General features: G+C 72.1%; 49 protein-coding genes (1 of these 49 running past the window's edge). 33 read left to right on the forward strand and 16 right to left on the reverse strand.

Going from position 1 to position 57,052, the window contains the following annotated elements:
* Window positions 1–20 precede the first annotated feature (20 nt).
* The 18 genes from H4W81_RS49240 to H4W81_RS11445 all read left to right on the forward strand — a co-directional run bounded on the left by H4W81_RS49240 (window position 21) and on the right by H4W81_RS11445 (window position 24,023).
* A complete protein-coding gene (locus H4W81_RS49240; protein ID WP_318781672.1) occupies window positions 21–1,685 on the forward strand; it encodes a virginiamycin B lyase family protein in 1,665 nt (554 codons plus the stop codon).
* Window positions 1,682–2,359 (forward strand): CatB-related O-acetyltransferase, encoded by a 678-nt coding sequence (locus H4W81_RS11370; RefSeq protein ID WP_225958557.1) that lies wholly within the window; start codon window positions 1,682–1,684, stop codon window positions 2,357–2,359. Before H4W81_RS49240 ends, H4W81_RS11370 begins: the two co-directional genes overlap by 4 nt.
* 220 nt (window positions 2,360–2,579) lie before the next feature.
* Entirely contained in the window at window positions 2,580–3,950 is a 1,371-nt protein-coding gene (locus H4W81_RS11375; protein WP_192774774.1) for a sensor histidine kinase, read from the forward strand.
* 107 nt (window positions 3,951–4,057) lie between these two features.
* Window positions 4,058–6,829: a glycoside hydrolase family 2 TIM barrel-domain containing protein gene (locus H4W81_RS11380; RefSeq protein ID WP_318781673.1), complete on the forward strand. Its 2,772-nt coding sequence runs from the start codon at window positions 4,058–4,060 to the stop codon at window positions 6,827–6,829.
* Between the two features lie 67 nt (window positions 6,830–6,896).
* The gene (locus tag H4W81_RS11385; protein WP_192774776.1) at window positions 6,897–7,334 is read left to right on the forward strand and encodes a hypothetical protein; all 438 of its coding nucleotides are present in this window, start codon (window positions 6,897–6,899) and stop codon (window positions 7,332–7,334) included.
* Complete coding sequence (locus H4W81_RS11390; protein WP_192774777.1) at window positions 7,331–7,645, forward strand: transcriptional regulator; 315 nt, start codon at window positions 7,331–7,333, stop codon at window positions 7,643–7,645. The genes H4W81_RS11385 and H4W81_RS11390 overlap by 4 nt, the downstream gene beginning before the upstream one ends.
* A gap of 211 nt (window positions 7,646–7,856) precedes the next feature.
* Complete coding sequence (gene tuf, locus H4W81_RS11395) at window positions 7,857–9,023, forward strand: elongation factor Tu (RefSeq protein ID WP_192774778.1); 1,167 nt, start codon at window positions 7,857–7,859, stop codon at window positions 9,021–9,023.
* 244 nt (window positions 9,024–9,267) lie between these two features.
* Window positions 9,268–9,981, forward strand: coding sequence for an SDR family oxidoreductase (locus H4W81_RS11400; protein ID WP_192774779.1), 714 nt, complete (start codon window positions 9,268–9,270; stop codon window positions 9,979–9,981).
* Window positions 9,982–10,099: 118 nt separating this feature from the next.
* Window positions 10,100–11,929: a glycoside hydrolase family 15 protein gene (locus tag H4W81_RS11405; RefSeq protein ID WP_318781674.1), complete on the forward strand. Its 1,830-nt coding sequence runs from the start codon at window positions 10,100–10,102 to the stop codon at window positions 11,927–11,929.
* Between the two features lie 98 nt (window positions 11,930–12,027).
* Window positions 12,028–13,863 carry a S9 family peptidase gene (locus tag H4W81_RS46965; protein WP_225958558.1) on the forward strand — a complete coding sequence of 612 codons (1,836 nt, stop codon included), beginning with the start codon at window positions 12,028–12,030 and terminating at the stop codon, window positions 13,861–13,863.
* Window positions 13,827–15,137: a serine hydrolase domain-containing protein gene (locus H4W81_RS46970; protein WP_318781675.1), complete on the forward strand. Its 1,311-nt coding sequence runs from the start codon at window positions 13,827–13,829 to the stop codon at window positions 15,135–15,137. Before H4W81_RS46965 ends, H4W81_RS46970 begins: the two co-directional genes overlap by 37 nt.
* A gap of 10 nt (window positions 15,138–15,147) precedes the next feature.
* Entirely contained in the window at window positions 15,148–16,470 is a 1,323-nt protein-coding gene (locus H4W81_RS11415) for a serine hydrolase domain-containing protein (protein WP_192774780.1), read from the forward strand.
* Window positions 16,463–17,311 carry a serine hydrolase gene (locus tag H4W81_RS11420; protein ID WP_192774781.1) on the forward strand — a complete coding sequence of 283 codons (849 nt, stop codon included), beginning with the start codon at window positions 16,463–16,465 and terminating at the stop codon, window positions 17,309–17,311. Before H4W81_RS11415 ends, H4W81_RS11420 begins: the two co-directional genes overlap by 8 nt.
* A gap of 29 nt (window positions 17,312–17,340) precedes the next feature.
* Window positions 17,341–18,924, forward strand: coding sequence for a PucR family transcriptional regulator (locus tag H4W81_RS11425; protein ID WP_192774782.1), 1,584 nt, complete (start codon window positions 17,341–17,343; stop codon window positions 18,922–18,924).
* 86 nt (window positions 18,925–19,010) lie between these two features.
* On the forward strand, window positions 19,011–20,594 hold the full coding sequence (locus H4W81_RS11430; RefSeq protein ID WP_192774783.1) for an ABC transporter substrate-binding protein: 1,584 nt from the start codon (window positions 19,011–19,013) through the stop codon (window positions 20,592–20,594).
* A gap of 8 nt (window positions 20,595–20,602) precedes the next feature.
* A complete protein-coding gene (locus H4W81_RS11435; protein WP_318782497.1) occupies window positions 20,603–21,529 on the forward strand; it encodes an ABC transporter permease in 927 nt (308 codons plus the stop codon).
* Window positions 21,529–23,337 (forward strand): dipeptide/oligopeptide/nickel ABC transporter permease/ATP-binding protein, encoded by a 1,809-nt coding sequence (locus H4W81_RS11440; protein WP_192774784.1) that lies wholly within the window; start codon window positions 21,529–21,531, stop codon window positions 23,335–23,337. The genes H4W81_RS11435 and H4W81_RS11440 overlap by 1 nt, the downstream gene beginning before the upstream one ends.
* A complete protein-coding gene (locus tag H4W81_RS11445) occupies window positions 23,334–24,023 on the forward strand; it encodes an ABC transporter ATP-binding protein (protein WP_192774785.1) in 690 nt (229 codons plus the stop codon). Before H4W81_RS11440 ends, H4W81_RS11445 begins: the two co-directional genes overlap by 4 nt.
* Window positions 24,024–24,044: 21 nt before the next feature.
* On the opposite strand, the gene H4W81_RS11450 is transcribed toward H4W81_RS11445, so the two are convergent.
* From H4W81_RS11450 to menC, 4 genes are all read right to left on the reverse strand, one after another.
* A complete protein-coding gene (locus tag H4W81_RS11450; protein WP_192774786.1) occupies window positions 24,045–24,572 on the reverse strand; it encodes a universal stress protein in 528 nt (175 codons plus the stop codon).
* 42 nt (window positions 24,573–24,614) lie between these two features.
* Window positions 24,615–25,349, reverse strand: a complete 735-nt coding sequence (locus H4W81_RS11455; RefSeq protein ID WP_192774787.1) for a GNAT family N-acetyltransferase — start codon at window positions 25,347–25,349, stop codon at window positions 24,615–24,617.
* Window positions 25,346–26,374 (reverse strand): dipeptidase, encoded by a 1,029-nt coding sequence (locus tag H4W81_RS11460; RefSeq protein WP_192774788.1) that lies wholly within the window; start codon window positions 26,372–26,374, stop codon window positions 25,346–25,348. The genes H4W81_RS11455 and H4W81_RS11460 overlap by 4 nt, the downstream gene beginning before the upstream one ends.
* A gap of 86 nt (window positions 26,375–26,460) precedes the next feature.
* The gene (gene menC, locus H4W81_RS11465; protein WP_192774789.1) at window positions 26,461–27,564 is read right to left on the reverse strand and encodes an o-succinylbenzoate synthase; all 1,104 of its coding nucleotides are present in this window, start codon (window positions 27,562–27,564) and stop codon (window positions 26,461–26,463) included.
* A 718-nt stretch (window positions 27,565–28,282) separates the two neighbouring features.
* Between menC and H4W81_RS11470 the strand changes: the two genes are divergently transcribed.
* The 3 genes from H4W81_RS11470 to H4W81_RS11480 all read left to right on the forward strand — a co-directional run bounded on the left by H4W81_RS11470 (window position 28,283) and on the right by H4W81_RS11480 (window position 31,384).
* Window positions 28,283–29,365 (forward strand): Gfo/Idh/MocA family protein, encoded by a 1,083-nt coding sequence (locus H4W81_RS11470; RefSeq protein ID WP_192774790.1) that lies wholly within the window; start codon window positions 28,283–28,285, stop codon window positions 29,363–29,365.
* Window positions 29,362–30,240, forward strand: a complete 879-nt coding sequence (locus tag H4W81_RS11475) for a sugar phosphate isomerase/epimerase family protein (protein WP_192774791.1) — start codon at window positions 29,362–29,364, stop codon at window positions 30,238–30,240. Before H4W81_RS11470 ends, H4W81_RS11475 begins: the two co-directional genes overlap by 4 nt.
* Before the next feature lie 268 nt (window positions 30,241–30,508).
* The gene (locus H4W81_RS11480; RefSeq protein ID WP_192774792.1) at window positions 30,509–31,384 is read left to right on the forward strand and encodes a Cgl0159 family (beta/alpha)8-fold protein; all 876 of its coding nucleotides are present in this window, start codon (window positions 30,509–30,511) and stop codon (window positions 31,382–31,384) included.
* Window positions 31,385–31,460: 76 nt separating this feature from the next.
* On the opposite strand, the gene H4W81_RS11485 is transcribed toward H4W81_RS11480, so the two are convergent.
* From H4W81_RS11485 to H4W81_RS11510, 6 genes are read right to left on the reverse strand one after another with little or no spacing between them, the layout of a single operon-like run.
* The gene (locus H4W81_RS11485) at window positions 31,461–32,420 is read right to left on the reverse strand and encodes a M24 family metallopeptidase (RefSeq protein WP_192774793.1); all 960 of its coding nucleotides are present in this window, start codon (window positions 32,418–32,420) and stop codon (window positions 31,461–31,463) included.
* Window positions 32,420–33,328 carry an ABC transporter ATP-binding protein gene (locus H4W81_RS11490; protein ID WP_192774794.1) on the reverse strand — a complete coding sequence of 303 codons (909 nt, stop codon included), beginning with the start codon at window positions 33,326–33,328 and terminating at the stop codon, window positions 32,420–32,422. Before H4W81_RS11490 ends, H4W81_RS11485 begins: the two co-directional genes overlap by 1 nt.
* Window positions 33,325–34,140 (reverse strand): ABC transporter ATP-binding protein, encoded by an 816-nt coding sequence (locus H4W81_RS11495; RefSeq protein ID WP_192774795.1) that lies wholly within the window; start codon window positions 34,138–34,140, stop codon window positions 33,325–33,327. Before H4W81_RS11495 ends, H4W81_RS11490 begins: the two co-directional genes overlap by 4 nt.
* Entirely contained in the window at window positions 34,140–34,985 is an 846-nt protein-coding gene (locus H4W81_RS11500) for an ABC transporter permease (RefSeq protein ID WP_183644118.1), read from the reverse strand. The genes H4W81_RS11495 and H4W81_RS11500 overlap by 1 nt, the downstream gene beginning before the upstream one ends.
* The gene (locus H4W81_RS11505; RefSeq protein WP_225958560.1) at window positions 34,982–36,127 is read right to left on the reverse strand and encodes an ABC transporter permease; all 1,146 of its coding nucleotides are present in this window, start codon (window positions 36,125–36,127) and stop codon (window positions 34,982–34,984) included. Before H4W81_RS11505 ends, H4W81_RS11500 begins: the two co-directional genes overlap by 4 nt.
* A gap of 9 nt (window positions 36,128–36,136) precedes the next feature.
* On the reverse strand, window positions 36,137–37,714 hold the full coding sequence (locus tag H4W81_RS11510; protein WP_192774796.1) for an ABC transporter substrate-binding protein: 1,578 nt from the start codon (window positions 37,712–37,714) through the stop codon (window positions 36,137–36,139).
* A 110-nt stretch (window positions 37,715–37,824) separates the two neighbouring features.
* Between H4W81_RS11510 and H4W81_RS11515 the strand changes: the two genes are divergently transcribed.
* From H4W81_RS11515 to H4W81_RS11540, 5 genes are all read left to right on the forward strand, one after another.
* A complete protein-coding gene (locus H4W81_RS11515; RefSeq protein ID WP_192774797.1) occupies window positions 37,825–38,475 on the forward strand; it encodes an Lrp/AsnC family transcriptional regulator in 651 nt (216 codons plus the stop codon).
* A 190-nt stretch (window positions 38,476–38,665) separates the two neighbouring features.
* Window positions 38,666–41,062, forward strand: coding sequence for a PQQ-dependent sugar dehydrogenase (locus H4W81_RS11520; RefSeq protein WP_192774798.1), 2,397 nt, complete (start codon window positions 38,666–38,668; stop codon window positions 41,060–41,062).
* 74 nt (window positions 41,063–41,136) lie between these two features.
* Window positions 41,137–42,300 carry a carbohydrate-binding protein gene (locus H4W81_RS11525; protein WP_225958561.1) on the forward strand — a complete coding sequence of 388 codons (1,164 nt, stop codon included), beginning with the start codon at window positions 41,137–41,139 and terminating at the stop codon, window positions 42,298–42,300.
* Between the two features lie 91 nt (window positions 42,301–42,391).
* Window positions 42,392–42,610, forward strand: coding sequence for a DUF397 domain-containing protein (locus H4W81_RS11535; RefSeq protein ID WP_192774799.1), 219 nt, complete (start codon window positions 42,392–42,394; stop codon window positions 42,608–42,610).
* Window positions 42,611–42,622: 12 nt separating this feature from the next.
* Window positions 42,623–43,828: an MFS transporter gene (locus H4W81_RS11540; RefSeq protein WP_192774800.1), complete on the forward strand. Its 1,206-nt coding sequence runs from the start codon at window positions 42,623–42,625 to the stop codon at window positions 43,826–43,828.
* 145 nt (window positions 43,829–43,973) lie between these two features.
* Here H4W81_RS11540 and H4W81_RS11545 read toward each other — a convergent pair whose 3' ends face one another.
* The gene (locus H4W81_RS11545) at window positions 43,974–45,206 is read right to left on the reverse strand and encodes an SGNH/GDSL hydrolase family protein (RefSeq protein ID WP_192774801.1); all 1,233 of its coding nucleotides are present in this window, start codon (window positions 45,204–45,206) and stop codon (window positions 43,974–43,976) included.
* A 130-nt stretch (window positions 45,207–45,336) separates the two neighbouring features.
* On the opposite strand from H4W81_RS11545, the gene H4W81_RS11550 reads away from it, so the two are divergent.
* The 4 genes from H4W81_RS11550 (at window position 45,337) to H4W81_RS11565 (ending at window position 49,131) form a co-directional block, all read left to right on the forward strand.
* Window positions 45,337–46,401, forward strand: a complete 1,065-nt coding sequence (locus tag H4W81_RS11550; RefSeq protein WP_192774802.1) for an FAD-dependent oxidoreductase — start codon at window positions 45,337–45,339, stop codon at window positions 46,399–46,401.
* Window positions 46,402–46,579: 178 nt separating this feature from the next.
* Window positions 46,580–47,290, forward strand: a complete 711-nt coding sequence (locus tag H4W81_RS11555) for a cupin domain-containing protein (protein ID WP_318781676.1) — start codon at window positions 46,580–46,582, stop codon at window positions 47,288–47,290.
* A 64-nt stretch (window positions 47,291–47,354) separates the two neighbouring features.
* Window positions 47,355–48,071, forward strand: a complete 717-nt coding sequence (locus tag H4W81_RS11560) for a TetR/AcrR family transcriptional regulator (RefSeq protein ID WP_192774804.1) — start codon at window positions 47,355–47,357, stop codon at window positions 48,069–48,071.
* Window positions 48,061–49,131, forward strand: coding sequence for a VOC family protein (locus H4W81_RS11565; RefSeq protein ID WP_192774805.1), 1,071 nt, complete (start codon window positions 48,061–48,063; stop codon window positions 49,129–49,131). Before H4W81_RS11560 ends, H4W81_RS11565 begins: the two co-directional genes overlap by 11 nt.
* Window positions 49,132–49,205: 74 nt before the next feature.
* On the opposite strand, the gene H4W81_RS11570 is transcribed toward H4W81_RS11565, so the two are convergent.
* Together H4W81_RS11570 and H4W81_RS11575 are read right to left on the reverse strand one after the other, a co-directional pair.
* Window positions 49,206–49,628 carry a DUF4396 domain-containing protein gene (locus tag H4W81_RS11570; protein WP_225958562.1) on the reverse strand — a complete coding sequence of 141 codons (423 nt, stop codon included), beginning with the start codon at window positions 49,626–49,628 and terminating at the stop codon, window positions 49,206–49,208.
* Window positions 49,629–49,931: 303 nt separating this feature from the next.
* On the reverse strand, window positions 49,932–50,606 hold the full coding sequence (locus H4W81_RS11575; protein ID WP_192774806.1) for a GNAT family N-acetyltransferase: 675 nt from the start codon (window positions 50,604–50,606) through the stop codon (window positions 49,932–49,934).
* Window positions 50,607–50,740: 134 nt separating this feature from the next.
* On the opposite strand from H4W81_RS11575, the gene H4W81_RS11580 reads away from it, so the two are divergent.
* The 3 genes from H4W81_RS11580 to H4W81_RS11590 all read left to right on the forward strand — a co-directional run bounded on the left by H4W81_RS11580 (window position 50,741) and on the right by H4W81_RS11590 (window position 54,673).
* On the forward strand, window positions 50,741–52,318 hold the full coding sequence (locus tag H4W81_RS11580; RefSeq protein WP_420538718.1) for a serine/threonine-protein kinase: 1,578 nt from the start codon (window positions 50,741–50,743) through the stop codon (window positions 52,316–52,318).
* A gap of 100 nt (window positions 52,319–52,418) precedes the next feature.
* The gene (locus tag H4W81_RS11585) at window positions 52,419–53,411 is read left to right on the forward strand and encodes a coiled-coil domain-containing protein (RefSeq protein ID WP_192774808.1); all 993 of its coding nucleotides are present in this window, start codon (window positions 52,419–52,421) and stop codon (window positions 53,409–53,411) included.
* Between the two features lie 107 nt (window positions 53,412–53,518).
* Window positions 53,519–54,673, forward strand: a complete 1,155-nt coding sequence (locus H4W81_RS11590) for an aminotransferase class V-fold PLP-dependent enzyme (RefSeq protein WP_192774809.1) — start codon at window positions 53,519–53,521, stop codon at window positions 54,671–54,673.
* Window positions 54,674–54,684: 11 nt separating this feature from the next.
* Here the strand turns inward: H4W81_RS11590 and H4W81_RS48480 are convergent, their stop codons facing one another.
* From H4W81_RS48480 to H4W81_RS11600, 3 genes are all read right to left on the reverse strand, one after another.
* Window positions 54,685–54,816, reverse strand: coding sequence for a hypothetical protein (locus H4W81_RS48480; RefSeq protein WP_264083148.1), 132 nt, complete (start codon window positions 54,814–54,816; stop codon window positions 54,685–54,687).
* Window positions 54,817–54,951: 135 nt separating this feature from the next.
* Window positions 54,952–56,433 (reverse strand): sugar ABC transporter ATP-binding protein, encoded by a 1,482-nt coding sequence (locus tag H4W81_RS49245; protein WP_192774810.1) that lies wholly within the window; start codon window positions 56,431–56,433, stop codon window positions 54,952–54,954.
* Between the two features lie 55 nt (window positions 56,434–56,488).
* Window positions 56,489–57,052, reverse strand: the 3' portion of a protein-coding gene (locus tag H4W81_RS11600; RefSeq protein ID WP_318781677.1) for a DeoR/GlpR family DNA-binding transcription regulator. Its footprint extends 237 nt past the window's final position; the window shows 564 of its 801 coding nt (coding positions 238–801); its start codon lies off the right edge, out of view — the gene reads right to left on this strand; the stop codon is at window positions 56,489–56,491.

Here is a 57,052-nt window from a genome sequence, read left to right on the forward strand (position 1 = left end):
GCCACGGAAGGAGACCACTGGTGAACGTCACGACCATTCCCGCCACGCTCGCGCAGGCCGCGGCGGTCCGCGCGCAGCTCACCGCGCAGATGGCGACATCGCTCCCTGACGACGCCGTCGTGTCAGGGGACTGGATCAGCGCGCCGGAGGCGCGGGACGGCGCCGTCGTCTACGTCCACGGCGGTGGATTCGCCCACACCAACCCCGAGGCCGAGCGGCTGGTGGCCTACCGGCTGTCGAAGGCGACCGGACGGCCGGTGCTGCGGGTGGACTACCGGCTCGCCCCCGCCCACCCCTATCCCGCGGCGATGGAGGACGTGCTGGCCGCCTATCGGAGCGTGCTGGACCGGGGCGTCCCCGAGGCGGAGGTCGTCCTGGTCGGCGAGTCGGCGGGTGGCACGCTGGTGCTGTCCGCGCTGCTGGAGCTCGCCAGGACCGGCGGGTCGCCGCCAGGGGCCGCGGTCGCGATCTCGCCGGTCACCGACCTCGCCCTGGAGAGTCCTTCGCTGTCCGCCAACGACGGCAAGGACCTGATGAACCGGGCCGTGCTCGAGGCGGTCCGCACCCAGTACCTGGCAGGAGCCGAGGCCCGCGAGGCGCCGCAGTCCCCCCTGTACGGCGAGCCGCGCGGGCTGCCGCCGCTGCTGATCGCGGCCGGCTCCGACGAGGTGCTGCTCGACGACGCCCGCGGGTTCGCCGAGACCGCCGACGCCGCGGGCGTGAGCGTGCGCCTGGAGATCTACGAGGGCATGCCGCACGCCTTCCACCTGTCGGAGGTGGGCGAGGTGCTGTTCGGCCGCGTGGGGCAGTGGCTCGCCGACCCGGTCCGCGAGTTCACCGTCTCGGGGCGCGAGGCGGGGCCGTACGCGCTGGCCGAGGGAGCGGACGGCGCGCTGTGGTTCACCCTCGTCCACCAGGGCGCGATCGGCCGCAGGTCGCCGGAGGGCGAGCTGAGCGCCTACCCGGTCGGCGCGGGCCCGACCGTGATCGTCCCCGGCCCCGACGACGCCCTGTGGTTCACCGAGTACCAGCGGCACCGCATCGGGCGGATCGGCCTCGACGGGCGGGTCGACTCCTTCGAACTGCCGACCGCGCAGGCCGGGCCGTTCGGCATCGCCGCGGGCCCCGACGGCGCGCTGTGGTTCACGCAGACCAACGCCGGCCGCGTCGGCCGGATCACGGTCGAGGGGAAGGTCACCGACTATCCCTCGCCGGGCGCCTTCCCCTCCGCCATCACAGCGGGGCCGGACGGGGCGATGTGGTTCACGCTGAACCAGGCCAACGCGATCGGCCGCATCACCATGGACGGCGACACCACGGCCTACCCCCTGCCGACCGAGGCGGCCGCGCCGGTGGGCATCACCGCGGGCCCCGACGGCGCCCTGTGGTTCGTCGAGATCGGCGCGGGCCAGATCGGGCGCGTCACCGTGGACGGCACGATCACCGAGTACCCGCTGCCCGATCGGGGAGCGCGTCCGCACGCCATCGTCACGGGGCCCGACGGGGCGCTGTGGTTCACCGAGTGGGGCGGCAACCGCGTCGGCCGCATCACGGTCGACGGCCGGATCACCTCCTACGACCTGCCCACACCCGGATCGGAGCCCCACGGCATCGCCTGCCACGGCGGCGCCCTCTGGTGCGCCCTTGAGATCGGCGCGCTCGCCAGGATCGAGGTTCCGGCATGACCGTCCCCGACCGGATCATCCCCGACCCGACCGTGGTGCACCCGCTGGCCGAGCATCCGCGCGTGGTGCTGCTCAAACCGCTGATCACCGATCCGCGCGTCCAGGTGGGCGAGTTCACTTACTACGACGACCCAGACGACGCGACCGCCTTCCAAACCCGGAACGTCCTGTACGGCTACGGCCCCGAGAAGCTGATCATCGGTAGGTACTGCGCGATCGCCTCGGGCACCCGCTTCCTCATGGCGGGCGCCGACCATCCCACCATGGGCGTGTCCACGTTCCCGTTCACCATGTTCGGCGGCGCCTGGACCGAGGCCACGCTCGACCTGGTCACCGGCATGGCCAGCCGTGGTGACACGGTGGTGGGCAACGACGTGTGGTTCGGCTACGGGGCGACCGTCATGCCCGGCGCACGCATCGGCGACGGTGCGATCGTCGCCGCCGGAGCCCTGGTCACCGGCGACGTCCCGCCGTACACCATCGTGGGCGGCAACCCGGCCAAGCCCATCCGCGCGCGCTTCGCTCCGGCCGACGTCGCGCGGCTGCGGCGCGCCGCCTGGTGGGACTGGCCGGTGGAACTGGTCACCGAGCACGTGCGCACCATCATGGCCGGCACCCCCGCCGAGATCGCGGCCATCGCGGAACGCGAAGGGCTGGCGCGCCCGGCCGAATGAGCGCGCGGCGAGCCGCCCGCCGCCGACGAGGACCGTTGGTGGGAGTGAAGGCGCAGGCCACGGGCTAGATTACGGAGGAGGGTGACGTAGCGGACGCGGGGTGTGAACAGGGCGGACCACGGCACGTCGCCACAGCGACTTCACCGTGATCCTTACAGCTCGGGGGAACTGATGGGATTCGTCGTCACAACGGGCGCGCCGCGCCGGACGCTCTAGCGCGATGTGGCCGCCACGGAACCTGCCCATCAGGGTCAGGATGTCGGTCACCGCGATGCTGGTGACCGGCCTGCTGGTCGGTGCGCTGTACGTGGCCCTGCTCGTGCTGGTCAGGCAGGACGCGGTGACAGAGGCCCGGCTGCACGCCGCCCAGAGCGCGCAGCAGGTCGTCCTCGACGCCGAGGCCGGCAGGCTGGTCCCCCCGCTCATCACCGCCGGAGCGGACGAGATGGTGCAGATCCTCGATCGGAACGGAAAGGTCATCGGCGCCAACGCCGCCCTCCTGAAGGAGGGACCCATCCCGGCGGAGCTGCCCGACCCGATGGAGCTGCGCCGCGACAGCACGGTGTGCGGCTACCCGCGACCTGACAGCCCCTGCCTGCTGGTCACCGCCTACCGGTTCTTCCTCGCGGGGAACCCGCACACGGTGATCGCCGCGGAGCCGGAACCCGGCCTGCTGCCGCGGCCGATGTGGGCGGTGCTGTTCGGGATCGTCGGAGTCCTGACCGTCGTGCTGCGTGGTGTCTCCATGTGGTGGGCGGTGGGCCGCACGCTGGCGCCGGTGGAGGCGATCAGGGCCGAGATGGACCGGATCACCACCGCCGCCGACCTGCACCGCCGGGTGCCCCTTCCGGCCAGGCAGGACGAGATCCAGCGGCTGGCCATGAGCGTCAACGCGACGCTGGACCGGCTGGAGCGCGCCGTCGAGCAGCAGCGCAGGTTCGTCTCCGACGTCTCCCACGAGCTGCGCAGCCCCATCACGGGCCTGCGGACCGGGCTGGAGGCGGCCGCGCTGCTGCCCGACGAGATCGATCAGGCCGAGGTCGTGGAGTCGGCGCTGACGGCCACCGAACGGCTGGAGAACATCGTCGCCGACCTGCTGGTCCTGGCGCGGCGCGACGCCGGCATCCCCGCCGAGACCGAGCGGGTCGACCTGGCGGCGCTCGTCAGGCAGGAGGTGGCCCGCCGCCCGCGACGGGTGCCGATCACCGTCAAGGCCGAACCGCACGTGATGGTGGAGGCCAGCAAGGTCGGGATCGGCAGGGTGCTCACCAACCTGCTCGACAACGGCGCGCGCCATGCCCGCACCGCCGTCCAGGTGAGGGTGTTCACGGACGGCGTGGACGCCGTCGTAGAGGTCGAGGACGACGGCGAGGGCATCCCGGCGGAGAGCAGGGAGCGGGTCTTCGAGCGGTTCGTACGGCTCGACGAGGGGCGCCGGCGCGATCCCGGCGGAAGCGGGCTCGGACTGGCCATCTCCAGGGAGATCGTGCGCGACCACGGCGGTTCGCTGACCATCGCCGACGGTCACGGCGGCGCGTGCTTCGTGCTCAGACTGCCCCGCCTCGAGGACACGCCCGAACCCACGGGATGAACCCGCGACGCGCTCGCCAGGCGCATCATAGTGGTTTTCGAGCCGTTGATCCCTTACGCGGTCTCTCCCATGGACATGTTGGGTTTATTGGGAAAACATCGGTTTCTGTGTACTTTGCTGACTTCGCTCCGGGTGCCGGGCGCCTCGAACCCCGCGCCGCGCTCCACTCCGACGCCCCCTCCCTCGACCTTGGCGGCGAATGGCGGTTCCGCCTCTCACCGGTCGCCGACGTGCCGGACGACTTCGCCGCCCCGTCCTTCGACGACGCGAGCTGGGACGTGCTGCCGGTGCCGGCGCACTGGCCGCTCCACGGCCACGGCGCGCCTGCCTACACCAACGTCGTCTACCCCTTCCCGGTGGACCCGCCGTACGTTCCTGACGAGAACCCGACAGGCGACTACCGTCGCGTCTTCGACCTGCCCGAGGGCTGGAGCGGGGGGCGGCTGCGCTTCGAAGGGGTGGACTCCACGTTCAAGGTCTGGCTGAACGGCCACGAGCTGGGCTTCTCCACGGGCAGCAGGCTCCCTGCCGAGTTCGACGCGGGGCCGTACCTGGTGCGGGGCAGGAACGTGCTCGCCGTACGGGTGCACCAGTGGTCGGCGGCCAGCTATCTCGAAGACCAGGACATGTGGTGGCTGCCGGGCATCTTCCGCGAGGTCACGCTCACCCGCTCCAGCGCCGACGTGTTCGTGCGGGCCGCCGCCGACGGCACGCTGAGCTTCGAGGGCGAGGGCCTGCTGTCCGTCCCCGAGCTGGGCGTCGCCGACCTGGCGCCGGGCGTCGAGGTGCGGGTGGCCGCCGAGCCGTGGTCGGCCGATTCGCCACGCCTGTACGACGCCACCTTCACCACCGCGGAGGAGACCGTACGGCTGCGCGTGGGCTTCCGCACGATCACCATCGAGGACGGCGTGCTCAAGGCCAACGGTGTGCCGCTGGTCTTCAAGGGCGTCAACAGGCACGAGTTCCACCCCGACCACGGGCGCGCCGTGCCGTACGAGACGATGGTCGAGGACGTGCTGCTGATGAAGCGGCACAACGTGAACGCCGTGCGCACCAGTCACTACCCGCCGCACCCCGCCTTCCTCGACCTGTGCGACGAGTACGGCCTGTGGGTGGTCGACGAGTGCGACCTGGAGACGCACGGGTTCGGCCACACGGGCTGGCGCGGCAACCCCACCGACGACCCGCGCTGGTCGCAGGCGCTGCTGGACCGGATGCGGCGCATGGTCGAACGCGACAAGAACCACCCGAGCGTGGTCATGTGGTCGCTCGGCAACGAGGCGGGCGTCGGCGCCAACCTGAAGGTCATGGCCGACTGGACGCGCCGGCGGGACCCGTCGCGGCCGATCCACTACGAGGGCGATGTGTCGTGCGCGAACGTGGACGTCTACAGCAGGATGTACGCCTCTCACGCCGAGGTGGCGGCGATCGGGCGGGGGGAGGAGGAGCCGCTCGACGACCCCGAGCTCGACGCGCCGCGCAGGGCGATGCCGTTCGTGCAGTGCGAGTACGCGCACGCGATGGGCAACGGGCCGGGCGGCCTGGCCGAGTACCAGGAGCTGTTCGACACCCACCCGCGCCTGGCCGGCGGGTTCGTCTGGGAGTGGATCGACCACGGGCTGACCCATCAGGAGTACGGCTACGCCTACGGCGGCGACTTCGGTGAGCCGCTGCACGACTCGAACTTCGTGGTGGACGGGCTGGTCTTCCCCGACAGGACGCCCTCGCCCGGTCTGCTGGACCTGAAGAAGGTCTTCGAGCCCGTCAGGTTCGCCTTCTCCGAAGGGACGGTGACGGTGACCAGGGCGGTGCCGTACCCGCTGGCGTTCCCCTGGGCGCTGACGGCGGACGGCACGCTGGTGGCGGAGGGCGTCCTGGAAGTGCCGGAGGGCGAGAGCGCCGAGGTGAAGCTGCCCGCGCTGCCCGAGGTGGCCGAGCCGGGCGGGCTGTGGCTGACCGTCCAGGCGGTCCTCGGCGCCGACCTGCCATGGGCGGCGGCGGGGCACGAGGTGGCCTGGGGCCAGACGAGAGTCGCCACGGCGGGCCGGACTGCAACCCGCGTGTCAGGGGCGGACGGCGGCGGCACGCTCCCGGCAGCGGGCGCCGCCTTCGACTCCAGGACCGGCAGGCTGACCGGCCTGTTCGGGCTCGACGTCGAGGGCCCGAGGCTCGAGCTGTGGCGGGCGCCCGTCGACAACGAGCGCTTCGGCGGCCTCGAATGGAACTGGCGCCAGCTCGGCCTGCACCGCCTCACGCACCGGGTCGACGCCGTCATCCGCGAGGACGGCGTGCTGACCGTCAGGTCGCGGGTCGCGCCCGCCGCCACCGACCTCGGCATGAACGTCACCTACCGGTGGAGCGCCGAAGGGGAGGGGCTCCGCCTCGACGTGCACGTGGTGCCCGAGGGCGAGTGGACGCTGCCGCTGCCCAGGCTCGGCCTCGCCATGACACTGCCGGCGAGCGTCGAGGAGGTCGTCTGGTTCGGGCGCGGGCCCGGCGAGGCCTACCCCGACACCGGGCTGGCGGCCAGGGTGGGCGGATTCGGCGCCACGGTCGAGGAACTGCAGACGCCGTACGTGTATCCACAGGAGAACGGGCAGCGCGCGGACGTCAGGTGGGCGCGGCTCACCGGAGCCGACGGTCGCGGCCTGCGGATCGAGGGCGATCCCGCCTTCGGACTGACCGTGCGCAGGTGGAGCACCGAGGACCTGGCCGCGGCGAGCCACCTGACCGACCTGCGGCCGGGGGAGAGGGTGCACGTCCACCTCGACCACGCCCAGCACGGCGTCGGCACCGCGGCCTGCGGTCCGGGCGTGCTGCCGCTCTACGAGCTGCACGCGCGGGAGGCGCGCTTCGCCTTCCGCTTCAGCGCGGTGTAGCCGTTCACTTTCCATGACGGAAAATCGAGTGTTGACAACATGGAAAGTCTGACGGAGTCTTTCCAGTATGGAAACACACGAGAGCCGTCCCTCGGCCGCCGAGGCCGCCGCCGCGCTGGCGGCGGCCCAGCAGGCCCGCGCCGCGGGGTACGCCCCCATCCCCGCCTGGTTCTTCCCCGTCGTCGGCGTGCTCATCGGCGTCACGCTTGGTCTCCAGGCCCTCCACGACCTCGCCATCCTGCCGGTGCTCGCGGTGGTGGTGGCGGGCTACGTGCTGACCGAACGCGTCTACCACAAGCGGGTCGCCAGGTCCGGGATCCAGCCGCGGCAGCTCACGCTGCGCCAGCAACTGGTCCTGGTGACGCCGATGGCCGCGCTCTGGGTCGCGGGAGAGATCCTCGACTCCAGGGGCGACTGGATCTGGCTGGTCGTGGCCGTGCTGGCCGCCTGCTGGACGATCGGCTACGGCCTCGTCCACAACCGGCGGGCGCGGGCCTCGGCATGAAGGTGAGCGACAGGGCCGAGGACGGTTTCGACGCCACGATCCACGCGCCGAACCGGCTGCGGATCTGCGCGCTACTCGAACCGGCCGAGCAGGTCGAGTTCGGCCAGGTGCGCGAGCGCCTCGGAGTCAGTGACTCGGTCCTGAGCAAGCACGTCAGCGTGCTGATGGAGGTCGGATACGTCGAGCAGACCAAGGCCGTGCGCGACACCAGGCAGCGGGTCTGGCTCTCCCTCACCAAGGCGGGCAGGGCGGCATACCACGCGCATGTGGCCGCCCTGCGCGCCATCGTCGGCGAGCTGGACACGGAATAATCCGTTGCGGCTCATTGCTTGCATGCGTCACTATGACGCTCATGATCCGCCACGCTCACCTGACGACGCCCGCCACCGCGGGCGCGCTCGAGCGTGCCTTCGACGGCCTGGAGCGCTGACCTCTTCCCGTACGTCCTGATGTGACCCGGCGGGGAGAGGTTGACCGACCCGCACACGGGTCACACGATCTCAGGCTTTCAGGGAAGGAATCATGGCCAAGCAGGCCTACGTGCGGAACAAGCCGCACCTCAACATCGGCACGATGGGTCACGTCGACCACGGCAAGACCACGCTGACCGCCGCGATCACCAAGGTGCTCGCCGAGCGGGGCGGCGCCACGTACACGCCGTTCGAGCGGATCGACCGCACGCCCGAGGAGGCGCAGCGGGGCATCACGATCAACATCTCGCACGTCGAGTACGAGACGGCCACGCGGCACTACGCGCACGTCGACATGCCGGGCCACGCCGACTACGTGAAGAACATGATCACGGGGGCGGCGCAGCTCGACGGGGCGATCCTGGTGGTCTCCGCGCAGGACGGCATCATGCCGCAGACCCGCGAGCACGTGCTGCTCGCCAAGCGGGTCGGGGTGGAGCACCTGGTCGTCGCGCTGAACAAGGCCGACGGCGCCGACCCCGAGCTGGCCGACCTGGTCGAGCTGGAGCTCGGCGAGCTGCTCGCCGAGCACGGCTACCACGACGTGCCCATGGTCAGGGTGTCCGGGCTGCGGGCGCTGGAGGGCGACCCCGCGTGGACGGCGTCCATCGAGGCGCTGCTCCAGGCGGTGGACGACCACATCTCGGTCCCTGTCCGGTACGTCGACGCGCCGTTCCTCATGCCGGTGGAGAACGTGCTCACCGTCACCGGGCGCGGCACCGTCGTCACCGGGGCGATCGAGCGCGGCTCTGTCAAGATCGGCGACACGGTCGAGGTCGTCGGCCTCGGCGAAGGCTTCACCGCGGTGGTGACCGGGGTCGAGACCTTCGGCCGGACCATGGACCGGGGCGAGGCCGGCGACAACGCCGCGGTGCTGCTGCGCGGCGTACGGCGGGAGCAGGTACGCCGGGGCCAGGTGCTGGCCGCGCCCGGCTCGCAGAGCGCCCACCGGCGTCTCTCCGCGAGGATCTACCTCCTCACGGCGGCCGAGGGCGGGCGGCGCAAGCCCATCGCCGGCGGCTACCGGCCGCAGTTCTACCTCCGCACCACCGACGTGCCCGGCCAGATCCTCATGGACGAGCCGGCCGGGCCGGGCGACACGGTCGAGGTGGTCGTGGAGCTGGGCAGGGCGGTGGCCCTGGAGCCGGGTCTCGGCTTCGCGATCCGCGAGGGCGGGCTGACGGTCGGCGCGGGCACGGTGCTGGCCGTCCTGGACTAGCCGCGTGACGGCGGGCCGGATCTGTCACGGATCCGGCCGCCGCTGCTGTCACGGTGGGGCCGCGATCGTTTCCCGGGACGCACCGGAAGACCGCGAGAACGGCGACCCCGCCATCCGCCCGCCGGCGGCCCTGTTGTTCACTGGAAGAGCAGGGAGAGGGCCGTCAGAGACATCAGCCTGCCCACCGCCGAGCCGTTCAGGCCGACCCCCCGGAGATTCGAGTCGTACTTCCGAGGGGAATGTTATGAAGATCAAAAATTCGGTCGCCCTGGTCACCGGCGGCAATCGGGGCCTGGGACTGGCCTTCGCCAGAGAGCTCCAGGCCCGTGACGCGAAGAAGGTGTACGCCGGCGCACGCAGTCCGGACGGCCTCGACCTCCCGGACCTCGTGCCGGTGCGGCTGGACGTCACCGATCCGGCCTCGATCGACGCCGTAGTGGAGCAGTGCGGTGACGTGACGCTCCTGATCAACAACGCCGGTATCGCCAACGTGAACGAGGGCGCGCTCGACCCTGACTTCGTCGATCTCTCCCGCGAGATGTTCGAGACGAACTTCTACGGACTGATCCGCATGAGCCAGGCGTTCGCCCCCGTGATCTCGCGCAACGGGGGAGGTGCGATCGTCAACGTGCTGTCGGACGCCGCCTGGTTCGCCCGGCCCATGGTGGCCGCCTATTCGGCGACGAAGTCCGCCGCCTGGAGTTTCACCAACGCGCTGCGCATCGAGGTGCGCGACAAGGGAGTCCAGGTGCTCGGCCTGCATGTCGGATTCATGGACACCGACATGACCCGTGGTCTAGACATCGAGAAGATCGACCCTCGCCAGGTCGCCGCGATCGCGCTCGAGGAGCTGGAGAGCGGCACGGAAGAGGTGCTCGCCGATGAGCAGTCGCGCCTGGTCAAGGGAACCCTTTCCACGGGACGGGGCTACTACCTGAACCCGCCGGACCTCGCCTGATCTCCGCGACGGAACCCGCCAAACCCGGCCGAGTCTTGGCGAAGGCCAGACCCCGGTCAGCGGTTCGCCTCCCTAGGCTTTTGGTCATCGGGCCGGTCGTCACGGCGAGGAGGCCGAGGTGAGCACTGGAATCTCCGCGGACGTCTCGAACGCCCAGTACCTGCCGATCTCCGACCACGGCCTGATCGGAGATCTGCGCACGACGGCGCTCGTGGGCGCGAACGGCACGATCGACTGGTACTGCTGTCCGAGATTCGACTCTCCCAGTGTCTTCGCCGCCCTCCTGGACAGCGACAAGGGCGGGTCGTTCGAGCTGGCCGCCGATGTGCCCACGACGACGAAGCAGTTCTACTTTCCCGACACGAACGTCCTGATCACCCGCTTCTACGCCGACGACGGCGTAGGCGAGATCCAGGACTTCATGCCCATCGCCGACGAGTCGTCGGAGCCCGGCCGCCATCGGCTGATCCGGCGGGTGGCCTGCGTCCGCGGATCGCTTCCGTTCCGCGTGCGGGTCGCGCCGCGCTTCGACTACGGAATCCAGCCGCACACGCTCCGCCTGACGCACGGCCAGGCGGTCTTCGAGTCGCCCTCCCTTTCGCTCGCGCTGACCGCCACCGTGCCGATGGAGTCCGACGGCGCGGACGTGTGGGCGGAGTTCAAGCTCCAGGAGGGCGAACAGGCCGTTTTCGCGCTCGACCGGGTCGGCGAGGGGGTCGCGCCCCGATCGTGCCCGAGCACCGAGGCCGAAGAGGAGTTCACCGCCACCGTGGCGTTCTGGCGGCGCTGGCTGTCCGCGTCGCGCTACCGCGGCAGGTGGCGTGAGACCGTCCACCGTTCCGCGCTGGTCCTGAAGCTGCTCACCTACGCGCCGACCGGCGGGATCGTGGCCGCGCCGACCACCAGCCTGCCGGAGGTGGTCGGCGGCGAGCGCAACTGGGACTACCGCTACGTGTGGGTCCGTGACGCCGCCTTCTGCGTGTACGCCCTGCTCAGGCTGGGTTTCACCGAGGAGGCCGAGGCGTTCATGCGCTTCCTGACGGCGAACGTGTGCGCCTGCCCGCCCGGCCCGTCGGGACCGTTGCAGATCATGTACGGCATCGACGGACGCAGCGAGCTCCCCGAACGGCAACTGGAGCACCTCGAGGGCTACCAGGGCTCCTGGCCGGTCCGGGTCGGCAACGCCGCCGTCGGCCAGCTGCAGCTCGACATCTACGGCGCGCTGATCGACGCCGTCTACCTCTACGACAAGTGGGGTAAGCCGATCTCCAGCGGCGACTGGGACTACGTCGGCACCCTCGTCGACTGGGTCTGCGCCAACTGGGACCAGCCCGACGAGGGCATCTGGGAGACACGCGGCGGCCGCAAGGACTTCCTGTACTCCCGGCTCATGTGCTGGGTGGCCATCGAACGCGCCATCCGGATGGCCGGCCACCGCGGCCTGCCCGCCGACACGGCGAGGTGGCAGCGGACGCGCGACGCGATCTACCGGCAGATCATGCAGCGCGGCTGGTCGGCCGAGCACCAGGCGTTCGTCCAGCATCTCGGTGGCGACGTCCTCGACGCCTCGGTGCTGATGATGCCGCTGGCGAAGTTCATCTCGCCCACCGACCCGAAGTGGCTGTCCACGCTCACGGCGCTCGGCGACCACCTGGTGTCCGACTCGCTCGTCTACCGTTACGACCCGGAAGCGAGCCCGGACGGGCTGCGGGGCATGGAGGGCACGTTCTCGATCTGCTCGTTCTGGTACGTCGAAGCGCTGGCCCGCGCCGGACGGCTCGACGAGGCGCGCCTGGCCTTCGAGAAGATGCTCACCTACGCCAACCACCTCGGCCTCTTCGCCGAGGAGATCGGCCAGGCCGGTGAGCAGCGGGGCAACTTCCCGCAGGCCTTCACCCACCTGGCCCTGATCAGCGCCGCCTTCAACCTGGACCGCGCCCTCGGTTAGCCGATCGCCGGGGACTCTCGTCGGCCCGCACAACGAACCCCGCGCGCTTCGTGCGGACGGCCGAAGCAGCCGCAGGACCGCTGGCCTACCGTTCGACCATGTCCCGCCTCTCGCTCACCGACCTCTACCGCATCGCCGTACCGGGAGATCCGCAGCTGCGTCCCGGCGGCGCGGCCGTCGCCTACACGGTGACCACCGCGGACAAGGACTCCGACGAGAACCGTTCGGAGATCTGGCTGGCCGCCCCCGGCGCCGCACCCCGCCGCCTCACCGGCGGCCCCCGTGACCTGGCCCCCCGCTGGTCACCCGACGGGCGCACGCTCGCCTTCCTGCGTCCGGTGGACGGCAGGCCGCAGCTGCACCTGCTCCCCATGGACGGCGGCGAGCCCCGCGCCCTCACCGGCGCCGCCGCGGGCCCCGCGCTCTGGTCGCCGGACGGCCGCCGCCTTGCCTTCACCGCCCCGCACGGCGAACCCGACCCGGACGCGCCCGTCGTGGCCGACACCCTGGAGTACAAGGCAGACGGCGCCGGCCTGCTGCGCGGCGTGCGCTCCCACGTGTTCGTCGTCGACGTCGCCACGGGCAAGCGCACCCAGCTCACCGACGGCGACTTCCACGCGGGCCAGCCGGCCTGGTCGCCCGACGGCGAGCAGCTGGCCTTCGTCACCGGCATGGAGGAGGACAGGGACCTCACCCCCGCGGGCGCGGTCTACACCATCGGGCTCGACGGCGCCGAACCCAAGCGGCTGACCGATCCGGGCGTCATCTGCACGGGCGTGTGGTGGCTCGGCGAGCGCCTGGTGGTCGCCGGCTTCAAGGGCGACCCGATCGGCCACACCAGGCTGTTCACCCTCGAAGCCGACGGCCTGGCCGAGGTCGAGACGGGCCTGGACCGCAACGTCATGGTCGGCCATCCCGGCTACCCCGGCGCCGCGCCCGCCCTGCTCGGCGACGAGCTGCTGTTCTGCGCCCGCGACGGCGGACGCACCCACCTGTACGGCGCGCCCGGCCGGACGAAGGTGGGCGGCGAGCACAGCGTCAGCGGCGTCAGCGTCGCGGGCGGCCGGGTCGCCTACGTGGCCGCCACCCCGTCCAGCCCCGGCGACGTCTACCTCGACGGCGAGCGGCTCACCGACCACGCCCTGCCGGACCTCGACCTCCTCCCCCTGGAACGCCGCCTGTTCACCGCACCCGACGGCACCCCCGTCGAGGGCTTCCTGCTGCGCGACCCCGACCGGACCGGCCCCGGCCCGCTCCTGCTCGACGTGCACGGCGGCCCGCACAACGCGTGGGCGCCGGTCTTCGACCCCGCCCACCTCTACCACCAGGTGCTCGCCGCCAGGGGCTGGAGCGTGCTCACCCTCAACCCGCGGGGGAGCGACGGCTACGGCGAGGCCTTCTACACCGCCGCCGTCGGCTCGTGGGGCCTGGCCGACGCCGGCGACTTCCTCGCGCCCATCGACGCGCTCGTGGCGGAGGGCGTCGCCGACCCGGACCGCCTGGCCGTCACCGGCTACAGCTACGGCGGCTACATGGCCTGCTGGCTGTCGGCCACCGACGGCAGGTTCAAGGCCGCCATCCCCGGTGGCTGCGTCAGCGACCTGACCAGCATGTCCGGAACGTCGGACGCCGGATACCTGCTGAAGATGTTCGAATGCGCAGGCGACCTGGCCGCGCAGTCACCGATCACGCACGTCGCCGCCGTCACCGCGCCCACCCTCCTCCTGCACGGCGAGCGCGACGACCGGTGCCCGGTCGGGCAGGCCGAGCAGTGGTTCGCGGCGCTGCGCGAGCGTGGCGTGCCGGTCCGCCTGGTCAGGTACCCGGGCGCGAGTCACCTGTTCATCCTCGACGGCCGTCCGTCCCACCGTCTCGACTACAACGAAAGGATCGTCGCGTGGCTGGAGCAATGGGTGATCGGCTCGGAGAGCTGATCAGCGAATACGACGTCCCCGGCGCCGCCTTGGCCTACCTCCACCGGGGTGAGCTGCACGAGAGCGCCGCCGGCGTGCTCAACACGCGCACCGGAGCGCGGGTGAGCCCCGACTCACTCTTCCAGCTCGGCTCGGTGACCAAGGTCTGGACCGCCACCCAGATCATGCTCCTGGCCGAGCAGGGCCTGCTCACCCTCGACACCCCCGTGGCCGAGCTGCTGCCCGAGTTCAGGGTCGCCGATGCCGAGGTCACCAGGACGGTCACCGTCCGCCACCTGCTGAGCCACACCTCGGGCATCGACGGCGACCTGTTCCTCGACACCGGACGCGGCGACGACTGCGTCGAGCGCTACGTCGAGGCCTGCGCCGACCTGGCGCAGAACCACCCGCTGGGCGCCACGCAGTCCTACTGCAACTCCGGCTTCATCATCGCCGGACGCCTGGTCGAACGGCTGACCGGCGAGGTGTGGGACCAGGCGCTGCGCGAGCAGATCGTCGAACCGCTCGGCCTGACCCACACCTGGACCCTCCCGGAGGACGTGCTGCGCTTCGGCGCCGCCGTCGGCCACCTCGACGGCGAGCCGGCTCCCGCCTGGGGCCTGATGCGCTCCTGCGGCCCGGCCGGCCTGATCACCGCCAGGCCCGCCGACGCGGTCGCCTTCGCCCGCGCCCACCTGGAGGGCGGCCTGCTCAAGGACCCGCGAGCCATGTGGGAGCCGCAGGTCGACATCCCCAACCCGCACACCCTGGGCCGGCAGTGGGGCCTCGGCTGGATCCTCGACGAGTGGGACGGCCACCGCGTCGTCTCCCACGGCGGCAACACCATCGGCCAGTCCTCGATGCTGTGGATGCTGCCCGGCACCGGCACGATCGCCTGCGCCGTGGTCAACGGCGGCCACAGCGGCGCCTTCATGCAGGCCCTGGCCACCGAGCTGTTCCGCGACCTCGACGGCGTGGCCGTACCGCCTGTGCTGGGCCCGCCCGAGCAGCCGGTGGACGTGGACCCGAGCCGGCTCACCGGCGTCTACGAGCGGGTCGGCGCGCGGATCACGGTCGCCGAGCGCGCCGGCGGCCTCTCCCTGCGCATGGAGTCGACCGGCGCTCTGGCGGGCCTGCAGGAACCGGTCACCCTCGACCTGCTCGCCGTGGACGAGGTCACCTTCGTCGGACGCAGGCCGGACGACCCGCAATGGCTGTCAGCCGTCTTCTACGAGCTGGCCGACGGCTCACCGTACGTCCACCTGGGCGCCCGGGCCACCCCCAAGATCTCCTGAGGAGCGCGACATGGACCTGCAGAAGCGTCTGGACGAGGCCGCCCGCCGCCACGACGTGCCGGGAGCCGCCGTCGCGGTGTGGACGGGCACCGAGCTGGTCGAGGCCGCCACCGGCGTGCTCAACAGGAACACGGGCGTGGAGACCACCGTCGACAGCCTGTTCCAGGTCGGCTCCACGACCAAGATCTGGACCGCCACCCTGGTGATGCGCCTGGTCGAGGAGGGACTGGTCGACCTCGACACGCCAGTGCGCGAGTACCTGCCCGAGTTCGGCGTGGCCGACCCCGAGACCAGCAAGGCGGTCACGGTCAGGCACCTGCTCACCCACACCGGCGGCTTCGACGGCGACCTGTTCGAGGACACCGGGCGCGGCGACGACTGCGTCGAGCGCTACCTCGAGTTCCTGCACGGCGCGGGCCAGGCGCACCCCCTCGGCGCGCTGTTCTCCTACTGCAACTCCGGCTACGTCGTGCTGGGCGCCCTGGCGGCCAGGTTCGGCGGCGGCACCTGGGAACAGACCATGCGCGAGCGGCTGCTCGAGCCGCTCGGCGTCACGCACGCGGCCCTCCTGCCCGAGGAGGCCATCCTGTTCCGCGCCTCGGCGGGGCATGTCGGGCCGGACAACGCGGTGCACCCCGGCTGGCAGATGCCGCGCTCGAACGCCCCCGCCGGATCGACCATGTGCCTGGCTCCGCGCGAGCTGGTCCGCTTCGGCCGGATGTTCCTCGACGGCGGCGAGGGCGTGCTGAAGGCCGAGACCATCGCCGCGATGACCACCCCCCAGGTCGACGTGCCGGGCGTGCCCGGCCTGATGGCCGACCGGTGGGGCCTCGGCTTCGAGCTGTTCGACTGGGGCGCGCCCGTCTTCGGCCACGACGGCGGCACGATCGGGCAGAGCACGTTCTGGCGCATCATCCCCGGCAGCGGCGTCACGATCGCCATGAGCGGCAACGGCGGCGGCTTCCTCGGGCTGATCGACGAGGTGGCCCTGCCGGTCATCCGCGAGCTGACCGGCCTGCCCGTCCCGGCCCTGCCCACGCCGCCCGAGCGGCCCGAGCGGGTCGACGCGGCGCCGTACACCGGCACCTACGCCACCCCCGCCGCGGTGCTGGAGGTGACGGGCGCCGACGGTGGCCTCGACGTCACCACCGTCCCCGGCGAGTACATGGCCAGGGCGGGCGCCGAGCGGGTGACCGAGAGGTACGTGCACATGTCGGGCCAGACGTTCATCAAGGTGAAGGCCGATGGCGGCGGCCACCTGCCGATCACCTTCGTGATCGAGGACGGCAGAGCCGCCTACCTGCACAACGGCAGGGCGGTGCCGCGTGCGTGAGCTGTTCGAGGCCGCGGACGTGGAGGGCTTCCTGCACGCCCGCGAGATCGACGGCGAGCGCGAGGTCTGCCACCGGGCCGACGACCCCGTGGTGCTCGCCTCGGTCTTCAAGATCCCGATCGTCCTGGAGTACGCCCGCCAGGCCGCGGCGGGCCTGATCTCCAGGACCGAGCGCCTGCCGCTGACGATGGAGCACCGCGACGGCGGCATCGGCACCTCGGGCTGCGCCGACGAGATCGAGCTGTCGCTGCGCGACCTGGCGCATTTCATGATGTCGATGAGCGACAACGCCGCCACCGACGCGCTGCTGGAGAAGGTGGGGGTGGAGCGCGTCAACGCCACCCTCGCCGAGCTCGGGCTGACGCGCACGCACCTGATCGGTGACTGCCGTGTGCTGCTCGGCACCGTTCTGACCGAGCTGGGTGCGGGCTCGTGGGAGGAGGCGGAACAGGTCGATCCCGAACGGCTGCGCGCGCTGTCGGTGCTCGATCCCGCCAGGACCTCGGCCTCCACCCCGCGCGAGACCACCACGATGCTGGCCAGGATCTGGCGTGACGAGGCGGGCCCGGCCGAGGCGTGCGCCGAGGTCAGGCAGATCATGGGCAGGCAGATCTGGCCGCACCGGCTGTCGTCCGGCTTCGGCGACGACGTGCGGGTGTCGGGCAAGACCGGCACGATCTTCGGCATCCGCAACGAGGCCGGCGTCGTGGAGTACCCCGACGGCCGCCGTTACGCCGTCGCGGTCTTCCTCCGGCCGCGCTCGCTCGGCCTTCGCCTGCCCGCGGCGGACGCCGTGATAGGCGCCGCGGCCCGCAGGGCGGTCGACGAGCTACGCGGCTGATGTCGGTCTTCGTCCACTATCGTGAGGAGATGACGACCCGGCCGAGGGCCAGTCTGCGCCGCATCCTCCACGACCTGGGCAGCACCGTCCTCGACGTCGCCGCCTCCCCTGGCGACCTCGACGCCGAGGTCACGGGCGTCCACATCTACGACCCCCTCGACGAGCTGATGCTGCCCTCGGGCGGCATCCTGCTCGGCGTGGGGGTCGACGGCGCCGAGAACATCTGCGACCTGCTGGAGGCCGCGAGGGCGGGCTCGGGCATCGTGATCAAGCAGCCCGTGGCGGTGGACGAGCGGGTGCGCGCCAAGGCGCTCGAGACCGGGGTCGCCGTCCTCGGCCTCACCCGCGCCGCCTCCTGGTCGCAGGTCGCGGCGCTGCTGCGCTCCCTGCTGGCCGAGGGCGACCTCAGCGAGTCGGGACAGGAACCGTCCGACGACCTGTTCTCGCTGGCGAACGCGTTGTGCGCGCTGCTGGACGCGCCCGTCACGATCGAGGACCGCTCCTCGCGGGTGCTGGCCTTCTCGGGACGGCAGGACGAGGCCGACCCGGGCCGCATCGCGACCGTGCTCGGCAGGCAGGTGCCAGAGACCTACCAGCGCATGCTCGACGAGCAGGGCTGGTTCCGCAAGATCTACCAGAACCCGGGACCCGTCTACATCCCGCTGCACGACGCCCTGCCCAGGGTGGCCATCGCGGTCCGGTCGGGCGACGAGATCCTCGGCTCCATCTGGGCGGCGGTGCGCGAGCCGCTCAGCAAGCAGCGCGAGTGGGCGCTCACCGACGCCGCCAAGATCGTCGCGCTGCACCTGCTGCGCCAGCGCGTGGGCGCCGACACCCGCAGACGGCTGCAGGCCGACCTGCTGTCCACCGTGCTGGAGGGCGGCAGGGACGCCGCCGAGGCCGCGGGCAGGCTCGGCGTCGCCAGCGAGCGGCTGTGCGTCCTGGCCGCCCAGCTGGCCGACGACCAGATCGACTCGGCCCAGTCCGAGTCCGACCGGCAGCGCTTCTGCGACGCCCTCGCCCTGCACGTCGGCGCCATCCACCCCAAGGCCGCCGCCGCGCTCCTCGGCTCGGTCGCCTACGCCATCCTGCCGCTGCACGCCAGCGGCGAGGAGGAGGCCCGCGCCGTACGCGTGGCGCAGAGCTTCCTGTCCAGGGTCGGTCCCCGCCACAGCGCCAACATCGGCGTGGGCCGGCTGGCCGCCGACCTGAGCCAGGTGGCCAGGTCGAGGGCCGACGCCGACAGGTCGCTGCGCGTGCTGCGCTCCAGAGGGGCCCGCGGCGAGGTGGCCGGGTACAGCGACGTCCACTTCGAGGCGCTGCTGCTGCGCCTCGGCGACCTGGCGGCGGCCGAGGAGCAGACCCCGACAGGCCCCTACCAGCGGCTGCTGCGCTATGACGCCGAGCACGGCACCGAGCTGGCCGCCACGCTCGGCGCCTACCTCGACAGCTTCGGCGACGTCAACGCCGCGGCGGCCGCCGTCCACGTGCACTCCAACACCTTCAGGTACCGCCTGCGCCGGCTGACCGAGATCAGCGGCCTCGACCTGGCCGATCCCGAGGCCAGGCTGGCGGCCATGCTCATGATGCGGATCTTCGGACGGCGGCACTAGCCGGGCGGTTCCTTTCGTCGCGCCGTACGAAGAATCGGACAAGGGCAAAGGGGAAGGTGGGGCCACCCCACAGCCCCGGAGTCCGCATGAACACATCGAAGTCGGTGGCCGTCCTCGTGACGACGGCCGCGCTCGCCGCCTCCTGCGGCGGCCAGGCCACTCCCGGCGGCGGCGTCGTCGCCGGCGCGACCTACACCAGCACCGTCACCGCCGACCCAGGCGTGCTCGACCCCGCCACCGCCATCCTGTCGGTGACCAACACCGTGCTCGGCTACGCCTACGACACCCTCGTCGCGGCCAGGCCCGACGGCAGCCTGGTGCCGGCGCTGGCCGAGAAATGGGACGTCAAGCCAGACTCCGTCACCTTCACCCTGCGCAAGAACGTCACCTGCGCCGACGGCTCGCCCGTCACCCCCTCCACCGTGGCGGCCAACTTCACCTACATCACCGACCCCGCCGGCAAGTCGCCGCTCAGGGGCGTGCTCGTCCCGCCCGACCTCACCGCCAAGGGCGACGACGCCGCGGGCACCGTCACCCTGGCCACGCCCAAGCCGTTCTCCTTCATCCTGGAGAGCGCCAGAGACGTCTACATCGTCTGCGGCAAGGGTCTCAAGGACCGCTCGGTGCTGGCCAGGCAGACCTCGGGCTCGGGCCTGTTCCAGCTCACCGAGGCCGTCTCCGGCGACCACTACACCTTCAACCTGCGCCAGGACTACGCCTGGGGGCCGGAGGGTGTCACGGGCAAGACACCGGGACTGCCCGTCAAGGTGGTGCTCAAGGTCATCTCGAACGAGCAGACGGCGGTCAACCTGCTGGCCTCGGGGGCGGTGAACTCCACCGTGGTGACGGGCTCGGACCGGCAGCGCGTCGAGGCCGACCCCTCGATCACCAAGCTGGTCGTGGCCATGGGCAACGGCCAGTTCTTCTACCATCAGGGCGACGGCCGTCCCGCCAAGGACCCCGCCGTCCGCAAGGCGCTCACCCAGGCCGTCAACCTCCAGGAGCTGGCCGGCATCGCCGGCGGCGGCACCGGACGCAAGGCCACCAGCCTGGTCATGGAGCCGCGGCCGTGCAAGGGCGACAGCGTGACGGGCCACGTCCCCGCCTACGATCCCCGGGCGGCCGCCGCCGCGCTGGACGCCGCGGGCTGGAAGCAGGGCCCCGACGGGATCAGGCAGAAGGACGGCAAGCGCCTCACCCTGCGCTACCTGTTCGTCACGACCAAGGGAGCGGCCATCATGGCCGCGGCCGAGTACCTGGCCGCCGAGTGGAAGAAGGCGGGCGTGGAGGTGAAGCTGAACGGCGTCATCGACACCAAGCTCGCCGAGTCGCTCAACGCCACCCAGGACTGGGACGTGGCCTGGCTGCCGATCGGCGTGGCGCTGCCGTCCCAGCTGATCGGCTTCCTGAGCGGCCCCGCCGCGCCCGAGGGCGCCAACTTCGCCCACCTGGACAACGCCCGCTACACCGAGCTGGTCGCCAAGGCGGGTGGGCGGCCCGCGCCGGCCAGCTGCGCCGACTGGGAGGCGGCGGAGTCGGCCCTGTTCGAGGCGGCCGACCTGGTCCCCGTGGTGGAGAACACCGCGGTCGTGGCCGTGAAGGGCGCCACGGTGCAGGCCATCTCCTACATCGTCATCCCGAGCTCGATCCGCATGACGAAGGCGAGCTGACCTTGTTCGTGCTGCGCCGCCTGCTCAGGTTCGCGGCGGGGCTGGCCGCCCTGATGGTCGCCACGTTCGCGATGATCCACCTCATCCCCGGCGACCCCGTCAGGGCGGCCCTCGGCCCGCAGGCCCCACCGGAGCTGATCGCCGCCCGCAGGGCCGCCCTCGGCCTGGACGACCCGCTCGTCCAGCAGTTCCTGGACTACGCCGGCGGCGTGTTCACCGGCGACTTCGGCACCTCCTTCCTCAGTGGCGAGCCGGTGGGCCAGATCGTCATGGACCGGCTGCCCAACACCCTGTCGCTCGCCGTCCTGGCGACCCTCGTGTCGCTGCTGGTGGCGGTGCCGCTCGGCCTGTGGGCCGCGATCCGCACGGAGAACGGCCGCAACAGGGGCACCGAGCTGGGCTTCACCACCGGTACGGGGGCCGCCGTCGCGGTCCCCGAGTTCCTCTACGCGATCGGGCTGGTCGTCGTCTTCGCCGTCGTGCTCGGCTGGCTGCCCCCGGCCGGCAAGGACGGCGCGCTGTCATACGTGCTGCCGGTGGCCGCGCTGTCCATCGGGCCCGCCGCGCTCATCGCCCGCCTGGTCAGGGCCGAGACGGCCCGCGAGCTGGGCAGCGACTACGTCCGCCTGGCCAGGGCCAAGCGGTTGCCCGCCCTCAGGGTCCACCTCCGGCACGTGCTGCCCAACGCGCTCACCGCCACGCTGACCACCGGAGGGCTGCTGCTCGGCGGCCTCATCGCGGGCAGCGTGCTCGTCGAGTTCGTCTTCGCCTGGCCGGGACTCGGCATGCGGATGACCGAGGCGATCACGCAGAAGGACTTCCCGGTCGCGCAGGGCGTGATCCTCGTCTACGGGGCGATCGTGCTCGTCGTGAACACGGGCGTGGACCTGGCGCTGGCCGTGCTCGATCCCAAGTCGACCATCAAGGAGAGCTGATGCGGACCCCCTCAGGGCTGGCAGGGGCGGCGATCGTCGCGTTCATGCTCGTGCTGGCCGTCGTCGGGCCGCCGATCTGGGGCGACCGGGCCGAGCTGATCGACCCCGCCGCCGCGCTGCGGGGCGCCTCGGCCGCGCACCCGCTCGGCACCGACAACCTCGGCCGCGACATCCTGGCCAGGATGCTCGTGGCGGCCCGGCTCTCCCTGCTGCTGGCCGTGCTGGCCACCGCCATCGGCGCGGTGATCGGCGTGGTGCTCGGCACCCTGCCCTCGGTCCTGCCCCGCGGGCTCGGCCGGCTCGTGAGCTCCACCGTCAACGCGCTGGTGGCCTTCCCCGGGCTGCTGCTGGCCATGTTCACCGCCGTCGTCGCAGGACTCGGCGCGCGCGGCGCGGTGCTCGGCATCGGCGTCGCGCTCGCGCCAGGATTCGCCAGGCTCACCCAGACGCTGGCCGCCTCCATCGCGCGCGCCGACTACGTAGCCGCCGCCCGCATGCTGGGCGTCTCCAGGACGACGATCGTGCGCAGGCACGTGCTGCCGAACATCGCCGAACCGCTCATCCTCAACCTGACCGTCATGATCGGCGCCAGCCTGGTGGGCCTGGCGGGCATGTCCTTCCTCGGGCTCGGCGTGCAGGCGCCGGGCTACGACTGGGGACGGCTGCTCTTCGACGGCTTCGCGCGGATCTACGTCAACCCGATCGTCGCCCTCGGGCCCGCGCTCATGGTGGTGCTGGCCGGGCTCGGGTTCAACCTCATGGGCGAGGCGCTGGCCAAGAGCGCCACCCGCTCCGCCGTGCCCAAGGCGGGCGGGAGCCTCCCGCCCGCGGCCGACGGGGGAGCGGCGGACCCCGAGGCCGTGCTGGAGGTCAGGAACCTCACCGTCACCTTCCCCGGCGGCGTCACGCCGGTGCGCGAGGTGTCGCTCACCGCCGCGCCCGGCGAGATCGTCGGCATCGTCGGCGAGTCGGGCAGCGGCAAGAGCCTGACGGCCTACGCCATCGGCGGCCTCGTGCCCTACCCGGGAACCGTCGGCGGCGGGCCCGTGCTGCTGGGCGGGCAGGACGTCCACGCGCTGCCCGCCACCGAGCGCAGGAAGTTGCTCGGCACCTCGCTGGCGATGGTCTTCCAGGACCCGATGGCCTCGCTCAACCCCGCGCTCAAGGTCGGCGGCCAGCTCGCCGAGGTGGCCACCGTCCACCAGGGCGCCGGCAGGGCCGACGCCTGGCGCAGAGCCGTCGACCGGCTCGGCCACGTGCGCATCTCCGAGCCCGCCAGAAGGGCGGGTCAGCACCCGCACGAGCTGTCGGGCGGGATGCGGCAGCGCGCCGTCATCGCGATGGGGCTCATGGGCGCGCCCAGGCTCATCATCGCCGACGAGCCGACCACCGGCCTCGACGTCACCGTGCAGCGGGAGATCCTGCGGCTGCTGCGGGAGGTCACCGAGGAGAGCGCGGCCGCGACGCTGTTCATCTCGCACGACATGGCGGTGGTCGGGTCGCTGTGCGACAGGGTCGTCGTCATGTACGCCGGACGCGTGGTCGAGGAACTGCCCGCCGACAAGCTCGTCTCGGGCGCCGCCCATCCCTACACCCGCGCGCTGGTCGCCTCGGTGCCCGACATGTCAGCCGACAGGTCGCGCCCGCTGGCCAGCATCCCCGGCCGCCAGCCTGGACCCGCGGAGGTGGGGGAGGGGTGCGCGTTCGCCGCGCGCTGCGCCCTCGCCACCGGCCGCTGCACGGCCGAGCGCCCGCCACTGGAAGAACACGGCAAGGCGCACCGCGTCGCCTGCTGGGAGGCATCATGATCATCAAAGGGCTGACCGTGCGGTTCGGCTCGTTCACCGCCGTGGACGACGTCACGCTCGAGATCCCGCAGGGCCGCATCGTCGGCCTGGTCGGCGAGTCGGGGTCGGGCAAGTCCACGCTGGCGCGAGCGGTGAGCGGGCTGGTGCCGTACACGGGGGAGATCCTCGACGGCGGCGGCGTCCAGATGGTCTTCCAGGACCCCTACGCCTCGCTGAATCCGAGGATGACCGTCGGCGCCTCCGTGGCCGAGGGGCTGCGCCGGCCCACGGCCGCTTCGGCGACGTCGGAGGTCGAACGCCTGCTCGGCCTGGTGTCGCTGCCCGCGCAGCTGGCCGCCCGCTATCCGCGCGAGCTGTCGGGCGGCATGCGGCAGCGGGTGGCGATCGCCAGGGCGCTGGGCGCCTCGCCCCGGCTGCTGGTCGCAGACGAGATCACCTCGGCCCTCGACGTGTCCGTGCAGGGCGCGGTGCTGAACCTGGTGCGCGGGCTGAGGGCCGAGCTCGGGCTGTCGATGCTGTTCATCTCGCACAATCTGGCCGTGGTGCGCTACGTCGCCGACGAGATCGCGGTCATGCGGGAGGGGAGGGTGGTCGAGCACGGCCTGACCGACCAGGTGGTGGCGACGCCCGCGCACCCCTACACCCGCGACCTGCTGTCGGCGGTGCCCCGCCTGCCAGTCCCCTGAACCCAGGCCCCTGAACCGGGGTCACTCGGCGGGATGGCGCGGCGACAGCCACCGCATCCACGAAGGGCGGGCCGCGGCGGCGGGGTCGGTCATCGGCTCCGAGGCCGGTGGCGTGGGCACGATGACCAGCGTGCACCGGGCGTGGCGGGTGCAGTAGCGGCGGGTGGAGGGCAGCAGCAGCCGGTCCAGCCCGCCCCTGCGCCCCCTGCCCACCACCAGCAGATCCCCCGGTCTGGCCAGCTCCACCAGCAGCGGGCCAGGCTCGCCGAGCCTGGACACCGTGGCCGTGCTGATGTCCGGCGGGGTCCCGCCTGTCATGTCCTCGAACAGGGCCTGGATGAGCTCGACGCTCCTGGCCTCCTCGAGCTGGCTGATCGCGTGCGTGTACGGCAGCGCCTCGGGAAACGGGTGCACGGGAGCCCGGCTGACATGGACGGCGACCAGCGCCATGCCCCACAGCCGGGCCGCGCCGACCGCCCAGGCCAGCGCCCAGCGTGAGGCGGGAGAGTCATCCACCCCGACGACCACACGCGGTTCCACGGGTAGCATCGCGTCCTCCTCGAAAGAGGTTCGCGTCCAATACTGCGCCTGTCAGGGCCGCTCCACCACGTAATACGTCTTCGCATGGAAACCTGTTACCCGGGCGCCATCGTCCAGCAGCCCACCCAGGACGTCGCGGACCGCGTACCGCCAGGCCTTCGCCGCGCCGGGATCCTCTTTCCGCAGCGCCTCCACGTCCTCGGGGACCGCCACGAGCAGCACCTTGGCGTCCAGGTCGCCGGTGACGGGCCGGCCCGTCACCGCCCGCAGCGCCACCCGCGCCCCCTCGACCGTGTACGGCCCGGCGGGTGCGGCCAGCCGCCACACGGCCAGCAACCGGTCCGACTCGTCCCCCTTGTTGACGGCGTCGTCCATGGCGCCGTAGAAGCCGGGCAGGTACTCCTCGGGCCTGGCGCCCAGCTTGGCCAGGTTGAAGTGCGCGTTGCGGCGCACCAGCGGGTCGTAGGTCCAGGTGACGCGCTCGAGCCCGCGATCGAGCGCCCACGCGCGCTGGTGCCGCTTGAGCGCGAACCCGATGCCCCTGCCGACGAGCGCTCCCGTGATGTGGGAGTGCAGCGCGGCGCCCTCGGCGAAGAAGGCCACCGACGCGCCGACCATCACCCCGCCGTCGTACGCTCCCGCCACGTAGTTGCCCGCGTGCGACAGCGCCCGCATCATCTCGGGGTTGACCGGCTGGTTTCCCGGCTCGAAGCCCCAGATGCCGGTGAAGAGCCTGAAGGCCTCGGCGAACTCCTCCAGGCGGTGGAGCTCCCTGATCTCGATCACCGCAGCGCCTCGCCGAGGAACCTGTGGACGTTGCCGCCCAGGATCTTGAGCAGGTCCTTGTCCGGTACGCCCCTCCTGACCAGGGCCTCGGTGACCAGCGGGAGCCCGCGGGGCCCTTCGAGCCCGGGGACGGTCGCGTAGGGGTCGATCCCGTCGAGGCCGGCGTCCTCGCAGCACGGCGGGGTCACGTCCATCAGCACCTCCCTGACGAAGTCGGGGCCGAGGCCCACGTGGTCGATGCCGGCGACGGTGGCGACGTGCTCGATGTGGTCCACCAGCGTGTCGAGCGTGTAGCCGGACGGGTCGGCGGCCAGGAAGTGCGGGAAGAAGTTCACGCAGACGACGCCGCCGGTCGCGGCGACCGCCCTGATCTGGTCGTCGGTGAGGTTGCGGTGGTGGTCGCGCAGCGCGCGGGCCGAGGAGTGGGTGGCCATCAGCGGCCTGGTGGCCAGCTCCAGCACGTGCGCCACGCCGGAGGCGCCAAGGTGGGAGACGTCGAAGACGATGCCCAGCCGTTCCATCTCCTTGAGCGCGGCGACGCCCGAGGAGGTGAGCCCGCTGCCCGTGGCGTCCTCGCCGCTGCCGTCGGCCAGCGGCGTGCGGCCCCAGTGCGCGATCGAGGCGACCCGGACGCCGAGGCGGTGCACGGTCGAGATCAGCTCGACGCTGTCGTCCAGGCCCGGCATGCTCTCCATGGCCAGCACGAGGGCGATCTTGCCCTCGGCGAGGGCGGCGTCGATCTGGGCGGCGTCGAGGCACAGCGCCACGGCGTCGGCGTTGCCCTCGGCGATGACGTGCGCGCACTCGATCATGCGCAGCGTCTGGCGCAGCGCGCCCTCGGGCCGGAAGGCGTCGTCGACGAAGACGGGCAGCACCTGCAGCCCGACCCCGCCCTCGCGCAGCTGCGGGAGCCACTGCTCGGCGAAGAAGGGCGCCCACCGCTCGGGTGGGCGCGCGGCTACCGCCATCAGCAGGTCGTTATGGGTGTCCGCGACCACGGCGCGGCGGTGGAGATCCAGCGACATGCCCGTGACGCTATGCGAAAGCACAAGTCCGGAATTCGTCCTGTGACATCAAGACCTGGCCGTTCTTCGTGCGGGAGCCCAACCGCTCAGCCGAGCGGGATCCACTCCGTCGAGGTGGTGACCTCGTCGAGGATCTCCTTGACGGGATCCACGCCCAGGCCGGGACCCGTCGGCACCGTGAGGTGGCCGCCGTCGAGCTCGAAGGGCGCGGTGATGTCGGTGGCGTAGTAGCGGCGCGAGCCCGAGGTGTCGCCGGGCAGCGTGAAGCCGGGCAGCGCGGCCAGCGCCACGTTCGCGGCCCGGCCAAGGCCCGTCTCCAGCATGCCGCCGCACCACACCGCGACGCCGTGCGCCCGGCACAGGTCGTGGATGCGCCGCGCCTCCAGGTACCCGCCGATCCTGCCGGGCTTGATGTTGACGATCGAGCAGGCCTTGAGCGAGATGGCGGCGGCGGCGTGCTCGGCCGACTCGATCGACTCGTCGAGACAGATCGGGGTGCGCAGCCGCGTGGCCAGCTCGGCGTGCTGCACGAGATCGTCGTTGGCCAGCGGCTGCTCGATCAGCAGCAGGCCGAACGCGTCGAGCTTCGCCAGCTGCGGGGCGTCGACCAGGGTGTAGGCGGCGTTCGCGTCGACCTGCAGCAGCACGTCGTCGCCGAAGCGCTCCCTGACCGCGCGCACCGGCTCGACGTCCCAGCCGGGCTCGATCTTCAGCTTGATCCTGACGTAGCCCTCGTCCAGGTAGCCCTCCACCGCGTCGAGCAGCTGCGGGACGGAGTCCATGATGCCCACCGACACCCCGCACGGCACCCGGTCCCTCGTCGCGCCGAGGAACTGGCCGAACGACTCGCCCGAGGCCCTCAGCTGGGCGTCCAGCACGGCGGTCTCCAGCGCCGCCTTGGCCATGCGGTGACCCTTGATCGGCTCGAGGGCGCGGCTCACGCCGTACGCGTCGACGTTGTCGGGGAGCGCGGGCAGCAGGAAGCGGCGGATCACCTCGGCGGCGCCGTCGACGTACTCGGAGGAGTAGAGCGGCTCCGACATCGCCACGCACTCGCCCCAGCCCTCGGCGTCGGGCGTGACCACTCTGACCAGGAGGACGTCCCGCTCGTGCTCGGTGCCGAACGACGTGCGGAACGGCGCGACCAGCGGCATCGCGATCCGGCGCAGCTCCACTCCGGTGATTTTCATGCTGTCTCCACTTCGTAGCACGGACTCCGTCCGACGCTAGGCCACGACGGTCCCCCGAGGATTCGTGCCGGACGCCCGAATCGGGGCGTTTCTTCGTCTCCTACCCCTAACGAAGGGGGATCTATGATCCCTGAGTGAACGACGAGATCCGCGGCGGCCTACGCCGACGGGCTGCCGGAGGCGTGGAAGGGCAGCGGGGTGCGCGCGCCCGAGCCGCTCGCCGTCGTCGAGCGGGACGACGGCGACGTGGCCCTCTACCTGGAGGATGCCGGTGGCGAGCGGCTGACCGTCGAGGGGCACGCGGTGATGGCCAGGCGGCTCGGCCGGGCGCAGGGCGGGGCGACCGTGCCCGCCGCCGGCCTGCCCGCCCTCGACCGCCTGGTCCGCCAGACCGGTCGAGGCGGCGCACCGCTATCGCGAGCGGGGGCAGGCGATGATGTTCCTCGCCGGATGGGCCGACGAGACGCGCCGTCTGGCCGACACTCATACATCCTAATGTCTTAACAAATGTTTGACACGCGCCGGTCCCGCTCGATAGAAAACGTCACAACGGACAGTTCGGCACGCCCGACGGGACGCGCCGCGCAGCGGGCGAGGACGTGCGCCGCCCCGATGACCTGCGGCTGGTCGAGTCGAACGTCCAGTTCACGAGGCGCTTCACGATCATCGTCAAGGACACCGGCGTCGCGTGACGCCGCCCATCGAACAGGAGTCACCCATGCGCCTCGGCGTCATCGGTCTCGGCCTCATCGCGCAGGCCGTCCACCTGCAGAACCTTCAGACGCTGCGCGAGAAGTACCAGGTCACCCACGTCTGCGACCTGTCGGCCACGCTGGCGGCGCAGATCGCGGCGGAGTACGGCGGGCCCGTGCGGCACTCCACCGACGCCGCCGAGGTGCTGGCCGACCCCGAGGTGGACGCGGTCCTCATCCTCACCCCCGGCACCCACGCCGACCTGGCCCGCAGGGCGCTGGAGGCGGGCAAGCACGTGCTGGCCGAGAAGCCGTTCGCGCACACCACGGCCGAGTGCCTCGAGCTCGACGCGCTGGCCGCGGCCAAGGGCCTGGTGCTGCAGGTGGCCTACATGAAGATGTACGACCCGATCATGGCTCGGGCCCGCGCCGAGCTGGCCGGCCTCGGCGCGCTCAGACTGGTGCGGGTGACCGTGCTGCACCCCGACGACGAACCGCAGTTCGCCCACCAGCGCCACCTTCGCTACGGCGACGTTGACCCCGCCACCATCGACACCTCCTACGAGCGGGCGAAGGCGGCCGAGGCCGTGGGCGACCTCGGCGAGCCGTACCAGTCGATCTACACCAACGTGCTGCAGGGCTCGGTCGTGCACGAGTTCTCGGTGCTGCGCGCCCTGTTCGGCGAGCAGCCGCTGTCCATCGCCCACGCGCAGGCCGCAGGGCTCAAGCCCGGGGTGAAGCCGGAGGAGCCGCCACAGCTGCAGGCGCTCGGCACGCTCGGCGACGCCCAGCTGTCGCTGTCGTGGAACTGGCTGCCCGACTTCCCCGACTACGGCGAGGAGATCGCGGTCTTCGGCTCCGCCGGCCGTCTCTACCTGAACCTGCCCGGCCCCTACCTGCGCGACGCCCGCGCCGAGCTGGTCGTCGAGACCGTGCAGGGCGGCGAGCGGGCCACCACCCGCCTGGTCTCCGACCACCGCACCGGGTTCGTGCACGAACTGCTCGCCTTCCACGCCTCCGTCACCGAGGGCGCACCCGTCCTCTCCACCGCCGCCGGCGCCGCCTACGACACCGCCGCCCTCCAGCAGATCGCCCGGAGCCTCGCATGAACAAGATCGCCTCTGCCCCCTGCAGCTACGGAGTCCACGGCGGCCAGTCCATCGACATGAAGCCGGTCGAGCTGCTCGAGGCCATGGCCGCCGCCGGTTACACCGGCAGCGAGCTCGGCCCGCCCGGATTCTTCGGCTCGCCCGCCGAGACCGCCAGGTTGTTCGCCGACAACGGGCTCACCGTCGTCGCGTCCTACGTGCCGCTGCACCTGTCGCTCTCGGAGGAGGTGCTGGCCGCCGACCTGGCCGCCATGCGCCAGACCCTGGAGGAGCTGGCCGCCTCCGGCAACCCCGACGTCGTGGCCGTGCTGGCCGACGAGGGAGATGACGCACTGCGCGCCAACCCGTGGCGCACCGGCGCCGGCTGGAACGCCGCCACCTGGGGGCGCGCCGCCGACCGCGTCGCCGCCGCCTGCGAGGTCGTCAGGTCGTACGGCGTTCGCCCCGTCTTCCATCCCCACTACGCCACCTACGTCGAGCAGGCCGCCGAGATCGACCGGCTCATGGAGCTGACCGACGTCTCGCTCTGCCTCGACAGCGGCCACTTCGAGCTCGGCGGCGCCTCGCCCGCGGGCTACGCCGAGAAGTACGCCGACCGCGTGCACCACGTCCACGTCAAGGACGTGCGCCACTCCGTCGTCGCCGACGCCAAGGCGCGCGGCGACGTCGACCTCGAGTCGTGGTGGGCCGGCGTGGCGTGCCCGCTCGGCCGCGGCGACGTCGCCCTGGAGCCCTTCCTCGCCCAGCTCAAGGCCAACGGCTACGCCGGGTGGTACGTCATCGAGCAGGACAGCGCCGCGGTCACCGCCGAGACGTGGGACGCCGTCATCGCCGACCAGCGGCACAACCTCACCTGGCTGGCGGAGCGTCTGTGACCGAGCCGTCCGGCCGGACGTCCCGCCCGACATCCGGCCCGAAGACCGTCCCGAAGACAGGCCCGAAGACAGGCCCGAAGTCCGTCCCGAGATCCGGCCCCGCGCTCATCCCCTCGTCGGTCTCCCCGGAGAACCCCGGCCCCGTGGTGGGGGTCGTGTCGCCGGGAGACCTCGGCCCCGTGCGGAGCTCCGCCACCCTGGAGGACCCGTCCCGAGAGCACCCCGGCCCCGCCTTCGATCCGCCGAAGACCCCAACAGGAGAGCGCTCATGATCCAGGACAGGCTCGCGACGCTCGTCGAGACCAGGGCCAGCCGGCCCGCCGCGATCGCCGAGGCCGCCGCCCTCCGGGTGCGCCCCGGCAGCCTGCTCGGCGAGCACGGCAAGCTCATGGTGATCGCCGCCGACCACCCCGCCAGGGGCGCCCTGCGCGCGGGCGACCGCCCCCTCGCCATGGCCGACCGGCTCGACCTGCTCGACCGGCTCTGCACCGCACTTGCCAGGCCCGGCGTCAACGGCGTCCTCGGCACCCCGGACATCCTCGAGGACCTCCTGCTCCTCGGCGCGCTCGACGGCAAGGTCGTCATCGGCTCGATGAACCGCGGCGGCCTCGCGGGCGCGGCGTTCGAGATGGACGACAGGTTCACCGGCTACGACGCCGCGCGGATCCAGGCGATGCGGTTCGAGGGCGGCAAGACGCTGACCAGGATCGACTACGCCGACCCCGCCAGCGTCGACACCCTCGAGGCGACCGCCAGAGCCGTCAGCGGCCTGGCCGAGCGCGACCTCCTGGCGATGGTCGAGCCGTTCATCTCGCACCGGGTGGATGGCCTGGTGCGCAACGTGCTCACCCCCGACGCCATGGTCAAGGCCGCCGCGATCGCCGCCGGACTCGGCGGCACCTCCGCCTACACCTGGCTCAAGCTGCCCGTGGTGGACGACATGGAGCGCGTGATGGCCGCCACCACGCTGCCCGTCGTCATCCTCGGCGGCGAGGTGGACTCCGACCAGGAGGCGGTCTTCTCCAGGTGGCGCAAGGCGCTGGCCTGCCCGACCGCGCGCGGCCTGGCCGTGGGCAGGTCGCTGCTCTACCCGCCGGACGACGACGTCGTCTCCGCGGTCGACGCGGCGGTGGGTCTGCTGTGAGCCACCGCCGCAGAGGCTCGCCGGTCGCCCCCATCGCCCCATCGGCGCCTCGGTGACCGGAGGCCGCCGGGCAGCCTCAGCGGTCGAGCACGTGGAGGGCGGGCGAGCCCGGGGTGAGCAGCAGCGCGCCGTCCCGTCCGCAGGCGACCGTGTCGGCCACCCGCGCGCCGAACAGGCCGCTCAGCTGGATGGCGGGCGCGACGCACAGCGTCATGCCGTCGGCCAGCGGCTCGGGCTCGTCCAGCCGGGGCCCCTCGTCGGGTCCCCAGCCCACGCCCCTGCCGTTCACCTGGGCGAAGTCGCCGTAGCCGCTGTCCTCGATCACCTGGAGCGCGCGGCCCGCCACCTGGGCCGCGGGGGCGCCGGGCCGTACGGCCTCCAGCGCCGCCGCGCGGGCGGCCAGCACCACCGAGTACATCGCCTCGAAGTCCTCGGGCGGCTCGGCCACCGCGAACACCCTGGCCACCTCGGCGCAGAAGCCGTCCCACCTGCCGCAGACCGACACCTGCAGCGCGTCACCGGGATTGATGACCCGCTCGGTCGGCGCGTGCGCGCGGGCCGCGGTGTGCTCGCCCGCGGCGACCCGCACCGACAGGAGCTCCTCGCAGCCGCCCTCCACCATGAGCGCCCGCAGCCGGGCGGCCATCTCCCGCTCGGTCGCGCCGAACCAGGCCAGCTCCCGGGCGGCCGTCAGGACGGCGTCGGCCGCCCCCGCGGCCCTCGCCACCGCCTCGACCTCGCCGGGCGACTTCCTGAGCCGCAGCGGGCGCAGAACGGCGGAGGCGGGGATCAGCTCGGCGTCGATCCGCATCGCGAACAGCTCGGCGACCCGCATCTCGTCGTCCACGCCGACCCTGCGCGCCCCGCGGGGGACGAGCGCGGCGGGATCGCTCGTCTCGATCGGCGGCCGGTCCCTGACCACGACGAGGAAGGCGTCGCCCGCGCCGCCGAGGAAGCGGAAGTCGGGGGAGGGGCGCAGCACCAGCGCGTCCACGCCCGCCGCCGCCATCGCCTGGCGTACCAGCTGCTCCCTCATCACTCGGGGGCGTGCAGCCAGCAGGCGACGGGGCCGAAGGCGGGCTCCTTCACCCGGCACACGTCCATGACCAGCGGGCAGCGCGGGTGGAAGCGGCACCCCTGGGGCGGGTCGGCGGGATCGGGGACGTCACCGGGCAGCTCGGCGGGCAGCACTCCCAGCCCGTCGGGCTGGGGGATGGCGGCCAGCAGCGCCCTGGTGTAGGGGTGCTTCGGCGCGGCCCACACCTCCTCGGTGCGGCCCACCTCGACGATCTTCCCGAGGTACATCACCGCGATCCTGTCGGCGATCAGCCTGACCACCGACAGGTCGTGGCTGATGAACAGCAGGCCGGCGCCCGAGTCCACCGCCAGGTCGCGCATGAGTCTGGCCACCTGCGACTGCGCGGAGGCGTCGAGCGCGGAGATCGGCTCGTCGCCGATCAGCAGCGAGGGCCTGGCCGCCAGCGCCCTGGCGATCGCGATGCGCTGCCGCTGACCGCCGGAGAACTCGTGCGGGTGCCGTCCCGCGAACTCGCGGGGCAGGCCGACGCGCTCCAGCAGGTCCGCGGGGGCGGTGGCGGTGTCCCCCGCGGTGCGCAGGCCGTCGGCGATCTGGTCGCCGACGCGGCGGCGCGGGTTCAGCGAGGCGTACGGGTCCTGGAAGACCATCTGGATCGCGGTCAGCTCACGCCTGCGCAGGCCCAGCGGGGTGACCGGGCGGCCGCCGAAGGTGATCTCGCCCTCTGCCGCAGGATGCAGCCCGCAGACGGCCCTGGCCAGCGTCGACTTGCCGCAGCCCGACTCGCCCACCAGCCCGACCACCTCGCCGGGCGAGACCGTCAGGCTGGCTCCGGCCACGGCCCGCACCACGGGCCGTCCCGAAGAGCGGTGCTCCACGACCAGGTCGCTGATCGTCAGCGTCGTCATGCCGTCTCTCCGTCTCCTGCGGTCCTCTGCACCGGCTCCTCCCGGGCGGCGGGCGCCTCGGGGAGGGAGTCCAGGAGGGAGCGGGTGTAGGGATGGGAGGGCGTGCGCAGGACCTGCCCGCGCGGGCCCGACTCGACCACCAGGCCGTCCTTCATCACGCTCACCTCGTCGGCCACCGCCGACATCACCCCGAGGTCGTGGGTGACCAGCAGCACCGCCAGCCCCAGATCGTCGCAGAGGCCGCGCAGCAGCCGCAGCACGCCCGCCTGCACGGTCACGTCGAGCGCCGTCGTGGGCTCGTCGGCGATCAGCACCTTCGGCGAGCAGGCCAGCGCGATGGCGATGGCGATGCGCTGGCGCATCCCGCCGGAGAACTGGTGCGGGTAGCGGCCGAAGGCCTCGTCCGGTCCGGGGATGCGGACCTTGGCCAGGAGCTCCACCGCCCTCGACCGCGCCTCCGCGCGGCCGAGCCCCAGGTGGTGACGCATGTGCTCGGTGAGCTGCCTGCCGATGGTCAGCATCGGGTGCAGGCTGGTGGCGGGGTCCTGGAAGACCATGGCGATCTCGCCGCCGCGCACCCTGTTCAGCTCCCTGGACGGCAGGCCGAGCAGGTCCCTGCCCTCCAGCGCGATCGAGCCCGTGGCCCGCGCGCCGTGCGGGAGCAGGCCGAGGACGGCAAGACCCGTCATGGTCTTGCCCGACCCGCTCTCGCCGGCCAGGCCGTGCACCTCGCCCTGGCGCAGCGAGAGGTTCACGCCGCCGAGGATGTCCCTGCCGCCGATGGCGACCCTGAGATCGGTGATGTCGAGCATCAGAGCGCACGCTCCTTGATGGCGCGGGCCGTACGGGGGTCGAGGGCGTCGCGCAGCGTGTCACCGAGGAAGTTGAAGGCCAGCACCACGGTCAGGATCGCCAGACCGGGGAAGGTGGCCACCCACCAGCTGTCGAAGACCTCCACGCCGCCGGCGACCATCGCGCCCCACTCGGGGGAGGGCGGCTTGGCGCCCAGGCCGAGGAAGGACAGCCCGGACAGCAGGAGCAGCGCGGTGCCGATGTCGAGCGTGGCCAGCACGAGCACCGGGCCCGTGACGTTCGGCAGCACGTCCACCCGCAGCGAGCGCCACACGGAGAACCCCAGCAGCCTGCCGCTCAGCACGAACTCCCGCTCCCGCACGCCCAGCACGAGCCCGCGCGTGACGCGGGCGTAGGCGGGCCAGGCCACCACGAGGACGGCGAGCACCGCGTTGACCAGGCTCGCGCCCAGCGCCGCCGCGACCACCATGGCCAGGATGACGGTGGGGAAGGCGAAGACGAGGTCGGCGACCCGCATGATCGTCTCGTCCACCCACCTGCCGAAGTATCCGGCGCAGGCGCCGAGCAGGCCGCCGATCAGCAGGCTCAGGACGACCAGCAGCAGCGTCAGCGGGATGGAGACGCGCGCGCCGTACATGACCCTGCTGAGGATGTCGCGGCCGAGCTGGTCGGTGCCAAACCAGTGGTCGGCGCCGGGCGGCGCGAGTCTCGGCAGGTCCTGGGCGAGCGGGTCGTGCGGGGCCAGCAGCGGGGCCGCCAGCGCGATCACCAGCCAGGCGAGCGCGATCACCCCGCCGACGATGGCCAGGGGTTGCCGCCATGCTTCGGGCAGTCGTCGTCTCACTGCAGTCTCACTCGGGGGTCGATGACGCCGTACAGCACGTCCACGATCAGGTTGATGACCAGGTAGACCCCGCCGACCACCAGGCCCACGCCCATGACGGCGGGCAGGTCGAGGGTGGTGGCGCTCTTGTAGGCGTACTGCCCGACACCGGGCCAGGCGAAGATCGCCTCGACGAGGACGGTGCCCGACAGCAGGCTGCCGAAGGCGAGGCCGGCCACGGTGATGATCGGCACCAGCGCCGAACGGAGCACGTACCTGAACAGGATCACCCGGCCCGGCAGGCCCTTGGCGCGGGCGGCGCGGACGTAGTCCTGGCCGAGCACCTCGAGCACCGCGCTCCTGGTGAAGCGGGTGAGCAGGCCGATCGTGTAGAGGGCGAGCACCAGCGCGGGGGTGAGGAGGTGGCCCACCGCGCTGGCGAAGACGTCCCACTGGCCGGCCAGCGCCGAGTCCACCGTCGCGAGCCCCGTGACGGGCGGCGGGGCCGCCAGACCCGGGTCGATCCGGCCGCTGCCCGGGGTGATCTGGAGCCGGTAGAAGAAGACGTAGAAGGCCACCAGCGCCAGCCAGAACGTCGGCACCGAGATGCCGATCAGGCTGAGCACCCTCAGCACGTGGTCGGACAGGCGGTCCCTGCGCAGCGCCGCCACCACGCCGAACGCCACGCCCAGGACGAGGGAGACGACGATGGCCGCGCCCGCCAGCTCCAGCGTGGCGGGGACGGTCTCGACCATGTCCTGGCTGACCGGGCGGTGGCTCTGCTGGCTGGTGCCGAGGTCGCCCTGGAGCAGCCCCTGCAGGTGGATGAGGTACTGCTGGGGGAGCGGCTTGTCCAGGCCGTGCTCCTGCCGCCACTGGGCGACGATCGCGGGGTCGCCGAGGGCACGCTGGCCGAGGTTGGCGGTCGCGGGGTCGCCCGGCACGAGGTTGGTCAGGACGAACGTGACCAGCGTGATGCCCCAGGCCAGCAGGATCGCGATGAGGATCCGGCGCAGCAGGAACCTGGCCAGCGGAGCCCTCCTGCGCCGAGCGCGCGGGCGGGCGGCGAGCGTCTTCTCGGAGAGCGCCGGGTCCCGGTGGGGGGCGCCGGGGGAGGGCTCCGGCACGGCCGGGCGGGCCGTGCCGGAGGTCTCGTCGGTCATCGCGACGGCCTACTTGGCGCCGAGGTCGGCGAGGTCGACCGTCCAGACCGGGTGGTACTCGAGGCCGGTCACCGACGCGGCGGTGACGATGTTCTGGCTCGGCTGGATGAGCGGGATGAACGGGCCCGAGGCGTTGAGCTTGGTCTGCACGTCGGCGTAGGCCGCCTTGCGGGCCTCGTCGCCGATGGTCGTGGCCGCCTTCTCGCCCGCGGCCGAGACCGCCTTGTCGGCGCCGTCCTTCCAGCCGGCCCGCAGGCCGACCAGCTTGCCGGGCAGGAAGGCCAGGTAGTCGCTCGGGTCCGGATAGTCAGGGCCCCAGTACCACAGGCCGAGCTCCTCCTTGCCGTTGCGGTAGTTGTCGAGCGCGGTGGTGATCGGCGCGGGGGCGAGGTCGACGGTGATGCCGACCTCCTTCAGGTTGGCCTGGATCCGCTCGGCCAGCGGCTGGAAGGACAGCCCGTTGACGGTGAGCTCGCTCGGGTACTCCAGCTTCACCGTCGGGTTGGACAGCCCGCTGGCCGCCAGCGCCGCCTTGGCGCCCTCGACGTCACGCTTGGCCGCCTGGTCCTGCGGCAGCGCGCCCAGCAACTGCGAGGGGATGATCCCCGGCGCCTGCGTCGACCCCTCGCCGGCCAGCTCCAGCAGGCCCGCGTAGTCGACGCCCTTGCGCAGGGCCTCGACGAACTTGGCGTTCGGGGTGGTCTTGCTGACCGAGGAGTCCTGGTTGGCGAGCAGGAAGATGACGTTGGCCGAGGCGGTCTTCTTCACCTGGAGGTTCGCCGGCATGCCGGTCACCTGGTCGCCCGACAGGTTGAGCGCCACCTGGCTGTCGCCGCGCTGCACGTTCAGCTTCTGCGTGGCGGCCTCGACGTTGCGGATGACGACCCTGTCGTAGGCCGGCTTGGCGCCGTAGTACTTGGGGTTGGCCTTGAGCACGACCTGGCTCGTCAGGTTGAACGACTCGATCGTGTAGGGTCCCGAGCCCGCCGAGGCGGAGTTCAGGTACTGCTCGGCCTTGTCGCTCGCGTCCGTGGTCGCCCCGTGCTCCTTGGCGACCTTGCTGTTGAGCACGCCGAGCGCCGGGTTGGGCAGGATGTACGGCAGGGCGGGGTTGGGCGCCTTCGACGTCAGCGTGATCGTCGTGTCATCCGTCTTGGCCACCTCCACGCCGTCGAGCAGGAACGACGGCGTGCCCTTCATGTCGCGCACCCGGGTCAGCGAGAAGACCACGTCGTCGGCCGTCAGCGGCGAGCCGTCGGCGAACGTGGCGCCCTTCTTCAGCTTGAGCGTCAGCACCTTGCCGTCCTCGGACAGCTCGTACGACTCGGCCAGTGCGGGGACCGGCTTGGTCACGTCCGCGCCGTCGAAGGTCAGCAGGGTCTCGTAGACCGCCTTGCCGACGAACAGGCCGGTCGGCTCGTAGGTGCGCCCGGGGTCGGCGGTCTTCAGGTCGAAGGACGTGTCGATGACGAGGGTCTTGGCGCCGGACTGCGGTGCGGACGACGACTTGACGCCGCCGGCGGAGCAGGCGGCGAGCGCGAGAGCACCGACGACCAGCAGAGCTGCCGTCTGAGAGCGGGTCGCCATGGGGTGTCCTCCGAAGCTGGACGGTTGGTTGTGATTGGTCGTGGATTGTCCGGCAGAATGTCCAGCTCATGTCACAGGACTGAGATGTATGTGAAGGGATTGCTCACCTGATGGTTGAAATGTCTCCCCATGGCGGGCGCCCCGCTGATCCTTCTGGACGGATCGGCATCGGGCTCGAACTGGACAACACCCATCTGAAGATCCTCGAGGTCCTGCGGGAGAACGGCAGGATCTCCGTCGCGGCGCTGGCCGAACGGGTGGGGATCTCGCGGGCGAACGCCTACACCAGGTTCGAGGCGCTGCGGGCCGACGGGGCGATCAAGCGGTTCACCGCGGAGATCGACCATGTGCGGGCCGGTCTCGGCATCACCGCGCTGGTCTTCGTGACCGTGCGGCAGCAGATGTGGAAGCAGTTCCGCGCGGAGCTGGCCAGGATGCCCGAGGTGGAGTACTGCGCGATCACCACCGGCCAGCACGACGCGATGATCCAGGTGCGGATGGCCGACGTGGCGGCGGTGCACCGGCTGGTGACCGAGCGCATGGCCAACATCCCCGCGGTGAAGGCGACCGAGACCGTCTTCATCCTCGACGAGGTGCTCAGGCGGCCGTACGTGCTGCCCACCGACCGGGACGGCGGCAGGGACGCGGGCCGTACGGGCAGGCGCCCCGCGGCGCCCGAGCCCGCCGAGGTGCCGCTCGGCAAGATGCGCTTCGTCGGCGCGGCTGAGGGGAGGGCGGCGCTCAGGAAGGAGGGCGGCTGAGAGCTCCCATGTCTGGCTTTCGCGCACGCCGGGGCGAGGCCCGGCGCGGGCCGGACCTCTCCGGTTCATTCCTACCGCCCTGAGGTGGGCGCGTCCATGAGAGTTAGGAAAGTTTCCTAAATTCTGTTGACCCCTGTGACTTTCTGTGGGATCACGGTGCAAAGCTCCCATCTCTCCTGCGGAGAAGCAGATGAAGTTACGCACCCTCATCGCCGTCACCGGATTACTCGTCGTTTCCACTCCCGCGCTGGTCTCCGCCGCGCCCACCCGCTACGAGGCCGAGAACGCCACCGTCTCCCAGGGCGCGGTCGAGTCCAACCACGCCGGGTACTCCGGCACCGGCTTCGTCAACGGCGACAACGTCGCTGGCTCCTACACCGAGTGGACGGTCACCGCGCCGAACGCGGGCACCGCCACCATCGCCCTGCGCTACGCCAACGGCACCACCGCCAACCGGCCGAGCGACATCTCCGTCAACGGGACGCTCGTCGGCGACGACCGGGCCTTCAACCCCACGGGCGCCTGGTCCACCTGGGCCACCAGCACGCTGACCGCGCCCGTGGTCGCGGGCCAGAACACGATCAGGGCCACCGCCTCGGCCGTCGGCGGCAACCCCAACTGGGACTTCCTCGACTTCGAGGTGCAGGCGCCCAGCGACTTCACCGACTACCAGGCCGAGAGCGCGACGATCTCCCAGGGCATCGTCGACACCAAGCACGCCGGGTACACGGGCTCGGGCTTCGTCGACTACGCCAACGTCGCGGGGTCGTACGTGGAGTTCACGGTCAGCGCGGCCGCCGCCGGGCAGCAGTCGCTGGCCTTCCGCTACGCCAACGGCACCACGACGAACAGGCCGATGGACATCTCGGTCAACGGGACCGTCGTGGCCAAGGACTTCCCCGGCACCGGCGCGTGGGCGACCTGGCAGGAGGTCACCTTCAACGCCGCGCTGAACGCGGGCGCGAACGTCGTCAGGGCCACCGCCGGCACCGCCGGCGGCGGGCCCAACCTCGACCGGCTGCGGGTCAGCGGCCCGGGCGACACCGAGAAGCCGACCCCGCCGGGACAGCCGTCGTGCAGTGAGATCACGCACAACAGTCTCAAGCTGGCCTGGGGCGCCTCCACCGACAACATCGGCGTCGTGGCCTACGACATCTTCCACCAGGGCACCCAGATCGCCACCGCGCCGGCCTCGCCGTACACGCTGACCGGGTTGAACTCCGACTTCGGCTACCAGCTGTCGGTCTTCGCCCGCGACGCCTCCGGCAACGTCTCGCTCAGCAGCCCCGAGGCGGCCTGCCGTACGCTGCCCGCGCCGCCGGACGACCCGCCCAGCCAGCCGGGCCAGCCGGCCGTCTCGGGCGTGCAGCCCACCCAGGCGACCGTCACCTGGGCCGCCTCGACCGACGACAACGGCGTGCGCGCCTACCTGATCCGCGACGCCGCCAACACCGTCCTGCAGACCGTCACCGGCAGCCCGCCCGCGACCACCGCCACCGTCCCGCTGGAGTGCGCCAAGACCTACCAGCTGCACGTCGTCGCCCGTGACACCGCCAACCAGCTGTCCACGCCGAGCGCGCCCTCGGCCGCCTTCACGACCGGCTCGTGCGGAACCGTGCCGCAGACCCCGACGACGATCGCGGGCGGCTGGGACGTTCCGTGGGACATGTCGTGGGCGCCCGACGGCAGCTTCGCGCTGGTGACCGAGCGCGACACGTTCAGGGTCTTCAAGGTCACCCCCTCGGGCACCAAGACCCAGGTCGGCACCGTGCCCAACGTCGTGACCACCGACGGCGAGGGCGGCCTCATGGGCATCGACTTCTCGCCCGGCTGGAACGGCAGCACCGACCAGGAGGTGTTCTTCATGCACACCGCCTCGGAGGGCAACAGGGTCGCGAAGATGAACTTCAACGGCACCTCCCTCAGCGGCTACGCCTCCGTCCTGCAGGGCATCGCCAAGAACCGCTACCACAACGGCGGCCGCCTCAGGTTCGGCCCCGACGGCTACCTGTACCTCACCACCGGCGACGCGCAGCAGACCAGCACCGCGCAGAACCTCTCCTCGCTCAACGGCAAGATCCTGCGCATCACCAGGACCGGTGCCGCCGCCCCCGGCAACCCGTTCGGCACCCGGGTCTACAGCTACGGCCACCGCAACCCGCAGGGCCTCGCGTGGGACTCGGCGGGGCGGCTGTGGTCCTCCGAGTTCGGCAACGCCACACGTGACGAGCTCAACCTCATTCAGCCGGGCAAGAACTACGGCTGGCCGACCTGTGAGGGCACCTGCAGCGTCTCCGGCATGACCAACCCCAAGCACACCTGGTCGGTCTCCGAGGCCTCGCCCAGCGGCATCGCGATCGTCAACAACACGGTGTTCGTGGCGGCGCTGCGCGGCCAGCGGCTGTGGCGGGTGGTGCTCAACGGCGAGACCGTCTCCACCGTCAACTCCTACTTCACCTCCACGTACGGCAGGCTCCGCCTGGTGGAGAAGGTGCCCAACGCCAGCGCCATCTGGTTCGGCTCCAGCAACTCCGACAACAACGGCAACGGCAGCGCCGACGTGATCAGGCGCTCCGCCATCCAGTAACCCCCCGAGGGCCACCGCCACCACCGCAGGCGGTGGCCCGAACCCGGACCGAATCACTATCGGACAGGACCCCCATGGAACTCTCCAGACGCCAGCTCGGAACCCTGGTCGGCGCCGCGTTGCTCGCCCCCCATCTACCCGTCCGCCCCGCCACGGCGGCCGCCGCGTGGAAGCTGATGTGGTCGCCCGAGGCGAGCGTGGACGGCCTGCGCGCCTTCGAGACCATCGAGGACGACAGGGCCGACTCCCACCCCGCAGGACAGCCGCACATCTACGCCGAAGGCAACAACTTCCGCTTCAACATGCACACGGTCGACCGCGACACCTCCACCGACAGGCAGCGCCAGGAGGTGACGGGCAACCGTACGCCGAGCGGCTACCTCCAGTGGCTGAACGGCGAGACCTGGCGGCTGACGTACTCGATGTACATCCCCTCCTCGCTGAAGGCCACGACCACCTTCACCCACATCATGCAGACCAAGATGCCGGGGACGGGGACCGGTCCCATCACCGTCACCTCGCTGCGCAGGGTGGACGGCGCGCAGACCATCGAGCACAAGATCTTCGAGCCGAACATCCTGGTCGGCCGCACCGACCTGGTGCCGCTGCAGAACAGGTGGATCGACATCGAGTACGAGATGAAGATCGGCGACGGCAGCGCGGGCTCGGTCAGGTGGGTCGTCAGGAACGGGGGCACGACCGTCGTCGACGCGACGAAGACCGGAGTCGACACCTTCCTCGGCGACAGGGTCCGGCCCAAGTGGGGCATCTACCGCTCGCTCGGCGACACCTCGGGCTCGCTGCAGGACTGCCACCTGCTGCTGACCAACATGCGCGCCTACAAGCTGGTCCAGGCCACCGCGACCAGGCTGGAGGCGGAGAACGCGACGATCTCACAGGGCGTGGTGGAGTCGAACCACACGGGCTACTCCGGCACCGGCTTCGTCAACACCGACAACGTGGCGGGGGCCTACGTGGAGTGGCGTCATACCGCCGCCGCCGCGGGCAGCGCCACCCTGACCTTCAGGTACGCCAACGGCACCACGACGACCCGTCCGGTGGCCATCGCCGTCAACGGCGCCACCACGAACGTCGACTTCCCGGCCACCGGCGCCTGGAGCACCTGGCAGTCGAGGAGCATCACCGTCCCCCTCGTCGCGGGCGCCAACACGATCAGGGCCACCGCCACCACGGCAGGCGGCTGCCCGAACCTCGACTACCTGGAGGTCCTGGCCTGATGTCAAGGGCTTGCTTCGGCTTCCCTGATCTGGGTTCGATAGGGGCGGTCGTTCACCTGAAGGCGTGACAACCCCGACGTGGGAGGCGCACATGAAGGATCCGGACTTCAGCAGGGCGCAGTGGCGCAAGAGCACGTTCAGCGCCGACGGCGCCTGCGTGGAGGTCGCCTACGCGGAGGGCGCCATCGGTGTCCGCGACACGAAGCAGGACGGAGCCGGCCCCATCCTCGTCTTCGACGAGCGGGAATGGGCGGCCTTCCTCAGGGGCGTCCAGGCCGGGCAGTTCGAGATCGACGAGCTGACGGCCTGACGGCGGGAGGCGATGGCGCGAGCGGCGGAACGGGGCGGGCGAGGATCTCGCGGTGTCGTCCCGCTGCTCGCGGCGACCGGGGTCTCCGTCACCGGCGACGGCGCCTTCCTGGCGGCGGCCCCGCTCCTCGCCGCCACCCTGACCAGGGACCCGCTCGCGGTCGCGGCGGTGACGGCCGCCTTCTCCGTGCCCTGGCTGGTCATCGGCCTGCCCGCGGGTGCCCTTGTCGATCGCTGGAACCGCCGGCGGGTCATGCTGGCGGCCGATCTGGTCAGGGCGCTCGTCCTCACCGTGGCCGCCACCCTGGTGATCATGGGCCGCGCGAGCATCCCGGCGCTGGTGACAGCGGTGCTGGCGGTGGGCGCCGCGCAGTGCTTCTTCGACTCCGCGGCCCAGGCGACGATCCCGGCGGTCGCGGGGCGGGACAAGGACGCGCTCGCCCACGTGAACGGCCGCTTCTGGGCGCTGGACAACGTCGGACGCGGGCTCCTCGGCCCTCCGCTCGGCTCGGCCACGTTCGCGCTGGCCCGTGCCCTGCCGTTCGCGATCGACGCCGCCTCGTTCCTCGTCTCGGCATGGCTGGTGCGCGGGCTCCCCGACACCGGTGCGGCCGGCGCCGCCCGCGAGGGCCTGCTCTCCTCGGTGCGGGCGGGCCTGCGCCACGTGTTCGGCACCCGGGACCTGCGGGTGCTCGCGCTGAGCCTGGGCGCCTACAACTGCGGCTTCAACCTCGTCCTGGCCACCTTCGTGCTGTACGCCACGGACGTGCTCGCGGTGCCCGCCGCGGCGTACGGCCTGCTGATGGCCGCCGGGGCGATCGGCGGCGTCGTAGCGGGCTGGAAGGCGCGCGTCCTCACCAGGCGGCTCTCCTACCGGCAGACGACGGCTCTCGCGCTCGCCGTCCAGGCGCTGGTGTGGCTGGGTGTCCTGGCCGGCGCCGATGTCTGGACGACGGGCGTCCTGCTCGCCGTCGGTGGCGCGGGGGCGACGCTGACCAGCGTGGCCGTCGGGTCGGCGCGTCACGCCCTCACCCCCGACGACCTGCTCGGGCGCGTGGTCGCGGCGTTTCGCCTCTTCGGGATGGGCGCGGCGGGCCTGGGCGCGCTCCTGGGCGGCGTCCTGGCGCGCCTGTTCGGGCTGCACGTCCCGTTCATCGCCGCGTCGGGCCTGGTGGCCGTCGCCGCGGTGCTGGCCTGGCCCCGCCGGTCGCGCGCGTGATCCAGACCCGCCTGCACCAGGACCGGGGACCGCCCCGACGCGGGTGATCGCCCTGGAGGAACGGGCAGGCACGCCAGAGCAACCGGGGGCTTGGGGCTGGGTTCGGGTGGCGGGAAGGTGGTTCGGGGAACGAGGGGTCGCGGGGTCAGTGGGCGAGGGCGGACAGGGGTATCGCGTTGGCCATGGCCTGGTAGCCAGCGTCGCTGGGGTGCAGGTGGTCGCCGCTGTCATAAGGGGGCCACATCCGCAGCGGGTCCTCGGGATCGGCCAGCGCCGCGTCGAAGTCGGCCACCGCGTCGAAGGCCCCGCTCCTGATGAAGGCGTTGACGCTCTGCCGTACCGACTCCAGGGTCTCGTTGTGGACGCGCCAGCCCTTGAACGGCGTGAGCGTCCCGCCGACGACCTTGAAGCCGCGCGCGTGGGCCCGCTCGATGATCTGCCTCAGCGCGGCGATGATCGGGGCCGGGTCGGTCTGGTTGGGGGTCTGCTGGATGTCGTTGATGCCCTCGACCACGATCAGTGTCGTCGCGCCGGGACGCGACAGCACGTCACGGTCGAGCCGGGCCAGCGCGTTCACCCCCGCCGTGACGCCGCTGCCGCCGAGCGGCGTGCCGCCGTCCAGCAGCAGCCTGTTGGCGCTGATCCCGGCGTTCAGCACGCCCATCCGCCTGCTGCGCGGCTGGGCCAGCAGGCGATCGGCCAGGAAGTCGGGCCAGCGCCGGTTGGCGTTGGGCGTGGAGCGGACGCCGTCGGTGATGGAGTCGCCGAGCGTCACCACGCTGCCCCTGGCGGCCGGCGCCCGCACGTCCACGCCCGTGACGTAGTGCCAGGCGGCGGTCGTCAGCGGGAAGGAGGCGCCCGACTCGTCGGCGGCGTGGTCGCCGTCCGTGGCGTAGAAGGAGGTCTGCTGGGCCGCGGGATGGTAGGTCACCGGACCCGAGGGCGTGGGCACGAACGTGGTCACCAGCAGGTCCGCCTCGTCCGGCACGGTCATCGGCACGGGGTCGCTGACCGCCTCCGCGCCCGCCGGGATGATGATCGTCGGCTCGTGACCGAAGGTCAGCTCGTTGAGAGTCCCAGGGACGGCGTCGGCGGCCGTCGGGCGCTGCGCCAGCGCCACCGTCGCGTGCCCGATGACCAGCGGGGACCTGCCGAAGGCGTTCGACAGGTGCACCCGCACCGCCGTGCCGCCCAGGCTGAGGTGGACGATGTTGCGGATGGAGTAGTTCGGATAGCCGTTGTCGGTGTTCGGGACGCCGGAGGCGGGGGCCGTGCCCCAGCTGGCGATCCAGGTGGACTGGGGGCCGGCGTTCGCCGCTCCGCCCAGGCCGAGGAGAAGGAGGACGGCGGCGGCGATGGCGGCTAAGCGAGAGGGCATGCGGCGGCTCCGTCGGTCCTGGTGACTACTCCACTGCGCCGAAGGTGACGATCACGCCGTGATCGTAGATCGCGGGTCCGCCGGTGAAAAGCTCGGCGAGGGAAGAGCGCGACATCCATCTCGGTTGGGCATGGACGTGGAGCGAACGGACGTCGTTGTCATCGGCGCGGGGCAGGCGGGACTGTCCAGCGCGTACTTCCTGGCCCGGTACGGTCTGGACCCCGTCGTGCTCGACGCGGCGGAGGGTCCTGGTGGCGCGTGGCGGCACAGGTCGCCCTCGCTGACCATGGACAAGATCCACAGCATCTTCGACCTGCCGGGCGTGCGCAGGGAGCCCTCGGCCGACGGCCGCGCCCCCGCCGCGCTGGTGGTGCCCGCCTACTACGGCGACTACGAGCGCTCGGTCGGCCTGGAGGTCAGGCGGCCGGTCCGGGTGCGCGCCGTCACTCGGGTCGAGGACGACAGGCTCGTCGTCGCCTCCGACGCGGGGGAGTGGGCGGCGCGGGCGGTCGTCAACGCGACGGGCACCTGGACGCGTCCGCACTGGCCGTACTACCCGGGCGCCGCCGGCTTCCTCGGCAGGCAGCTGCACTACGCCTCCTACCGGGGGCCCGCCGAGTTCGCGGGACGCAGGGTGGCGGTGGTGGGCGGCGGCGCCTCGGCGATGCACGTGCTGTCGGAGCTGGGCGGGGTGGCGGCGGGCACGCTGTGGATCACCCGCAGACCACCGGTCTGGCGCGACGACGACTTCGGCGAGGAGGCCCGGCGGGAGGCGGTGGCGCTGGTGGAGGAGCGGGTACGCCAGGGGCTGCCGCCGCAGAGCGTGGTCAGCGTGACGGGCCTCGGCTACACGCCCGTCGTGCTGGAGGCGCTGGAGAAGGGGACGCTGCACCGGCTGCCGATGTTCTCCAGGGTCGAGCCGAACGGCCTGGCCTGGGCCGACGGGCGCTTCGAGGAGGCGGACACGATCGTGTGGGCGACCGGGTTCCGCTCCGCCCTCGACCACCTGGCGCCGCTGCGGCTGCGCACCCCCGGCGGTGGGATCCAGGTGGACGGCACGCAGGCGGTGGCCGAACCCCGGCTCCAGCTGGTGGGGTACGGACCTTCGGCGAGCACGATCGGCGCCAACCGCGCCGGCCGTACGGCCGCCCTGAACGTCCGCCGCCACCTGGCGACCACCCGCACCGCCGCCTGACCCGCAACCCACGCCCGCCCGCCCCGCCAGGCGGGTGACATCACTCCTGGGGACCGTAGCCCGGTGACCTCGCTCCCCAGGGACCGCAACCCCGTGACCGCCCGCAGGGAGCGTTGACGGGGGAAGCGGGGCTGGCCTAGCGTCGGAAAGCCCTTTCCCGCCTCGTGTGGAGGTCCCCGTGGCTGAGCTTCCCGGTGCCGTCGGCGTCTCGCGGCTGTGCGTCTACGACACGCTCGCCCCCGACGGTCAGGTCGGCGGCACCCCGCACCTCCACCTGTGCTGCAGCGAGGCCTACGTCGTCACCTCCGGCGAAGGCCTGGTCCAGACCCTCACCCTCGCCGGCTTCGCACAGACGCCGCTCAAGCCGGGAGCCGTGGTCTGGTTCACCCCCGGCACCATCCACCGCCTCGTCAACCACGGCGGTCTGGAGATCGTCGTGCTCATGCAGAACAGCGGCCTGCCCGAAGCGGGCGACGCTGTCCTGACCTTCCCCCAGCGGGTGCTGGACGACCCCGAAGCCTACGCGGCCGCCGCCACGCTGCCGGACGGCGGCGCTCCCGGATCGGACCTCGGAGCCGCCCACCAGCGGAGAGACCTGGCCGTCGAGGGGTTCACCGTGCTGGCCGAGGCGGCGAAGGCGGGCGACCTCGCCCCGCTGAGGGCCTTCCACCAGGCCGCCGCCCGCCTGGTGCGTCCGCGCCTGGGGGAGTGGAGACGGCGATGGGAGCGCGGGGCGCGCGCGGTCGCCGAGGAAACGGGCAGGCAGCTGGACGCGCTGGAGCGCGGCGACGTCGCGCACTTCGCCGCCGCCGCCGTCCACGCGCTGCCCGAGCCGAGCGAGCGCGAACGCAGGGGGATGTGCGGCCTGCTGGAGGTCTATCACGGGTAGCCAGGCTGGTGACCAGAATGCTACTTTGGTCACCGGTCATCAGTCACCCAGCTGAGGAGGCAGCGTGTCCCAGCACGAACGGGCCGACCGGATCCTCGACACCGCCCAGGACCTGCTCCTGCGCTGGGGGTATCGGCGGGTGACGATCGACGAGATCGCCCGGCGCGCCGGCGTCGGCAAGGGGACGGTGTACCTGCACTGGCGCACCCGCGACGAGCTCTTCCTCGCGGTCGGGGGGCGCGAGGCGGTCGCGATGATCGAGGCGGTGGTCGCCGCGATGCGAGCCGACCCCGCCGAGATCGCTCTGCACGCCTACCTGCGCAGGTTCTACCTGGAGGCGATGCGGCGGCCCGTGCTGCGCGCCATCTTCACCAGGGACACCGAGACGATGGACAGGTTCCTCTCCAGCCCGGCCAGGGGGCCGCTCGAGAGCGCCAAGCTGCTCGCCTCTCGCGAGTACCTGGGCGCGCTCCTCGAGCACGGCCTCCTGCGCGAGGGGCTGCGTCCGGAGGACCTGGACTACCCGCTCCCCACCATCGCGTTCGGCTTCTTCGCCATCGAGCCGCTGCTGCCCAAGGAGCTCGCGCTGGGGCTCGAGGACAAGGCCGACCAACTGGCCGACGTGCTGCGCAGGACGTACGGGCCCGCGGCGCCGCCGTCCCCGGCCAGGTACGCCGCGGCGGCGCCGAGAGTCGTCGAGATCTTCGAGCGGCTGGCCCTCGACTACCGGGCCGTCGCCTACGGAACCACCAAGGGAGGCGACCCCGAGCATGGGACATGACATCAGCGGCCTGCACCACGTGGGCCATGTGGTGCGGGACATGGAGCGGGCGCTCGAACGCTACCGCCGCCTGGGCTTCACGCTCCCGCCCCCGGCCTATCCCGCGATCTCGGCGGCCGAGGGCACGCCCGCCGAACCGTTCGGCGCGGGCAACACCCACGCCTACTTCCCCCGCGACTTCATCGAACTGGTGACCGTCGTCGACGACGCGAGCGGCAGGATTCCCGCCGACGCCCACCTGATCCCGCTGGAGGTGCCCGCCGACCGGCTGCCCGCCGTCGTCGCCGCCGTCCGGGGCACCGCCGCGAACCTGGCGGCCTGCCTGCGGCGCTTCGAGGGCATGCACATCCTGATGTTCGACTCGCCCGACGTCGAGGGCGCCGCCGCGCGACTCCACGCGGGCGGCGTCGGGCATGGCGGCGTGCACGCCGTCCAGCGCCCGGTCGAGACCCGGGAGGGGACGCGGCTGGAACCCGTCCGCTACCTGGAGATCGACGGCGACGATCCGGCGACGGCGCGCGGCCGCGTGCCCGAGGGGAGGATCGGCCTCGCGGAGAGTCCGTCAGCCGAGGTGATCGACGCGCAGCGGCGCGCCGATCACCCGAACGGCGCGATCGGCCTGGTCGAGTGCGTGCTGTGCGTCACGGACGGCGAACTCGCCGGCGTGGAGCGGCGTTACGAGAGCTATCTCGGCCGCCAGGCGACGGGCAGCGCGGTGAAGCGGGTGTTCGACCTCGGCGACGCGAAGGTGGTCCTGGTCACCGCCTCCGCCCTCGCCGACCTGCTGCCGGGAGAACGACCCCCGGCCCTCACGGATGAGCCCCGGCCGGGTGAGCGCACCTCTGCCTCGGGTGAGCCGCTGCCCGGCGAGCGTGCGCTCGCGTCGCCTGCCTTTGTGGCGTACGGCGTAGCGGTGCGTGACCTGGCCGCCACCGAGCGATTCCTGCGCGAGAGCGGTCTCCCCGTCGAGCGGAGCGCCGAGGGGGACCTCTTCGTCCCCGCGGCGGCGGCGCTCGGCGTCGCGATCGTCTTTCACCAGTACACCAGCGGCGGATCGTGATCTCGGACCGCGGCCACCGATGATCTCCTGCACCAGGAGACCAGACGGTGACCGCGGGACGGGGGCGGGACGGGTCAGTGGTGGTAGGCGTGGACCACCGCGTGGCCCTTGCCCTTGCCGATGAGCCACTTGTTGATCGGCGTCGTCACCACGAACGCGACCAGGAACGCCACCGCCAGCGCGCCCCAGAACAGCAACGAGGCGAGCCCCGCGTCCATCGCGCCGGGGATGACGAGCATGACGCCGTTGTCGACGATCTCCATCACGAGGATCGAGACCGTGTCGGCGGCCAGCGCCACCTTGAGCGCCTGGCCCCAGCTGAGCCCCGCCTTGCGGACGCCGATCATGGTGAGCAGGTAGCCGAAGACGAAGGCCAGCGCGACGGCCAGGACGATCGTCGGGCCGTCGGGCCAGCCGAGCGCGGTGCCGATGACCATGCCGAGCACCTCGCCGATGGCGCACCCGGTCAGGCAGTGCAGCGTCGCGGTCATCGCCATGCCCCAGGAGACGCCCCCGCCCCCATGCCCGCCATGACCCGCATGACCTGCGTGATCACCGTGCCCCGCGTGACCGGCAGGCGATCCGTGACCCGCGTGGTCGCCATGCGATCCGTGACCCGCGCGATCGCCGTGCGATCCGTAAGCCACGTGGGCGTCCTCCGTCATGCGGTGCGCCCCACGCGGGCCGTGGTGACCCGCGTGCTCGTCGTGCGCGGGCCCGTGAGCCGTCGGTTCGGACATAACTTGCTCCATCCACCCAAAGCGATCTAATCCCCACGAAACCTAAACCCCCCATGGGTATCAAGGCAAGCGGGGTCGTTCCGTGACGCCGAAGGCGGTCCACCCCCTGTCGGTGAATCCGGCCGCCTCCGCCACCGCCGCCGACGCCGCGTTCGAGGTGGCGTGCATGTACGTCGGCACCGCTCCTTCGTCCAGTACCCGCCGCGCCGCCTGTGCCACCAGCCGCCTGGCCAGACCCCTGCCCCTGGCCGCCTCCGCGGTCACCACCGACAGTTCGTGCCCGTAGGCGTCGTGCCGCTTGATCCCGACTCCCGCCAGGTGGGCGCCGGAGTCCGGATCCTCCGCCACCAGCACCTGCCCGCCGAACGGTCGCAGCCACTCGGGCACCGAAGGGTCGGCCGCCTCCTTCCACACCCCGGCGTCCGCCAGCGCGGCGGGAGCCGTACTCCATCGGAAGACGGCGGTGAACCACCCGCGCTCGCCGAACCCCACCAGCTTGGGCACCTGTGGCCCGAGGACGGTCAGCCCCTCCGCCGCCCGCGCGGCCACCTCTCCCGCGTACGGCGGCGCCACCGACAGGACGGCCCCTGCGGGGGAGCCGATCCCGATCGCCGGATGGACGTTGCCGTCCCAGCCGGGGGAGGAGCGCCGGGCGCTGCCGACGACGGAGAGCGGAGCGGAGGGCGGCCACGCGCCCAGCCATTCGGCCAGATGCCGGTCAAGTCGTGTGATCACGCCACAGAGTACTACAGGGCATAGTTCCACTGGAGATCTCGACAGCCTGTGGGCGACCAGGTTAACGTCCCGATATGCGGGTGCCCGGCTATACCGAATCAAGGGAGCTCGGCCACGGGGGCGCAGGACGGGTCATGCTGGCCACGCGTGACGCCGACCGATTACCCGTCGCCATCAAACACCTGTCCGACCCCGAACTGATCGAGCGCTTCCGCGCCGAGGCCGTGCTGATCGCCGGGCTGAACAGCCCGCACATCGCCCGCCTCCTGGAGTACGTCGAGGACGACGAGGGCGCCGCCATCGTCATGGAGCTGGTCGACGGCGTCACGCTGCGCCGCCTGCTGGCCCACGAGGGAGCGACCGGCCCCGAAGCGGCGCTCGTGGTCCTGAAGGGCGCGCTGCTCGGCCTGGCCGAGGCGCACCGGGCGGGCGTCGTGCACCGCGACTTCAAGCCCGAGAACGTGATCGTCACCGCGGAGGGCGACAGCCGCCTGGTGGACTTCGGCGTCGCCGCCCACGCGGGCGAGGCGGGCCCGGCGGCGGGAACCCCGAGCTACATGGCGCCCGAGCAGTGGCGGGACGCTCCCGCCAGCCCGGCCACCGACGTCTACGCCGCGACCGTGGTGTTCTACGAATGCCTCACGGGGCGCCGGCCGTTCGACGGCGACGACCCCGCCGTCCTCGCCTTCCAGCACCAGAACCTGCCGCCCCCGCTCGAGAACGTGGACGAACCGGTCAGGCCGCTCGTCGAGCACGGCATGGCGAAGGACCCCGCCGACCGGCCCGCCTCCGCCGAACTCTTCGTCGCCGAACTCGAGGCCGCCGCGGCCGCCGCCTACGGCGCGGACTGGCAGGAGCGCGGCAGGACGGGCCTGGCGGTGCTCACGGTGCCGCACACCGCGCTGTTCCCGCTGGCCACGCCGATCGCCGAGACCACCAGCACGCTCACCAGGACCGCGCTGGCTCCCGCGCACCGGCTGGCCGTCACCACCGCGGTGACCCTCGCCACGGCGGCCGCGGTGATCACCACCTTCGCCGTCTGGGGCGATCCGCCGACGCGGCCCGTGCAGGCCCAGCGCCCCACCGCCACCGGGCCCGCGGCGCTACCCGCCGCGCCGTCCACGCCCGCCGCCTCGGCGTCCGCACCGCCAGAGGCGACGCCCTCTCCCGGTACGGCGGAGCCGACCGCGCTCGTCCCCGCGGACGAGCCCGACCGGCGGCCAGAACCCCAGTGGGACCCCGGTGTCCCCGACCCGGCGCCGAGACCTGAGCCGACCGCCACCCCCAGCGACCCTGATCCCCGGCCGACTCCCACCCGCTCCACCCAGCCGGAGCCACGGCCGACCCGCACCCAGATCACCCAACCCGCCGACCCCGGCCCGCAGGACCCGGGGCGACCCGACCCGGGCCCAGCCGACCCAGGACCAGCCGACCCAGGCCCCGGCGATCCCGGGCCTGGTGATCCTGGTCCTGGTGATCCGGGCCCCGGCGATCCCGGCGGGCAGCAGGGCAGGGACCCGCTGTTGTGGGTCGAGGTGTCGGCCTCGGTCAACGTCCCCCTGCTCGGCGGCGAGGGCGAAGGCCTGATCGGCGCGGACGTCGGCGTCAAGGTCGGCTCGAACCTGCTCGGCGGCGCGGCCTTCCCCGGCGCCCTTCTCCTGGGGCGCGGGCTCACGCTCGTCCGGCTCCGCCGCGACCCCGGGGCGCCATAGCCATGACGGCGAATGTCGCACTTTTCCGCAGATCCTCTACTATCTTCCATCGGACGGAGGGCGGCTCTCACGCGCCCTCGCCCTCGGACGAAGGAGAAGTGTGGCGGTTGCGGCCCCCGGCGACCGGTGGCGCGCCCTCCTCCGCGTGGTGCTCGCGGTAGGGCTGGCGGTGATCCTGGCGATGGCCCTGCCGGTCACGGGCGGGCACGCGAAGCCGAAACCGAGCCCCAAACAGCTGCGCAAGGAGCTCTCCGAGCTGCAGAAGAACTCCGACAAACTGATCGCGGAGTACTACAGCAGCCGCCACGAGCTGCAGAAGGTCGAGAAGGCCGAGAAGGCGGCGCGCGAACGGCTGCGCGTCGCCCAGGCCGACTTCGAGAGAGAGTCGGCCCAGCTGCGCCTCATGGCCGCCGAGCAGTACATCTCCGGCGGGCACGGCGCGATCCCCGCCATGTTCGGCGAGATCGACCTCAACGGACTCGCCCTGGTGGAGGCGCTGACCGCGGAGCAGGGCGCGAGGCTGCGGGGCTTCACCGAGGTGCGCGACCGGCATCAGCGGGCCAGGACCGAGGCCAAGACCCGCGCGGACGAGCTGAGCGACCGGGTCGAGGAGCTCGCGGACCAGAAGAAGGCCGCGGAGAAGGTCATCGACAAGATGAAGGACCGGATCGACCGGCTCTACCCGACGCCCGGCGTGCGCAGGCCGGACGGCTCGTGGGTGCCGCAGCTGCCGTCCGGTCCTGACAACATCACGCCCAGGATGCGGCTGGTGAAGACGCTCATCGCCGAGCGGTTCGGCGTGCCGTACGGGATCGGGTGTTACCGCGCCATCCAGGACGGCGGAGAGCACCCGCTGGGGCGCGCCTGCGACTTCATGCTGAGCAGGGGCGGCGCGATGCCGTCGGCCGCCGAGGCGCGGCGCGGCGACGAGATCTCGGCGTGGGCGATCAAGAACGCCCGCCGACTGGGGATCATGTACATCATCTACAAACAGCGGATCTGGCATGTCGGGACCGGCGCGTGGCGGGGGATGTCGAACAGGGGCGGCACCACGGCCAACCACTACGACCACCCGCACATCTCCGTGTACTGACCCGGCCGGGCGTGCCGTCCGGTTGAGGTACAGCTCCGCGTTCCCCCTACATCTCTGACGGACCGGGGAAGAGGGATGCGACCGGCCGTACGGGGTAGCGTTCCAGGATGATCGACATCGAGCGGGCGCGGGCCGAAACCCCGGGTTGCGGGGACGTGGTGCACCTGAACAACGCGGGTGCGGCGCTACCCCCGCGCGTCGTCATCGACACCGTGAAGGACCATCTCGACCTCGAGGCGCGCATCGGCGGTTACGAGGCGTACGACCACGCCCTCGCCGGGCTCGAGCACTTCTACGACGCCTTCGCCGAGCTGCTCGGCGCGCACCGCGACGAGATCGCCTACGCCGAGAACGCCACGCGCGCCTGGGACATGGCCTTCTACAGCATCCCCTTCCGGTCGGGCGACCGGATCCTCACCACCACCAGCGAGTACGTGAGCAACGGCATCGCCTACCTCCAGATGGCCCGCTCCCGCGGCGTGCGCGTCGAGGTGGTGCCCGACGACGCCGACGGCACCATCTCGCTGGAGGCCCTGGAGGCCGAACTGCGCAAGGGCGGGGTACGGCTGGTCGCCATCAACCACGCGCCCACCCACAACGGCCTGGTCAACCCGGCCGCCGAGGTCGGCAGGCGGTGCCGCGAGGCCGGCGTGCTCTACCTGCTCGACGCCTGCCAGTCGGTCGGCCAGCTCCGCCTGGACGTCGCCGAGCTGGGCTGCGACATGCTGTCGGGCACCGGCCGCAAGTTCCTGCGCGGCCCGCGCGGCACCGGCTTCCTCTACGTACGGCGGAGCCTGCTCGAACAGCTCGAACCGCCCTTCCTCGACCTGCACGCGGCGACCTGGCTGACGCCCACCACCTTCGAGATCCGCCCGGACGCCCGCCGGTTCGAGAACTGGGAGCGTTACTTCGCCGGGCAGCTCGGCCTCGGCGTGGCCGTCGACTACGCGCTCTCGCTGGGACTCGACGCCATCGAGGCCCGCGTCCGCGACCTGGGCGCCGACCTGCGCGCCCGCCTGCTGGACCGGCCCGGCGTGACCGTGCACGACAGGGGCGCGCGCCGCTCGGGCATCGTCACCTTCACCGTGGCCGGCCAGGACAGCTCCGCGCTCATGCTCCGCCTGCGCGAGCAGCGCATCAACGTCAGCGCCACCGACCCGGACCAGCGGTTCGACACGGCGGCGCCCGAGTCGGCGGTGCGCGCCTCCGTGCACTACTACAACACGGAGGACGACCTCGCCCGCCTGGTCGAGGCCCTCTGACCCGGGCCTGGTCAGCTGCCGAGGATCACCACGTCGAGCTCGTCCAGGCGCTCGGCGTTCGCGATCAGCTCCATCTCGACGATCCGCCCCTCCCTGATGGTGAAGCCGACGACGACGCGCGGCCGGCCGCCGGGCGCCCACACCGCCGCCGCGGCGCCGTCGACCAGCGCGGGGCGCGCGGCGCGGGCGGCCAGCTCGGTGCCGCCTTCGCCGACGGCCGCGACCTGATGACCGGCGGGCGCCGGCTCGTCGAGAGACCGGGCGGCCTGGTCCCTGGCCTAGCCTCTGGCCAGGGCCGCCAAGATGCGGTCCTCGGTCACGTCGGGACCCGCCAGCTGGTCGGTGATCGCGCCGTCGCGCAGCACGACGACCGAGTCGCAGTTCTCGACCAGCTCGGCCACGTCCGAGGAGATCAGCAGGATCGCCAGGCCGTCCACGGCCAGTTCGTCCAGCAGCGACCGCATCTCCAGCTTGGTGGCGATGTCGACGCCTCTGCTCGGCTCGTCGAGCAGCAGCACCTTGGGCTGCATCGCCAGCCATCTGGCCAGCAGCACCTTCTGCTGGTTGCCGCCGGACAGCTCGCCCGCCGCCTGCCGAGGGGAGACGGCCTTGATGCCCAGGCGGTTCATGAACGTCGCGACGATCCTGTCGACGTGGGCGTCGGAGACGATCCCCGCACGGGAGAGCCTGGGCAGTGCGGCCAGGGCGATGTTGTCGCGCACCGACAGCGTGGGCACGATCCCCTCGGTCCTGCGGTTCTCCGGGACCAGGCCGACGCCCGCGCGGATGGCGTTCCTGATCGACCACTTGCCGCTCGCCGCGCCCGCGACCGTCACCTGGCCCGCGTCCACCGGCATGGCGCCCGCGATCGCCCTCGCGGTCTCGCTGCGCCCGGCGCCGAGCAGCCCGCCGAGGCCCACTACCTGGCCGGGGCGCATGGCCAGCGAGACGCCGTCGAGCACGTGGTGCAGCGTGAGCCCTGTGGCCTCGAGCACCGGCTCCTCCGCCGGCTCGTCGGCGGGCCAGGTCTCCTGCGGCGCCTCCACCGGGTGGAAGGGCCGGCCGAGCATGAGCGAGACGAGACGCAACCGGTCGAGCCCCGCCAGCGGCCCGGTGTGGACGACCCTGCCCTCGCGCAGGACGGTCACCCTGTCGCAGATCTCGTAGAGCTCCTCGAGCCTGTGGGTGACGTAGACGACCGAGCGGCCCTCCTCGCGCAGCCTGGCGATCGCGCCGAGCAGCGTGTCGCCGCCGAGCGAGGAGCCAGGCTCGTCCAGGATGACCAGCCCGGCGTCGGCCGAGGCGGCTCTGGCGAGGGCGACGACCTGCTGGGCCCCTGGGTCGAGCGCGGCGAGCGGGAGGCGCACGTCGGCGCGCAGGCCGTACGAGGACAGCACCTCGGCGGCGCGCTCGTGCAGGGCCGTGAAGTCGATCAGCCCGAACCTGCCGCGCGGCTCCCTGCCCAGGAAGAGGTTGCGGGCCAGGCTCATCGTGGGGACGAGGTTGCCCTCCTGGTGGACGGTGGCCACGCCGCGGGCGCGGGCGTCGGCGGGGGAGGTGAAGCGGACCCGTTCGCCGTGGCAACGCAGCTCGCCCGCGTCGGGCTGGTACACCCCCGAGAGCACCTTCACCAGCGTGGACTTGCCCGCGCCGTTGCCGCCGACCAGCGCGTGCACCTCGCCGGGGCGAACGGTGAACGTGACATGGTCGAGAGCGGTCACGCCCTGGAAGCTCTTGAGCACTCCTGCGGCCTGAATCACGCCTTGATAGTGATGGCGGAAGGAAACAATCTCGTAACGAAATTGTCACATTCGGTCAGACTTGGGCGATGTGCAGGCGCACACCCTTGCCTGCCAGCTCGTCCAGCACGTCGCCGGGCGCCGACTCGTCGGTGACGAGGTGGTCGATCCGGTCGGCGGGAACGGTCTGCACCATCGTGTCGATGCCGATCTTGGTGTGGTCGGCGAGCACCACGACCTCCTCCGCCGCCGAGGCCAGGGCCCTGTCGACCCCCGCCACCTGCAGGTTCGGCGTCGACAGGCCGCGCGCGGCGGTCAGGCCGTTGCCCGAGATGAACGCCCGCCGCACGCGCAGCCCCGCCAGTGACTGCTCGGCGGCGCTGCCGACCAGTGCCAGGATCGAGCCGCGCAGGCTGCCACCGGTCAGTACGACCTCGGTCCTCGGCGCGTTGGCCAGCGCCTGGGCGACGAGCAGGGAGTTGGTGACCACGGCCAGCTCGGTGTTGCGCGTCAGCCGCCTGGCGAACTCCTGCGTGGTCGTGCCCGGGCCGATGACGATGGCGTCGCCGTCCTCGACCAGCGCCGAGGCCAGGTCGGCGATCGCCGCCTTCTCCGCCTCGGCGGTGGCGGCCTTCTGCGC

This window comes from Nonomuraea africana (assembly GCF_014873535.1).
Lineage (GTDB): Bacteria > Actinomycetota > Actinomycetes > Streptosporangiales > Streptosporangiaceae > Nonomuraea > Nonomuraea africana.

What these genes read in the sequence shown, in the direction of transcription:
- H4W81_RS11370 (WP_225958557.1), top strand. Translation starts at nt 1,682, where the DNA reads ATGACCGTCCCCGACCGGATCATCCCCGACCCGACCGTGGTGCACCCG.
- H4W81_RS11375 (WP_192774774.1), top strand. Translation starts at nt 2,580, where the DNA reads ATGTGGCCGCCACGGAACCTGCCCATCAGGGTCAGGATGTCGGTCACC.
- H4W81_RS11385 (WP_192774776.1), top strand. Translation starts at nt 6,897, where the DNA reads ATGGAAACACACGAGAGCCGTCCCTCGGCCGCCGAGGCCGCCGCCGCG.
- H4W81_RS11390 (WP_192774777.1), top strand. Translation starts at nt 7,331, where the DNA reads ATGAAGGTGAGCGACAGGGCCGAGGACGGTTTCGACGCCACGATCCAC.
- tuf (WP_192774778.1), top strand. Translation starts at nt 7,857, where the DNA reads ATGGCCAAGCAGGCCTACGTGCGGAACAAGCCGCACCTCAACATCGGC.
- H4W81_RS11400 (WP_192774779.1), top strand. Translation starts at nt 9,268, where the DNA reads ATGAAGATCAAAAATTCGGTCGCCCTGGTCACCGGCGGCAATCGGGGC.
- H4W81_RS46965 (WP_225958558.1), top strand. Translation starts at nt 12,028, where the DNA reads ATGTCCCGCCTCTCGCTCACCGACCTCTACCGCATCGCCGTACCGGGA.
- H4W81_RS11415 (WP_192774780.1), top strand. Translation starts at nt 15,148, where the DNA reads ATGGACCTGCAGAAGCGTCTGGACGAGGCCGCCCGCCGCCACGACGTG.
- H4W81_RS11425 (WP_192774782.1), top strand. Translation starts at nt 17,341, where the DNA reads ATGACGACCCGGCCGAGGGCCAGTCTGCGCCGCATCCTCCACGACCTG.
- H4W81_RS11430 (WP_192774783.1), top strand. Translation starts at nt 19,011, where the DNA reads ATGAACACATCGAAGTCGGTGGCCGTCCTCGTGACGACGGCCGCGCTC.
- H4W81_RS11440 (WP_192774784.1), top strand. Translation starts at nt 21,529, where the DNA reads ATGCGGACCCCCTCAGGGCTGGCAGGGGCGGCGATCGTCGCGTTCATG.
- H4W81_RS11445 (WP_192774785.1), top strand. Translation starts at nt 23,334, where the DNA reads ATGATCATCAAAGGGCTGACCGTGCGGTTCGGCTCGTTCACCGCCGTG.
- H4W81_RS11450 (WP_192774786.1), bottom strand. Translation starts at nt 24,572, where the DNA reads ATGCTACCCGTGGAACCGCGTGTGGTCGTCGGGGTGGATGACTCTCCC.
- H4W81_RS11460 (WP_192774788.1), bottom strand. Translation starts at nt 26,374, where the DNA reads ATGTCGCTGGATCTCCACCGCCGCGCCGTGGTCGCGGACACCCATAAC.
- menC (WP_192774789.1), bottom strand. Translation starts at nt 27,564, where the DNA reads ATGAAAATCACCGGAGTGGAGCTGCGCCGGATCGCGATGCCGCTGGTC.
- H4W81_RS11470 (WP_192774790.1), top strand. Translation starts at nt 28,283, where the DNA reads ATGCGCCTCGGCGTCATCGGTCTCGGCCTCATCGCGCAGGCCGTCCAC.
- H4W81_RS11475 (WP_192774791.1), top strand. Translation starts at nt 29,362, where the DNA reads ATGAACAAGATCGCCTCTGCCCCCTGCAGCTACGGAGTCCACGGCGGC.
- H4W81_RS11480 (WP_192774792.1), top strand. Translation starts at nt 30,509, where the DNA reads ATGATCCAGGACAGGCTCGCGACGCTCGTCGAGACCAGGGCCAGCCGG.
- H4W81_RS11485 (WP_192774793.1), bottom strand. Translation starts at nt 32,420, where the DNA reads ATGAGGGAGCAGCTGGTACGCCAGGCGATGGCGGCGGCGGGCGTGGAC.
- H4W81_RS11490 (WP_192774794.1), bottom strand. Translation starts at nt 33,328, where the DNA reads ATGACGACGCTGACGATCAGCGACCTGGTCGTGGAGCACCGCTCTTCG.
- H4W81_RS11495 (WP_192774795.1), bottom strand. Translation starts at nt 34,140, where the DNA reads ATGCTCGACATCACCGATCTCAGGGTCGCCATCGGCGGCAGGGACATC.
- H4W81_RS11505 (WP_225958560.1), bottom strand. Translation starts at nt 36,127, where the DNA reads ATGACCGACGAGACCTCCGGCACGGCCCGCCCGGCCGTGCCGGAGCCC.
- H4W81_RS11510 (WP_192774796.1), bottom strand. Translation starts at nt 37,714, where the DNA reads ATGGCGACCCGCTCTCAGACGGCAGCTCTGCTGGTCGTCGGTGCTCTC.
- H4W81_RS11515 (WP_192774797.1), top strand. Translation starts at nt 37,825, where the DNA reads ATGGTTGAAATGTCTCCCCATGGCGGGCGCCCCGCTGATCCTTCTGGA.
- H4W81_RS11520 (WP_192774798.1), top strand. Translation starts at nt 38,666, where the DNA reads ATGAAGTTACGCACCCTCATCGCCGTCACCGGATTACTCGTCGTTTCC.
- H4W81_RS11525 (WP_225958561.1), top strand. Translation starts at nt 41,137, where the DNA reads ATGGAACTCTCCAGACGCCAGCTCGGAACCCTGGTCGGCGCCGCGTTG.
- H4W81_RS11535 (WP_192774799.1), top strand. Translation starts at nt 42,392, where the DNA reads ATGAAGGATCCGGACTTCAGCAGGGCGCAGTGGCGCAAGAGCACGTTC.
- H4W81_RS11540 (WP_192774800.1), top strand. Translation starts at nt 42,623, where the DNA reads ATGGCGCGAGCGGCGGAACGGGGCGGGCGAGGATCTCGCGGTGTCGTC.
- H4W81_RS11545 (WP_192774801.1), bottom strand. Translation starts at nt 45,206, where the DNA reads ATGCCCTCTCGCTTAGCCGCCATCGCCGCCGCCGTCCTCCTTCTCCTC.
- H4W81_RS11550 (WP_192774802.1), top strand. Translation starts at nt 45,337, where the DNA reads ATGGACGTGGAGCGAACGGACGTCGTTGTCATCGGCGCGGGGCAGGCG.
- H4W81_RS11565 (WP_192774805.1), top strand. Translation starts at nt 48,061, where the DNA reads ATGGGACATGACATCAGCGGCCTGCACCACGTGGGCCATGTGGTGCGG.
- H4W81_RS11570 (WP_225958562.1), bottom strand. Translation starts at nt 49,628, where the DNA reads ATGGCGATGACCGCGACGCTGCACTGCCTGACCGGGTGCGCCATCGGC.
- H4W81_RS11580 (WP_420538718.1), top strand. Translation starts at nt 50,741, where the DNA reads ATGCTGGCCACGCGTGACGCCGACCGATTACCCGTCGCCATCAAACAC.
- H4W81_RS11590 (WP_192774809.1), top strand. Translation starts at nt 53,519, where the DNA reads ATGATCGACATCGAGCGGGCGCGGGCCGAAACCCCGGGTTGCGGGGAC.